Source organism: Collinsella bouchesdurhonensis (assembly GCF_900155365.1).
Classification (GTDB): domain Bacteria; phylum Actinomycetota; class Coriobacteriia; order Coriobacteriales; family Coriobacteriaceae; genus Collinsella; species Collinsella bouchesdurhonensis.
This window is the reverse complement of sequence record NZ_LT699743.1, coordinates 208435-264748: the sequence shown is the minus strand read 5'-3', so window position 1 is coordinate 264748 and position 56314 is coordinate 208435. Positions and strand designations below refer to the sequence as shown.

Genomic DNA, 56314 nt, shown 5'->3' with positions numbered 1-56314 from the left:
GTCTCAAGTGAAAACGGGCCGGCCCTGCCGGGTTCGAATCCCGGCCCACGGGCGGCAAAAAGCCCGCTACCGGGAGGGTAACGGGCTTCTCAATTCAAATGGTGCCCCCAGCGGGATTCGAACCCGCGATATCCACCTTGAAAGGGTGGCGTCCTTGGCCGCTAGACGATGGGGACAGCGCAGTTGAGTATACCAGATATCTCGTATGCGAAAAGCCTATCTTTCATGTAAATTCTTATTGTTAATCAGTTAACTTCTCGGGCAATGTGCCTTCAGCGAATATACTGTCTCCTTGCTTGTTCGAATGACCGCTCAGATCAAGGAGCTCAAATGAAAACTCAGCAGATTGCACGTGCCGGACTGTGTGTGGCGCTCCTGGCCGTTTCCGCGTGGGTGAGTGTTCCCCTCGGCCCCATTCCCTTTACCTTGCAAACCATGGCCCTGGCGCTCATCCCTGCCGTTCTTGATAGACCTACGGCTATTCTCGCAGTTGCGGTGTATCTGCTTTTGGGCGCCATCGGCCTGCCGGTGTTTTCCGGTTTTTCGGGCGGTGTTATGCGCCTTGTAGGCCCGACTGGCGGCTTTTTGTGGGGCTTCCTCGTAGGCATGATCGTCGCTACGACGCTGGTTCGCCTGCTGTCCCAGACCATGCCGCTCTTTGCTCGCGTACTCGCGGGCGATGTTGCCTTGCTCGTCATTTCCTATGTGTGCGGAACGGCCCAGCTCATGGTTGTCGGTTCGATGGGCGTGGCGCCTGCCATGGCGGCGGCGGTCTTGCCGTTTATCCTGCCTGATGCTGCAAAGCTTGCCATCGGTGTTGGCGTGGGTTGCGCTGTAGATAAGGCCCTTTCTTCGACACTTTCCCGCGCATAGTCATAAAGAGATGGAGCGTAAAAATAGCCCCGGCAGGATGTGGCATACGTGCCTTTTCCTGCCGGGGCTATTGTTTGGTCGTGCATGATGGCCGCAGCTGTTCGACCTTAGAATCCTTGACGGCGAGCGAACTCTTCGGAAAGCTCTTCCATGCCTTCGATTGACTGAATCCAGGCGGGAAAATCGGGGGTATCTACGATGATGCTATCTGCTTCCCATACCGCTTGGTGCGTAAGGTTCCAGGGCTCTTGCGGCTCGGGCCTTGTGGGCAGATACGGCGTGAGATAGGTGGGATTGAGCAGGAAGAACGCGCCGCCGTCGCAGCGTTGGGCAAAATCACGCGCCGCGCGACGGGCGTTTTTGCGCCGACCGAGCTTATACAGCAGCAACGTTCGGCCCAGCAGATACCAAGGAGACGACTCCAGATCTTCGCCCCCCTCGTGGACCGTGGCGAAAAAGCCGTCCTCGTCTTCAAGGCGGGCCTGTGCCAGCAAAATGGTGCCGACGGCGCGATTGTCGTATCCGCGCGCACGCATGACACGCCTGGCATATGTGATGGCGGCGCGATAGCGAGCGCTTCCCAAGCAGCCGGTCGAGAGCGCTTCGAGCGTATGGAGCCAACCGATCATCATGGGGCACGAAAGCGTGCGGCGCGCCATCTCGTCTTCGGAGAGCGACTCGTTCCAGTAGTGCGGTGCATCTGCATCAAAATCGGCAACTGTTGTGCTCAGATACTCACGCGCCTGCTTCTCAAGTTGCATGATGTCGCCCAAGCAGTTGTCGAGGGGGACATCGGCCAAAAGGGTGTTCAGTAGCTGTGCGTCGATGCAGCTGCGATCGGTTTCGATAATCTTGAAAAGCGAGAGGCGAATATCGTTAAAAAGCGCTTCGCGTTTCTTGTCGAATTCCTCGTCGGGAAGCTCTTCCAAGTGCTCGATGCCGTAAATGAGCTGCTCGCGAACGCGCGCATACGAAATGAGCGCCTGCGCTTGAGCGGAGGTGGCATAGGAGTCAGGATCTTGCTCTATGCGTTCGTGCAGTAAATCCTCCGCCGCAGGGGTGAGCCCCGGGTGCTCTTGCTCATATTCATACTGCAAAAACGCCGGAATATACTTGCGCGGATCCATTAGTTGTTACCCCGCTTTCGGGCGGCGTTTACCATCGCGGAAAGCTGCGCTACATCCTCATCAAGCGCCGACTGCACCAGTTCGTGATTGGCGAGCCAAACGGCGAAGCCGGCGTTTTCGGGTGCTCCGAGGCCTTCTTGAAGCAAGGGGGTCGCTTCGCTGATGGCGAGAATAAGCTCATCTTGGCTGCCGGGCATCACGTTTACACGTGCGTACAGCCCGTCGGGAAACTCGGCCTGATAGAACAACGCCTGCGATGTGTGCGGATAGGTGCGCAGAAGGAGGCGGAGCACATGACTCGCTCCTTCGAAATCAAAAGCTCGGTACAAAACGTTGATCTGAGCGAGAAGACTCCAGGCGTCCTGGCGCGGCTCGGACCTATCCGGGCGACGCGACTGGATAGGGGAGGCGGCAAACGCACGAGGGTGTTCGGCCTTAAAGGCTTTGAGATCGGCGATATCGCACTCCAGCTTGGCAAGGGCGAGCATCGCGGTGTAGCGAACATCAGCGGGGTCATCGGGAGCGATCTCTAGAAGATCGCGCGCGGCGTCGAGGGAAAGCTTGTACTGGCCCGCTATGAGAGCGCGGGAGGAAAGGGCGGCAAGCCAGCGAAGATAGGGGCGTTTGCCCAGGTCTTGAGCATATTCTTCGTCATAGGGATTGTCGGCAGACTCAACGAGTTTTTCGATATCGTGCTCAACTGCCGCGCGGTTATCCAAGAGATAGGAGACGTACTCGTCGTTTGAATTTGCGCATATGGCCGTAAGCATGCGACGAGCGTCCCAGTTCTTGGGGTCGAGCTCTACCGCTTCGCGCAAAATGGCCTCGGCGCGATCGTCCTCTTTGTTGATCTGGTCTTCGTCGGTGAGGAACGGCACCCGGTAGTCGGCAAGCTCTGCTGCCTTTGCTACCAGGTGGAACGAGCGGTCGCGGTCGGTTTTGACCAGCGCGTCCGGGTCTCGTTGATATTGGGTCATGCCGCGCTCGATAACTGCGGCGTTATCGAGCGGGTAGATATGCTCTCGACGTAAAAGTTCCAGGATGAGGCGCAGGCAGTCCTCCTGAATGGGATCGAATGCCATGGGCCACTCCTCTCCGTGTGTAATGGTCAAAAGTATAGAGCAGCGAAGCCGCTGCGCCAAAGGGCTATGTACCCAAGATGGAGATGTACAACACGCCGAGAAAAACTTACGTTTACGGAAAAGCGAAAGGCATGAACGGACATAAAGCCTATAATTCCACCGGAACGCGATGCGGAGCTGTTTCGAATGTCTTTTCGAAACCCTAACCGTAAGCGGAACCGGCCATGAGATGGGGGTAATATCCTCTTATGGTAAAGCGTTTGAGCACACCGTCGTCCGGTGCACTCGCCGCTGCTTTTGGTCCTTGCGGAGCCAATTAGGTGCTCCGTATTAATACAAGCCGAGAGGGGCTTGTCGATTTGGAGGCAAGGTATGGGACGTTTTACTAACCCGCGCGATCTGTATTTCGGTGAGGGCGCTCGCCACGAGGTGAAGAACCTCAAGGGCAAGAAGGCCATCATCGTTTCTGGCGGCAGCTCTATGCGCCGCGGTGGGTTCTTGCAGGACGTTGAGGCTGACCTCAAAGAGGCTGGCATGGAGGTTCAGCTTTTTGAGGGCGTCGAGTCCGATCCCTCCATCGAGACCGTCATGAAGGGCGCAGCCGCTATGCGCGACTTCGAGCCCGACTGGATCGTTGCTATCGGCGGCGGCTCCCCGATCGATGCCGCTAAGGCCATGTGGGTCTTCTACGAGTATCCCGAGGAGTCCTTCGATAACATCATCCAGCCGTTCAGCTTCCCCGAGCTGCGTCAGAAGGCTCATTTCTGCGCCATCTCCTCTACCTCCGGCACCGCTACCGAGGTCACCGCGTTCTCCGTCATCACCGACTACGCCAAGGGCATCAAGTACCCGCTGGCCGACTTCAACATCACCCCTGATGTCGCCATCGTCGACCCCGAGCTCACCTACACCATGCCTGCTAAGCTGTGCGCTCACACCGGCATGGATGCTCTGACCCACTGCATGGAGGCCTACGTTTCCACCTGCGCCTCCATGTTCACCGACGCCAACGCTCTGCACGGCATCCGCGAGATCGTCGAGTGGCTGCCCAAGTCCTATGCTGGCGACCATGAGGCCCGTCAGCACATGCACGAGGCTCAGTGCATCGCCGGTATCGCCTTCTCCTCGGGCCTGCTCGGCATCGTTCACTCCATGGCTCACAAGACCGGTGCTGCCTTTGAGAACGGCCACATCATCCACGGTGCTGCTAACGCTATGTACCTGGGCAAGGTCATCCAGTGGAACTCCAAGGACCCGCGTGCTGCCGAGCGTTACGCTTACGTGGCCAAGGAGATCCTGCACCTTCCCGGCGAGACCAACGAGGAGCTCATTGCCGCGCTCGTCCAGAAGATTCGCGACCTCAACGACCAGCTCAACATCCCGCAGTCCATCAAGGATTACGCGAACGGTGGCGTGAAGGTCGACGCCGAGAACCCGCAGATGGTTTCCGAGGAGGAGTTCCTCGCCAAGCTGCCCGAGATCGCAGCGAACGCCGAGACCGACGCCTGCACGCCCGAGAACCCGCGTGAGACCAAGGCTGCCGACTTCGAGAAGATTCTCAAGGCCTGCTACTACGACACCGATATCGATTTCTAAGATAAAATCCTAGGTGTTTAGCCATTACGAGACCCCTGCGCTATCGTGGTGCAGGGGTCTTTTTTGTGGAAGCGAGGGGTAGCATGCCAGTGGTATTTGGGGCTCCGGGACGGTATGTGCAAGGGCCGGGGGAGCTTGGACATCTTGGCGCTTGTGTTGCGCGTCTGGGCCGTCGTGCGTTTATCGTGCTTGACCCTGGGACTGATAGGCGCGTTGGACAGACGGTTGATGATGGTTTTTCGGCCTGTGAAGGCATCTCGAAGCCGGTGTTTCGCGTGTACGATGGGCCGTGCTCTGAACGTGCGTGCCGAGGCCTGGCCCGCGCTTGCGCACAGCTCAAGTGCGATTGCGTTGTGGGAATGGGCGGCGGCAAGATGCTCGACATCGCAAAGGCCGTAGCACACTACGCGGGACTTTCCCTTTGCGTGGCGCCCACAGTGGCTTCAAGCGATGCCCCATGCAGTGCTCTTTCGGTGCTCTACGACGATGGCGGCAGTTTTGACAAGTATCTGCATCTCGATCGGGCTCCCGACCTGGTGGTGGTCGATTCGGCCGTTATCGCGCATGCACCGACGCATTTGCTCGTGGCAGGCATGGGCGACGCGCTCGCTACGTATTTTGAGGCCCAGGCATGCAGGGAGTCGGGTGGCGAGAATGAGCTGGCGGGAGCTTCCGGCGTTGCCGCGACGGCACTTGCTCGGTCGTGCTTTGAAGTGCTTATGGCCGATGGTCTGCAGGCTAAGGCCGATGCCGAAGCGGGGGAGCTCACTTCTGCTGTTGAGCATGTGATCGAATGCAATATTCTTTGCTCGGGCATTGGCTTTGAAAGCGGCGGCCTGTCGCTCGCACATGCTGTTGCCAATGGGATTGCTGCACTTAAGGGCGTGCGTGTGCCACATGGTCTTGCCGTGACATATGGCTTGTCAGTGCAGTTTGCAGCGGCTGCAGCGTTGACGGGCAAGCCTTTAGGGGATGACGAGGCCCACGCTCTGGCATTTTGTCACGCTGCCGGTTTGCCAACGTGCCTTGCAGACCTGGGATTGGATGCCTTGCCCAAGGAGGATTTGCATTCGGTCGCCGTGCGCGCGCTTTCGTGCACGAGGAATATCGGTAATGTACTGTATGCGCTGGATGAGGATGCTCTGGAACGTTTTCTTCGCGCGGCGCGTTAGGGATGGCGGGGCGTTCTTGAGGCGATGCCCTTTGTTTGCGGGGAATCCGGTGAGCATCCGGGCGCTTAGGTCCCTGTTTGGATAATCGGGTGCTCGCCCTTTTGGATCCTACGTTCTATCAATTGCGGGCGCCCTCTCGTATTCCGTTTGGGAGACGAGAGGGCGCCCGCTGCATTGGAGCGCTGTCGATTGCGAAATTGGGTTTATGCAAGGTCGTCGAGCTTGACGACGCGCTCGCTGCCATCGATATCGCAAAAGCGCGCAGTGCCTGCCTCGACGCTAAAGAAGGCAAGGCGTCCGTCGTTGGCGCTGCTGTGGTGCTCGCCGATGCCGACCATATGCTTGAATCCTGCTTCGCGCACGGCATCGCTCACCTGGGCATCGTCTGCTAGATTTGCCGTGCCCGAAAGGACGATCCAGCACTCGCCGGGCTTCCAGCCGGAGAGCTCGAACTTGGGATGAGCTTCGAGCTCAAACCAAACATCCTTGTCGCGCGAGGTGCAAAACCAGAGCTTCCCGGCGTCTGCCATAGCAAACGAGAACGGACGCACGCGCGGTTGGGTGGGGTCATTAACGTCGATGGTGGCGAGGTACCATGCGGGTATGCGGCGTAGATACGAGACGATTTCGTCCATGAACGGCTCCTTTTTGGTGGTGAGTGACGGAATGTGACAAATTAAACCTGTCGACTTTTTGTCACATTAGAGGGGGGAGGGGCTTCCATTCGTCGTGGTTGCAGATCCAGGCTTTGGGGTCCTCGAGGCTAAAGAAGACGAGCGTGGGGTCGCATGCGCCATCGTAGTGTTCGCCCAGACTTTCGAGATGTTTCCATCCTGCTTCGCGAATCTCATCGGAGACGCAGCCGTCCATGCCGGCGCGGCCGCGCAGGATAAGCCAGCCGTGTCCTGGCCACCAGGCAGTAGCCTCGAGCAGAGGGTTTTGAAGCAGTTCTTGCCAAACATCTTTGGTGGTTGCGGTGCAAAACCAGAGCTTCCCGTCTTGCTTGGCGGCAAACGAGAAGGGACGCACATGGGGCTGATTGTCTATGCTCGTCGCAAGGTACCAGGCGGGGATAGACGTAAGGTACGTGAGTGCGGTGTCGATGCCGGAGGCGGCGGAGGAATCGTCCATAGGGCTCTCCTTCTGTTAGAGCAGGATAATGATGGCTGCGGCACAAAGGATGAGTGCGAGCATGAAGATGCCTGCTGCGACGTCATATGCGCAAAAACGCAGTGGGTGCAGGCGCGTTCGCCCCGCCTCTCCATGGTAGCAACGCGCATCCATGGCCGAGGCAAGCGTCTCTGCATGACGAAACACGCTTGCAAACAGCGGGATTGAGATGGAGGAAAGAAACTTCAAGCTGCCAATGGGGCCGCTTGCCACCTTTGCCCCTCGGCTCACCTGTGCTTGATAGGTCTGGGAGAGTTCGGTTGCAAACTGGGGCATAAAGCGCAGGGCGATGCCTAAGATCATGCCAATCTCATGTGCCGGGAAACCGACGCGCGCAAGGGGCATGAGCAGCTTCTCGACTGCCTGCGTAAGGTCGAGTGTGGTGGTGGTCATGGTGACAAGGCTCATCCCGCACATCATCAAAAACATGCGGCATGCGATAAAACAGCATGAATAGATGCTGCCCTCGCTAATCTGGATGAAGCCCAGATGAAAAAGGATCCGACCGCTCTGTTCGGTGAAGAGTGTAAGGATGGCAACGAATGCTACAAGCACCATGAGCGGCGCCACGGAGCGCACGGCGTAGTGCACGGGAATGCGCGCCAAGGCATACGAAATGCCAATGCCGATAGCGAGCACGGCGAGCGCCGGGAAGGTGTGCGAGGCCAGAGCGATGAACAAAAAGCCAAAACCGGCAAGCAGCTTGGTGCGAGGGTCAAGGCGATGGATAAACGAGCGCCCGGCGTAGTAGCTGCCAAAGGAGAAGGCTTCCATTACGCAACACCTCCGGCGGCAAGAGCAACGATGCTTTCGACAAGCGTCTTGGTGGAATAGAGGCGGCGACGGGGCAAGGGGATGCCAGCGTCACGCAGAAGGCACGCCATATGCTGTGGGGCGGGCAGTCCCAAGCCGATGGATTTGAGGTCGCGGTCGCTTGCAAAGACCTCGCGCGGCGTGCCAAGCGAGACGATGCTGCCCTTGTTCATAATGAGGACGCGGTCACAGTGGGTGGCGATATCCTCCATGCTGTGCGACACCATGACGATGGTGAGCCCGCGGGCATGAAGGTCATCGATGAGCTGCAGAAACTCTGTACGAGCGGCAGGGTCGAGGCCGGCAACAGGCTCGTCGAGCACGAGTACACGGGGGCGCATGGCGAGCACGCCGGCAAAAGCGCAGCGGCGCTGCTGACCGCCAGAGAGTTCAAAGGGGCTTTTCTGCGCAACTTCATCGGCATCAAGGCCTACGAGTCGGAGGGCCTCGAGCACGCGCTCGGTGACCTCATTGGCGGATAAACCCAGGTTTTGAGGTCCAAAGGCAACGTCTTCAAAAACGGTGTTGGCAAAGAGCTGATGTTCCGGGTATTGGAATACCATGCCGACAGTGGTCTTTGCCGTCTCGTTGACGTGCTTGTCCGCCATGCTGACACCTTGGAGCAGCACGCGCCCCTGCGTGGGATGAACAAGGCCGTTCATGTGCTGGATGATGGTCGATTTGCCCGATCCGGTGTGGCCCGCGATGCCGAGCATTTCGCCTTCGTGCACATCAAAGGAGATGTCGCGCAGGGCCCAAACGGCGTTGGGATCGTTGCCCCATTCGGCGGCTTGTGCTGCCGGTGCGTTCTTCTTGCGGCGTCGCGCTCGCTCGCGGGTGGACTTTTCGTAGCTGTAATACACGTGCTCAAACTGGATGAGCGGGGCAGCGTCACTGCTTTGCGGCGCCTCATCGCTCGCCGCGATTTCCTCGCATAAGGACGTTTCGATATGACGTCCCATGGCGGCGCGAATCTCGGTAACAACCGATTCTTCGTCAACATGGGGCCTGATATCCAGTCCGCGTCTTTTGAGCTCCAGCGCGAGCTGGCAAGCAAAGGGCTCCTCGAGATTGAGGGAATGCAGCTCGTCGGCGCGGGTGAGGATTTCTTCGGGCGTGCCTTCCAAGGCGATACGTCCGCGATCGAGGACCACGACGCGATCGGCAAGGGCCGCTTCCTCCATAAAATGGGTGATCATCACGATGGTCATGCCCGCATGATTGAGCTCCTGGCACACCTTGAGTAGACCATGGCGGCCGCGCGGATCGAGCATCGAGGACGCCTCGTCCAAAATAAGCACTTCGGGGTGCATGGCAAGGGCGCCGGCAATGGCTACGCGTTGCTTTTGTCCGCCCGAGAGAGCGTGGGTCTCGTGCTGGTCAAAGCCCATGAGGCCCACGCTTGCAAGGGCGTCCGCCACGCGCTGCGAAAGTTCGTTTGTGGGGACGCCCAGGTTCTCTGGTCCAAAGGCAATATCGTTTTCCACGAGCGTGGCGACCAGTTGATCGTCGGGGTTTTGAAACACCATGCCTACGCGCGAGCGTACGTCGTAGACCAGCTGCGGGTCGGAGGTGTTCAGGCCGTCGACCTCGACGCTGCCGCTATCGGGCACGAGTAAGGCGTTTAAGTGCTTGGCGAGGGTTGACTTGCCGGAGCCGTTTCCGCCGAGGATGCACAGAAATTCGCCGTCAGCAATGTCGAGCGTGATATTCGAGAGCGTGGGGACCTTGCCGTCGTAGGAAAACGAAATGTCTTTGCACGAGATCATTACTTGCCCTTAACCTGCTGCTTTTCGGGCGTGATAAGGTTCGAGATTGCCTTGTACACGGCAAGCGTCAGCACGGAGTTGAGCGCGGTCTTAATGAGGTTGAAGGGGATGATCGCCGGGCCGATGAGCGGCATGATGAAGTCCATCGAGGGATACCAGAACCACACGCCGATGGTGAGGTTGGAGACGATGGATGCTGCTGTGGCAAAGATGATGCCCAGGATAAGACCGGTCACGGCGCCGCGGAAGCTGTGGAGCTTCTTGTAGGCGAGCGCGGCAGGCAGGATAAAGAAGATCGCCGCCACGATGTTCATGAGGCCACCGACCCAGTCGCCCGTGGTGAGCGCGTGGATGACCACGGCGAGCACGCCAACGGTAAGGCCCGATACGGGACCGTAGGCAAAGCCGCAGACCATGGCCGGCACCAGTGAGGGGTCATAGCTCAAAAATGGAGCCGAGGGAAGAATGGGGATTTGCACATACATGAAGATCGCACCGATGGCGCACATGAGTGCCATGGTGACCAATTGTTTAGTCTCCCACCTGTTGGTGTTTTGAAATTGGATATGCGTAGACTGCTCAGACATGAGATCACCTGCCTCTTCCATCCGGACTCTAACCGTTGGCACCGGATTCTCACCGGATCGGCCTGCAGGCAACCCAATGCCAGCCAGGCTCGCGGGCTTATCGGATGTACACCCGGCAACCGTTGTCGGGGACGCGACGCGGGATTGCGCCGGCCGATTTACCGCCAGTGGGGAATTTCACCCCGCCCTGAAACAGCGACTGCATCGTAGCATCGTGGCCGTGCGCGTGGCAACCCGTTTGCGTTCCGTTTGGGCGGCAGGAGTTTCCAAAAGGTGCATAACATAAGGTGAACGGTCATTTTTTGACTGTTTCGAGCGTGTTTTTCGGGAACGGGGCTCGGAATCGTGTGTGTGCGGAGGGGTCTTGTGGCGGGACCTTGGTCCTTTGGGGATCTTTCCGTTCGCAAAAGGTTAGGTTGATAGCAAAGTTCCTGATTTCAGTAGCAGTCCGGCACTTTTTCAAGTAGAGACATCTATTTGGAAGGAAAACAGCAGGAAATAGTGCTTTCAAAAGGCGCTCTACTTGAGAAATTCGAATACTGGTACTGAAATCAGGAAGTTTGTGTTGTGCATGGCGATATTCTTTGCTGTAGACGTCTTTTCGCTTGAAGCCGCTGTGCCGCGCAGGTATCCACAACCTGGGCAATCGAGGAGAGGGGGCGTCCGCCCGCGTTCTTGCAAGGAAGACGGTCAATGAGGGTGTACAAGCAAAAGAAAACGGACGCGCCCGGGTATGGAGCCGCGGGCGCGTCCGCATGCACCTGGGGCGAGGGGAGAAGAGAAGGGTGAAAAGGGACCCTCGCATGCCAGATGGCTAGATCTTGAATTAACGGGCGCTGCAAGAGGCGACCACGTCCACTCCAGTATCACATACGTTTGCAAGTACGATATCGCCCATTTTGACGGGAGCGGTCACGCGAGCCTTGCGAATGGCATCCATTGCTTGTGCCTGCAGCGATAGGGGGATGGCTTCGCGCGTGCGCACGGGGATGAGGGGCTCGCCGGTATGCGCCCCCTCAAGGCGTACGGTCGAGGCGAGGACGCGCATGGGACACGTTGCCTCCTGGCGCCCAAAACGCTCGCCGCGTGGGCAGCTGTTGCCGGCGACGGAAACTACGGAGCCGGTCTCGTCGAGCGTTACCGTAAGGGGGCATTCGGATGGGCACACCGTGCAATAGAAGTCTTTGACCGTGCAGTTACTCATGGTCATCGTCCTCCTCGATAACGCTGATCTCGATGGATTCTTTTGCCGCGGCAGCAAGTTTTGCCGGTAGCGGGAAGGACTCCATGATGCTGGGGATAAACGAGCGCGGTTTGCCCTCGAGTGCAGTGGCACCATCGACGGTGATGCGCACGTGCGCGCGCGTGACGGGGCGGCGAACGCGGAAGAACAGTTTTGCGGCCTCCCCGCGCGTGAGGCGTGCCGGCACCACATAGCTGGCGATGCCTCCGGCGTTGATGGGGACACTCTCGCTAGTGGCAGCGAGCGTGCCCGCGGCATATGCGGCTGCGGCGGCGCCCGCGCGCTCTGCCTCGCGCGTCACGTTGTCGGCAAGATCATGTACATGTAGTACGTTGCCGCATGAGAAAATGCCCGGAACGGTGGTTTCGAGCGATTCGTCTACAACGGCGCCGCGCGTGCGTGGATTGAGCTTCACGCCAGCCGCAGCTGAGACCTCGTTTTCGGGGATGAGGCCCACAGAAAGCAGCAGCGCGTCGCAGGGAATTGTGTGCTGCGTTCCCTCGATGGGATGCAGCTGCTCGTCGACTTGCGAGACCTCTACCGCTTCAACGCGGTTTTTGCCAATCACACGGGTGACCGTGGTGGAGAGATGCAGGGGGATGCCAAAATCCTCGAGGCAGTTTTTGACATTGCGGTGCAGGCCATTGGCATAGGGCATGAGCTCGTAGACGCCCTCGACCTCAAAGCCCTCGAGCGCCAGGCGGCGCGCCATGATAAGGCCGATGTCGCCAGAACCCAGGATGACAAAGCGGCTTCCGGGCTTGAGATTCTCGATGTTGATGTAGCGCTGTGCGAGGCCCGCGGTAAAGACGCCGGCAGGACGGCTGCCGGGGATTTTGATCTCGGAGCGTGTGCGCTCGCGGCAGCCCATGGCGAGGACCACCGCATGGGCAGTGAGGGTTACCATGCCTGTTTCGCTCATGAAGACGACGTCTGACGTGCCAGACTCGTCGTCATGGTGGATAGAGAGCACCATGGAGCCCAGGTAGACCTTGATGGGGGAGTCTTCTACACGGTCGATGAAACGCTGGGCATACTCGGGACCGGTGAGCTCTTCTTTGAAATAGGTGAGGCCAAAGCCGGGGTGAATGCACTGGCGCAGGATGCCACCGAGTTGAGCATTGCGTTCGACGATTGCGGTAGAAGCGCCGGCGTCGGCCGCCTTGAGGGCTGCAGCCATGCCCGCGGGGCCACCGCCGATAACGACGACGTCATAGGTAATCTCGTTCATTTAATCATCGCCCTTCACGGGACCGAGGACTATTTCGGAGCCGGGGTTCTCTAAAAGAACCCTAGCAGGGGCTATACCCAACTCGCGGGACAAAATGTCCACGACGCGGCTTTGGCAAAAACCGCTCTGGCAACGGCCCATTCCAGCACGGCAACGGCGTTTGACGCCTTCGACGGAGGTGGCGCCAGGCGTGCGGTGGATAGCGGCAACGATTTCTGCTTCAGGGACCGTTTCGCAGCGGCAAACAATGCGCCCCCATGCGGGATCGCCCTGGATGAGCTCGTCTTGATGCTCAATGGAGGCAATGTCGAAATCTTCCGGTGCATGACGAATGGGGTTGAAATTTGGGTTTTGGGGCAGGGGAACTCCTGCGTTGCGAAGGCACTCGACCATATATTCCGCGATGGCCGGGGCGCTGGCGATGCCGGGAGACTGGATGCCCGCTGCTTGGAACAGGCGGTGCTGCAGTTTGGATTGACCAATGAAGAAATCGTTTGTATCGGTGATAACGGCGCGGCCGCCAGCGAATTGTCGAATAGATGAGCGCACGTCAAGAGACGGCACGAGTTTTGTGGCACCCGCCATGAGCTCTTCGATATCTGCAGCGTAGCAGGAGAGGTCGCCCTTTTCGCGCATGATGGCAGTGGATCCGATGAGGATATTGCCATGGACCGTTCCCATTACGACAACACCCTTTGTTGTTGGGGTGGGGACGGGATAGATGGGCATGATCGACTTGGCCGTGACGTTCTTGTCGAGAACCAACAGATTGCCCTGGCGCCAGCCGATTTCAAAATGCTCTCCGCCGGCCATGTCGGAGATGACGTCTGCGTAGCATCCCGCTGCATTTATGAGCCATTTTGCGGAGATATCTCCCTTGGGCGTATGCAGGATAAAGGTGTCATTTTGCTGTTCGATGCTGCGGGCAGGGGCGTTGAGCAAAAACTCGACGCCGTTTGCGGCGGCGTTTTCTGCAGCTGAGATGGCTACATCAAAGGGGTCAACGATGCCTGTATGGGGGCAATAGAGCGCCTGGATGGCGTCAGGTGAAGCCTGGGGTTCGAGCTCATGGATCCGTTCGGGACCGATGATTTCCAGCCCGTCCACGCCATTCGCCCGACCGTTTTCGAGAAGCGTTTGCAGGTGCGCACAGTCGCTTTGGGTAAACGCCAGCACCATAGATCCGGTTCTTTTAAACTCAAAGCCAAGCTCTTTTGACCAAGCGCTGTAGAGCTTGTTGCCACGTGCGTTCACCTTGCTTTTCATGGTTCCAGGCGCGGGGTCGTACCCAGAGTGGATAAGACCCCCGTTTGCTTTGGTGGTTCCGCAGGCAATGTCATTGGCTGCTTCGACAACGAGCGTCTGGGGCGAATAGCGCGATAGTTCTCGCGCTATGGCACAGCCTATGATGCCTCCACCTATGATGGCGATATCGCATGCAATCATATGGCCTCCAAGGTTCCCTTTGGGAGAATGTGGACATATTGTCTCACTGGCAATAATAATCAACATAAATCAAAATATGGCAATGAAAAACCGTTTATCTTCGGTAAATGGAAGGCGATTTCGGGGGGGGGTAATACGATCTATCGAAGATATATGTGCGAGAAACAATAAAAAACAAGGATATTCAACGCCATGTGTAGGTGCGTTGAATATCCTCGAGCTTGAAAAATGTGAAAATGAAGAGAGGGGCCGGTCGTTATCCGAGAAGTTCTGGAGTGCTCGTCTCCCTGTCGTCGTCGATGATGCTGCAGCCTTTGCTGCGCAGCGCCTCGTGCCATTTGGCGTCGAGGGGACGGTCGGTGATGACGGCGGTGATTTCGTCGAAGTCGCAGATGCGCACGAAGGACGTGTTTTTCACAACNGTAGCGGTGTCTGCCGTCGAGGCACGCGTCGCCGTACTTGTCGGTCTTGGCCGTGACTATCTTCGCGACGCGGAAGGGCTTCGCCGGCAGGTCGGCCATGGCCACGCAGTCCTCCATGAACAGCTGGCGCTCGGGCTCCCCTTTGAGGTAATGGTCCTTGCCGGCGCGATCCAGGCACCTGCCGAGGATCCGCTTGTTGTAGGCGGGCAGGCTGTCGATGCGGGGAACGGGGACGAACAGGTTGCGCCGGATGGCCCCGACGGCATTCTCCACGGAGCCCTTCTCGTGGCCGGAGTTGGGGTTGCAGAAGGAGAAGTCGAACCCGTAGTGGGCGGCGAAGCGCGTGAACGTGTCGGCGGTGCTGACAACCTGGCCGACCCTTCTGCCGACGCCCGTGGCGTTGTCAAACACCAACCGGGTGGGCACGCCCCCGCAGAACTCGAACACGGCCTTCAGGCCCTCGCAGACGCATTCCGACGTCTCGCCCCAGAAGCATTGCGCCAGCGACACGTTGGAGAACGGGAAGGTGACCACCAGGTAGTGCACCTCGCGCATGACGCCCAGCACCCTGAAGTCGCACACGCCGAAGTCGACCTGCCCCTCGCCGGGCGCCCATTCGAGGTTGAGGAACTCGTCTTTGGCGCCTTTGAGCTCGGCTTTGCGCTTCTTGACGTAGGCCTGGACGATTGTGTAGCTGCCGTCGTAGCCGCATTCCGCGACGAGCCGGTCGAATACCCGCTGGGCCGTGTGTCGCTGCTTGGGGCGCCGCTTCCTGTCCTCCGCAAGCCAACGATCTATCGTCGCCTTGAACGGGTCAAGCTTCGAACCGCGCCTCTTCCTGGGCTTGACCTGAGGGGAGAAGTCGTCCATGTCGCGGTATTTGCGCACCGTGGGCTCGGAGATTCCCTCCTCCCTGGCTATCTGGGCGACGCTGTCGCCACGGGCAGCGCGCTGCTTGATTGCTAGAATAGTTGACATGCCGATCATTTCCTTTCCGGCCTCCTTGAGTCGATTACCGAAGCAATGACTAAGTTAGGCCATCCGTTGGAGGTGGTCGGCGCCTTTGCTTATGAGGCGAAACAATCGTCGTGAAACCCGAAACTTTTATCTCGTGATTTCCTAAAAATAAAAGCTATCAAAAACAAGGACGTTTGGCCAAATTTAGTGTGGTCGACTACGAGATACTGCTTATCGGAGCGTTCGATCATCAGGTGACGGATGGACGCCCACTGGTCGGTTGACTCGGTGATGCCGTTGTTGATGGAAACGGTTCGGCACGAGATAAATGCCTTGTCAACGTAGTATTCGGCAAGGGCTCGTTGCGCAATCGTTCCAAAAAATGCCTGCTCTTTAATAGAAAACTCACCGCCAACGCTCACCAATCGAATGTTCTCGCTTTGGGCAAAGAGGTTCATGATCATTAGGTTGTTGGTGACTACCGTGATGTTGAGGTCGCTGAGGGCCTTGGCAATGTGATAACAGGTGGTCGAGTTGTCCAAGAAGATGGCATCGCCATTGTTTACAAGGTTGCAGCAGCGCTTGGCGATAAGCTCCTTCTCGTTAATATAGACAGCTTTACGCAGGTCAATGTCAATGAGGTTTTCGACACCGCTTTGAATGAATGCTCCGCCGTGGGTGCGCATGAGCACACCCTCCTTTTCCAGGGCTTTAAGATCGCGTCGAATCGTCTCGCCGGTTACACCGAATTGCTCGGCGAGTGCAGCAACAGAGGCGCTTTTTTTGGCGATGATGATTTCTTTGATTTGCTGTTTACGTTCTGCGGCGAGCATCGGTTTCACCTCGATGTTGATTTAAGTGCTTGCTAATCAATATAGCAAGCACAAAACAAAATGCCACGGTGAACTTCCTTTATATGGCCTTTTACCACTCAACTTGTAATTACTACCGTTTGGAAGAATGGCAAAACGCTCAGACTTGAACATGTTGACAGTGTGGAATTGGAGCATAGAATCAAATTAAATCAACACGAACCAACACTAAGCAATGGAGAGGAGTTGAAGGAATGGGTCTTATGAATGAGGTGCAGGCTCGTCAGGCCATTGTGGACGCCGGTACTGTGCTTTATAAGCAGGGCTATGTTGTGTCCAATGACGGCAATATCAGCGTGCGCATCTCTCCCGATACCATCGTCGTTACGCCTACGGGTGTTTCGAAAGGCGATATGAATCCCGACATGATGGCTGTCATGGACCTTGACGGCAACGTCATCTCGAAAGGCCTTCGTGGCCCGTCGAGCGAGGTAAAGATGCATCTGCGCGTCTATCGGGAAAACCCCGACGTCACCGCGGTCGTTCACGCACATCCCATCTACGCAACGTCATTTGCAATCGCGGGAGTGCCGTTGGACAAGCCGATTCTTTCTGAGGCGATGCTGCAAGTTGGCGTGGTGCCCGTTGCGCACTACGCAAAACCCGGTACGACCGATGTTCCCGATAGCATCGCTCCGTTTGTTAAGGATTACGCAGCGGTCATGCTTTCCAACCACGGCGTGCTTACCTGGGGCTCCGATCTCGAGCAGGCGCTCGCGCGCATGGAAGTGGTCGAGAACTACGCCAAGGTCACCCTCGTGGTGAATCAAATCGGTTCTGAGCGTGGTCTTTCTCAAGATCAGGTAGACGGTCTTGCAGACATTCGTCAGAACATGGGGCTTTCGCCCATCGTGATGCCCAAGGGCAACGCAGAGGTAATCAACGGGACCGACGTGATCCCGCAAGGCAACTAAGGATAAGGAAGAATCGCATGGTTCTGAGGAAAGAGCTCGTTCAGGTTCACCAGAAGTACGCCTCTCAGGAAGAAGCGCTTCGATCGATTGCACAGACGTTTGTTGATTTGGGCGTCGTCAAGGAAAGCTTCCCACAGGCGATTATCGACCGCGAGGCGGTCTATCCAACGGGTCTTCCTGCGTCTGAGTTCGATATCGCTATCTCGCACTGCGACAGCGACCACGTGAACGAGAGCGCCATCGGTGCCGTTGTTCTTGATGAGCCGGTCGAGTTCGAGATGATGGGCGGCATGGGAGATGGCCCGCTGAGCGTTCGCCTGATTTTCATGCTCGCTATCAAGGACCCCAAAGCACAGGTTCCTACGCTGCAGAAGATGATGGCAATCATCCAGAATCAGCAGCTTTTGAAGGATATTCGCGAAGCCGATACCGCAGAAGAGGCGTTTGACCTCATCGCTCCGGCACTCGCTGAATAGAAAGTCATCATGGTCGCGCCTGAAAGTGGGCGATCGAAAGGGAGAAAGGACGAAAGATGGCTGAGATTAGCATCCTCTCTGTTTGCGGTTCGGGGGTTGTAACCTCCCACATGGTCGCAAACAAGCTTGTCGAGATGTTTGAGGACGAGGGCTACGACGTCACCACTGACGAGTGCAACCCCTCCGAGCTCGACGGCTATCTGACCCGTGGCAGCTACGACTTCATCGCTTACTCGAGCCCCATCAGCGACGACACCCATGGCGTGCCCGCGTTTAGCGCTATGGGCCTGATTACCGGCCTCGGTGAGGACGAGTTCAAAGAGGAGGCCCTTGAGGCTCTTCACGCTGCCGGCAAGTAATTGCCCGCACTGACTTGCATTTACGAATGCTACTTACATGAAAGGGGATGGCATGGACGCATTCCTGAACGCCTTGAACATGTTCTTCACGACATTTAAGGCTGCCGTATTTGTACCTGTCTTTATTTTTGTTATTGCTTTGGCAATGGGTGTTAAGCCCAAGAAGGCCTTCTTCTCGGCCCTGTCTGCAGGCGTTGGCCTTGAGGGCTTCTCTTTGGTCATTGGCTCCTATAGCCCGATTCTGTCGCCGATTATCGACAACATGATCAACGCTGTGGGCATCAACCTGCCAATCGTTGACCTTGGCTGGCAGACCACCTCGATCATCGCTTACTCCTATCAGGTTGGTATGATCTACATCGCGGTCGCTATTGCTCTTCAGGTCATCCTGTACCTCGTGCACTACACCACGGTCTTCCAGGCCGGCGACCTTTGGAACAACTATTCCTACTTCGCATGGGGCTCCTGCCTGTTCGTTCTGACCGGCAACTTCTGGCTCGCCATGGCTTGCATGGTTGTCCAGCAGCTCTACACCCTGCTCTGCACCGAGGTTATCGCTAAGCGTTGGTCCAACTACTATGGTTATCCCAACTGCACCATCGCCTCCCTGCACACCGCTACCGTGGGCATCTTCGCCGTGCCGCTGAACCTGCTGCTCGACAAGCTCGGCCTGTACAAGATCAACGCCGACCCCACCGTCCTGCGCAAGAAGCTCGGCTTCATCGGTGAGCCCATGACCCTCGGCCTCTTCCTCGGCCTGTTCATCGGTATCGTCGGTGACTTCAACAAGCTCGGTGAGCTTGCTACCTGGGGCGAGATCACGACCTGCGGCATCGCAACCGCTGCCGTCATGGCTGTCTTCCCCAAGGTCTCCGGCATCTTCGCTGGTTCCTTCTCGCCGATCACCGAGGCCGGCAAGAAGAAGATGAAGGCCGCTGGTCACGCTGACCGCGAGTGGTACCTGGCCGTCAACGACGCTACCGGCTATGGCGAGGCTGCAACCCTCATCACCGGTATCCTCCTGATGCCCACCACGCTCGTTGTGTCCTTTATCCTTCCTGGCAACCTGGTTCTGCCCATGCTCGACCTCGTCGCCATCCCCTACATCATCCAGCCCTTCGTCGCTTGCTCTAACGGCAACATCCTGAAGTCCTTCATTGGCGGCCTGATCTTCATGATCGCCAACCTGTACTTCTGCACCCTCACCGGTCCTGCCTTCACCGATGTCGCTGTCTCCACGGGCATCGACCTGCAGGGCGCCACGATGGTTACCTCGCTCGTCATCCTTGGCCAGCCTGTCGGCGCCATCATCTTCCTCGCCTTCCTGACGCAGAACCCGATCATCATCGGTGCTGTTATCGTGGTCTACGTCATCTGCTACGTCCTGGTTCACAAGAACATGACCGCTATTCACGAGTTCATCGAGAACAGCGCTTTGAACCACACGACCAAGAAGGTCGAGGCTGCTGCCTAATTCAGCCTGCTTGCTGAAGTAGCAATGCTCTTGCGGCGGGCCGGACATAATCGCCGGCCCGCTTTTTTAAACCACTAATGTTAGAGAGAGGACAACATATGGCAACCGCTGCCGATGTTAAAGTCGAGTACAAGACGCTTGTAAAAGAGTCCGGCCTGCGCATGCTCGAGAGCGGCCTTACCGTGGCGACGTGGGGCAACGTGAGCTATTGCGATCGCGAGACGGGCCTTGTCTACATTACGCCGAGCGGCATGGACTACACGACCATCACCGAGGACGATATTTGCGTCTACGATCTGGAGGGCAATCATATCGAAGGCGACCGTCGCCCCTCCATCGAGCTCCATCTGCATATCGGCATGTTTAACGCTCGTCCCGAGGTGTGCGCTTGCATTCACACGCACCCTATCTTCTCGACGGTTTTCTCTTCAATGGGCGAGGATATTCCCATCGATATCCACGACGAGGCTGCTCAGGCTCTTGGCGATACGGTGCGTTGCTGCGAGTACCAGCTGCCGGGCACTCAGGCTCTGGCCGATGAGGCCATGAAGACCATTGGCGACAAGGCGAATGCTTGCATGCTTCGCAGCCACGGTCTTGTGTGCATCGGCGCCGATATGGACGCCGCCTTCAAGGTTTCCACAGTTGTCGAGATGGTTGCAGAGATTTATTGGCGCATTCGCGCAACTGGCGGCATGTACGTGCCGATCGCGGCCGAGAACGTTTCTGCCATGCAGGAGTTCGTGAAGACCAAGTACGGCCAGTACTAAGATTGGCGCGCGGCAGTGTGGGGACGCTATCGCGCGATGTAAAGGCAATAATCGAGGGAGAACATCATGGCAGCATCGCCTACTTATACCTACACGTTTAAGGTCGAACCTCAGATGTTTCGACGTGCCCTGTATTTCAACACGTTTGGCAAGCAGCGCATTCAATCGGTCATCATCGCCGCTATGGCGGTGATGGGAGTGGGAATGCTGCTGGCAAATCTCGTCTTTCATGTTGAGATGACAAGTGTGATGCAGCTGTGCTACATCGTTATCATCGCTGCGGTTCCGTTGCTGCTGTTCTCCTGCGAGCATAGCTATCGCGACTACAAGAAGTCGCCTTTGGCCGATGCCGTGCGCTCGGTGTCAATTAACGAAGACTGGCTTAAGTTCAAGGTTGCCGGTGGTGCCGACTCCGAGAAGATCGAGTGGCGTCAGGTTTCGGCAGTCTTTGAGCTTGCGGAGTTCTTCATTATCTATCGCGATGCCAATCTTATGGTGCTTTTGCCCAAGAGCGCTGTGGCCGCAGATGAGCTGCCTAAGATTCGCGCCGTCATGCGTCACAATCTTGGCCGCGGTTTCCACCTGCGTCGTATTGGGCAGGTTGCTGCGGCATAGCCTGTTGCGTACATAGCGCGTTGCGGCAACGTTATTTATCAACCCTGCCGTTCAAAATCAAACCCGTCGTTATTCTCCCTCTGATAGGAAGATTTTGGACGGCGTCTTGAACCTGGCCTCGTCGGTCCCCGCCGGCGGGGCCTTTTTGCGTAGAAGCGTGGTCGCGCTACAACAGCTTCTTCAGATAGTCGCTTTTTGCATAGAGGATACGGTCGATGTAGATTGCGTCTGACGCACGGTAAAACGCAAGATAATTTCCCGAACGAACGTAGCGATACTCGCTTTTGACTGCGTAAATTGCGGATAGGGGAGTGCCGGATTGGGGAAATCGAGTAAGGAGGCTAATCCGATCCAGAATCTCACCAATGGTTGTTTTTGCCGCCCTTGGGCTTGAGAGTTCGTCGGAGATATAACTGTAGATGCTCTCAAGATCGTCTCGGGCGAGGGGAGAGAATTTAACGTCTAGGGACACGGCCGTTCCTTAAAGCGAAAAAAGCGCCCGTACGGACTCCTCGGATAGCCAACCGGACTGCTCTCCCGATGCCTTGCCGGCTTCGAGTTGCGACATAAGCGTCCCTGCGGCATTGAGGCGATCAAAGTCTTTCATGTCCAAAATCGCATAGCGCCCACGTCCGTTTTTAGTCAAAAAGACAGGGGATCCCTCGTGCACATCGGAAAGGACTTCGTTATAGCTGCGCAGATCAGAAACAGGTTTGATAGCAGGCATTGTTCGCCCCAATCGCAAGATAGCTCGAAATATATTACGTAAAATATTCTGACATATTTCAAATGGCAGACAGCTCTCCATGCCTCTTTTGTTTCCAAACGGTCACGTCGGTATATGCCGAAAACTCTTTCATATTAGAGTGCTATCCTTTCAAGCTATTCGATAAGCGATGGGCGCTGATGCGTAAATATGCATTAAACGCGCTTAAATATGCATTTGGAGATGAAGGAATCGATGGCTATCAAGGTTGGTGTCGTTGGGGCAGCGGGCTACGCAGGGGTCGAGCTGGTGCGCCTGCTTATCTCCCACCCCGATTTCGAGCTCACCGCCATCACATCCAACGCCGACGCTGGACAGTCGCTTGCAAGCGTGTATCCCGCGTTTGCCGGCGTGTGCGACCTTGCCTTTACCACGCACGACGATCCGGTCCTCAAGACATGCGATGCCGTGTTCCTGGCCGTTCCGCACACGGCTGCACTCGCTGCCGTACCTGGCCTTCTTGCTGCGGACGTCTCGGTATTCGACCTTTCGGCCGACTACCGTCTCTCCGACCCCGCTGTCTATGAGAAGTGGTACGCCACGCCGCATACAAGCCCCGAGCTATTGGCCACACGCACGTTCGGTCTGCCGGAGATTTTTGCCGAAGACCTTGCAGGCGCCGCCGCACGCCACGCTGCGGGGGAGGCCACACTCGTCGCCTGCGCCGGGTGCTATCCTACGGCAACCTCACTGGGTGCATACCCTGCTATCGATGCCGGCTGGCTGGCCGATGGCGCCGTGGTCATCGTCGACGCTATTTCGGGCGTGACGGGCGCCGGCAAATCAGCCAACGCCCGCACGCATTACTGCAGTGCCGACGAGTGCGTTGAGGCCTACGGTGTATGCAAGCATCGCCATACGCCCGAAATCGAACAGATTCTTGGCCTGCCGGGCCGTATCGTGTTCACGCCGCACCTGGCACCTCTCAAGCGCGGCCTGCTTTCGACTATCAATATTCCGCTTGCCGAGGTTCCCGCGCAGGAGCTGACGCTCGACATGGTGGTTGAGCGCTATCGCGAGTTCTACGAGGGCCGTCCCTTCGTGCGCGTGCTCGATGCCGGCCAGATGCCCAAGACATCCTCGGTTGCCGGCAGCAACGCCTGCCAGATCGGTCTTGCCCTTAATAAGACCGCGCGCATGCTTGTGGTGACCTCTGCAATCGACAACCTCTGCAAGGGTGCAGCAGGCCAGGCGATTCAATGCGCGAACGCGGTCTTTGGCCTGGACGAGCGACGAGGCCTCCCTCTTATTGCCATGCCTGTGTAGATCGTTGTATGCACAACGCTGGCTGGCTACACTGGTACGCAAAACAAATGCCATCGTTGGGGAGTTTCTCGTGTTTGATATCGATTCATTTGATCTTCGTCTGCGCGCCGTGCCGGACGGCGGCGTGACGAGTGCCCGGGGCTTCAAAGCCGCGGGTATCCATGCGGGTTTTCGCAAGAATCCGGAACGCCTGGATTTCGCCATGGTCGCCGCCGAGGCACCTGTTGCCGCGGCCGGTGTCTTTACTACCAACCGTTTTTGTGCGGCTCCGGTTCAGGTGTGCCGTGAGCATCTGGGCGGTCGCGACTGCGGTTATGGCCAGGTTCAGGGCGTCATTATTAACTCTGGCAATGCCAATGCTGCTACAGGCGAGCCCGGCTTGGCGCTTGCCCGCGAGAGCTGCGAGATCGCTTCGCAAATAATGGGCTGCACCCCCGAGCAAGTGCTCGTGTCTTCAACCGGCGTGATTGGCCAGCAGTTAGGTATCGAGTGCTTCGAGACGGGTATTCCGGCGGTATATGACGAGCTTTCCGAGCAGGGTGGTGCCAATGCCGCTCGGGCCATCATGACCACCGATACGCATCCTAAGGAGTATGCCGTTACCTATGCGAGCGGCGAGCTCGAATATGCCGATTGCCAGTTTACGGTAGGCGGCATGTGCAAGGGCTCGGGCATGATCATGCCTAACATGGCAACGATGATCTGCATCATCACGACGGATGCCCCGGTAGCTCCCGCGACTCTTCACGCGCTTCTTGCCAGTTGCGTCAACAAGACGTTCAACAAGGTAACGGTTGATTCGGATACGTCTACCAACGATACCTGCATCATGCTTGCTTCTGGAGCCGCAGGCGTCGACGTCCCCCTTATCGAGGAGGGGAGCGGCGCCTACGAGGAGCTTCGCTACGCCGTGTATTCGGTATGCGAGGCCCTGGCACGTGGTATTGCCTCGGACGGAGAGGGCGCCTCGAAACTCGTAACCGTTAACGTGACGGGCGCTGCAAGCGAGGAAGATGCCGACACCGCCGCCCGCGCCGTGGCAAACTCTCCGCTGGTCAAGACTGCCATTGCTGGTCACGACTGCAACTGGGGCCGCATCGCCATGGCGCTGGGAAAGTGCGGCGTGGTCTTTGAGCAGGCCGACGTCTCCATCGACATTATGGGTATGCCCGTGTGCCGCAAGGGTCTGACGGTTCCCTTTGATGAGGACGAGGCTCTGCGACGATTCGAGGCACCCGAGATCGTAATCGATGCCGATCTGGGCGCAGGAGAATGCTCCACGACGGTTTGGACCTGCGATCTTACGCATGAGTACATCACCATCAACGGTGATTACCGCACATAATCGCACGTCGAAAAATGCCCCCATCCCGCAGTGCTTACGCATTGCGGCAAACTTCATAAGGATGTAGCTATGAAATACGCACGCGATGCGAAGCCTTCGTTGCTCAATGAACAGACCGCCCAGGTGCTTTTCGAGACCCTGCCGTGGATTAAGAACCTGACGGGAAAGGTTGTCGTCATCAAATACGGCGGCGCGGCCATGGTCGATGCCAAGCTGCGCGATGATGTGATGAGCGACATCGTCCTGCTCAAGATCATGGGTATGCGACCGGTGATTGTTCACGGCGGCGGCAAGGCCATCAACGAGGCGTTCTCGCACTACGATCTGCCGGTCGAGTTTAAGAACGGCCAGCGCGTGACGACGCCTGCGGCTATGGATATCGTGCGCGAGGTCTTGGGCGGCAAGGTTAACCAAGAGCTTGTTGCCGCCATTAACCAGCATGGTAACCTTGCTGTGGGCGTATCGGGCAGCGACGCCGGAACGCTTATCGCATCCACGCTTGACCCCGAGCTCCAACGTGTGGGCAAGATTGAGAGCGTGAACGTCGACTACATCGAGCGCCTCATCGACGGCGAGTACATTCCCGTGATCGCCACCATCGCCAAAGGCGAGGACGGCGGCTTCTACAACATCAATGCCGATATCGCCGCAGGTGCCATTGCAGGCGCTTTGCGTGCGCATAAGGTTATCTTCCTCACCGACGTCGATGGCCTGTACGAGGATTTTTCGGACAAGAGCTCGCTCATCTCCAACCTCACGTTGGATGAGTGCCAGGGGATGCTTGATCGCGGGGAGATCGACACGGGCATGATTCCCAAGCTCAACGCTTGCATCGAGGCGGTTAAGGCCGGCGTGTTCCGCGCGCATATCATCAACGGCACCACGCCGCATTCGCTTCTGCTCGAGCTGCTCACTGATGCTGGCGTGGGCACGGTGCTTCATTCGAGCGAGACGGCCTACGAGTACGACACACATCCGCACCCGCTTTCGACGTTTGCGGCACGCTTGTTCGAGAATCTCGATGAGGTTTCCAAGTTGCAGGCGCTTTCCTAGTGTTTGACGCGGACGCGCCGTCTAATCTGTTGTAGACATTCTTTTCGACCGAGAGGTTAAACCATGTCCCTTACCGTACAAAAGGCCCTTGAATCCAATTACATGATGCATACCTTTGGGCGCTCTGAGGTTGAGTTCACCGGTGGGCACGGCATGACGCTCGTGGGCGACGACGGCCGGGAGTACCTCGATTTCCTTGCGGGTATCGGTGTGTGCTGCCTAGGCCATGGTGCCTCCGCCGTGGTTGATGCCGTGGACGCACAGGTCCATGAACTTACCCATGTGTCCAACTATTTTTATATCGAGCATCGCGGTCAGGTGGCGGCTCTGCTTTCCAAGCTCGCCAACGATGATCTTGCCGGGGCTGCCGCAATCGTCGAGGCTATTGACGCAAAAGACGACGAGGCACTTTTGGCCGCTGCCGCCCCTGCCGAGGGCGAACAGGTTTGGCAGGCATTCTTTTCCAACTCGGGTGCCGAGGCCAACGAGGGCTCGATGAAGCTTGCGCGCCTGTATGCCAAGCGCATGGGCAACGGCGGCAACACGATCGTGGCACTGCGTGGTGGCTTCCATGGCCGTACGCTCGAGACGATTGCCGCGACCATGCAGGATTGGCTGCAGGATAGCTTCAAGCCGCTGCCCAGCGGTTTTGTGGCATGCGATCCTAACGATGTCGAGCAGCTCAAGAGCATTTTCGACACATATGGTTCCGAGATTTGTGCCGTTATGATCGAGCCCATCCAGGGCGAATCCGGTGTGCATCCGCTTACGCAGGAGTTTATCGAGGCCGCGCGCGACTTGGCTCATGCCCACGGTGGCTTGCTCATCGCTGACGAGGTCCAGACTGGCATTTTCCGCTCCGGCAAGCCGTTTGCCATGCAGACCTACGGTGTAGAGGCAGATATCATGAGCCTTGCCAAGGGTGTTGCCGGTGGTGTGCCCATGGGCGCTGTGCTTGCCAAGCAGGAGGTCGCGAGCGCGTTCCGCCCTGGCGACCATGGCTCGACTTTTGGTGGTAGCAACCTCGCGGTGGCAGCCTCGGCTTCCGTTTTGTCCGAACTCGTCCGCGGCGATTATGCAGCCCATGCCGATGAGATTGGCGCATACTTTGCCGAGCAACTGGCTCAGGTACCGCATGTTACCGAGGTGCGCGGCCGTGGCTTGATGCTTGGCTGCGATCTGGACGATACCGTGACCGACGCGCACGATGTCGTCGCCGCGGCGTTGGCCGCTGGCTTTGTGATCAACGCGACCGGCGCTCATACCCTGCGTTTCCTGCCGCCGCTTGTCTGCCAAAAGGCCGATGTCGACGCGCTCATTGCGGGCTTGACGAAGATCTTGGGGTAGGACGCGAGTAATTCGCGCTTGCTTGTATGTCTTGTTCTGGGATAGGGTGGTTGCCTTTTGCGGCCACCCTATCCTTCTTTTTTCAAAACCAGCGCACAAACGTTCACTTTTCCTTATTTTTGGCAAAAAGTTGACGTTTGTGCGCGGGTTTTCTAAGCGAGGGCGCGCCCCACTATGACGCCGATGCTTCTGCGTGAGAATTATCCTGCATTAAGGAAGCCCCTTCTACATTTGCGTCATCAGCTTCTGGAGCTTCCCAGTTTCGAATCACGAACTTTCGCAGCTCGTTTTGCGCCTTTTGAAACCCAGCGGAGGAATTGATACTAAGGCCAAGGGTCTGACATATGGCATTAAGAGAGCGATTTAGACTGAGTTGCGAGGAAAACTGTGCCGCTGTGATTGCCTGCGTTTGATAGCCCATCAAACGCAGGACGCTCAGGCGCTCGGCATCGTGTGCTCGTCGAAGAAATTCGTTGTGATACTGACCATCGTATTCGATGGCGAAGCGTTGCGTTTGGGCCAAGAGGTCGATTTCAAAGTAACCGTTCGCGGAGCACTTCTTGTATTTAAGGGGGATGTCGACGCGCTTGTTAAGGTCGAAAGACTTGAATCCAAGGCCCCCGCGTGCTCGATCTTCTGCAAGCATCATGGCGAGTGCGGTTTCCATGGGCGACCTTGAGTTGTCTTTTGCCATGCGTAGAACCCTACGGGTTTGTTTTATTCCCTTCATGCTCGGACGAGCTTTGGCGGCTTCGCGCAGTTGATTGACGTTGCTGAGGGCCGGGCGCACGGTATAGCCTGACCGATTGGGTTGTGGTCCTGCATAATTCCCGCAGAGCTCGTAGGCAAATTCCAGTTGTTCGTATTCACTCATCCACGAGGAGCTTTGAAGAAAACACAGAGAGGGACAGACGGCCAGAAGCCCGGGTGCGATGGAGATAAGCTCGCTTGCCGGGATAATCGCACCATGAGAATGAGGGCGGAAGGCGGGTGAGTGGGTTCGCTCCGAAGGGAAAGAGATAAGGATATCGAGCTTTTCTAGTTCGTCCTCGTCAACTCCGCATGCTGTGAGCGCCTTCCGAATGGATTTGGCGAAGGACCTGGGGGTTCTTTGCGCGGGTGTGAGTGCGGGAATATCTCGATTTTCGTTGAGAGCGCCCATGCCGGAAGCCTGGTAATACAGCCATGCCGTCTTATGCGAAAGGACGATAGGTGCATCCATGGACCCTCCCTTGTCTTTTGCTGTAATTATCTCTCATTTGGTGGCACAAATGGCCCACGGGGCGGCTGCGGGATGCTATCGACCGATTGGTTTGGCGTTCGCCATTCAAAACCAGCGCGCAAACGTTCACTTTTCCTTATTTTTGGCAAAAAGTTGACGTTTGTGCGCGGGTTTCGAACGGAGGAGGGACTTGGGTTTTATGTNGATTCCAGCAGGATGCTGCGCAGCCGGTTCTTGTTCCTAGTGTTCTCGCAGGTCAGGAAGTTCCTCTGGGCAGCCAGCGCCCTCGCCGCCGCGATCGCCGGGCCCGGGTCCCCGACCGGCAGGAGCGCGTCGGGGATGCCGAGCGCCGTCTTCGCGATGACCATCGCGTCCCGCTCGTCGGTCTTGGCGTCGCCGGCGAAGAGCCTGGCGGCCCCGTGCGCCGCGAGTCCCGGCAGGTACGCCGCCGACATCCCGGCCGCCCTGGCGCGGGCGAGCGCGAGGGCGCCTATGTTGCGCGACTGGTCGACGACCACGAGCGCGTCGGGGAAGCGGACGAACAGCGAGTCCAGGTCGCCCTCCCTGTTCGCGACGGGGGCGCTCAGCAGCACCTCGCCGTCTCGGGTCGCGACACATGCCCAGTGGGACGATTTCCCGACATCGAGCCCGATGACGGCTTCCGGCATTCTAGTTGGTGCCACGGTGGTATCCTCCAATCGGTAGGCCGATCGGAGCCCCTCCCCGCGACACCCACATTACCTGGCCGTGGCGCTTGCGCCCGGCAGTTTCCTATCAGTCGTCCGGAGCGGCGAGCGCCCCCGGTGGCAACACCCCCCGGGCCCTCTACGGGGCAGGGGCAGACGGCCATCCGGAGGCGCCCGATCGGCGGCCCCTCGGGGCTTGCCCGTATCGTAGGCAATGCGCCGAATGCTCGCCATCGAATTTTATCGATGGCCTATTTCAGACTGTAATGGGGAGGGGTCGATGCGTGCGGCTGCGGCGCCTCTCGGCGCCTTGCGCGCTGCGCCGGAAAACGCTGCGCGTTTCCCCGGCTTCGCGCTCTCTCGGGTTCGAATCCCTCACACGCGGCACAAACAAAAACAGCCCCGTTGTCGGAGCTGTTTCAAAATCTATGGTGGGCGATGAGGGATTCGAACCCCCAGCCTTGTGCGTGTAAAGCACCTGCGCTAACCGTTGCGCCAATCGCCCGCGGGAACATAGTATATCGAAACCTTTGGCTAGAAGCTACAATGGGATTCGTTTTTTATCCGACAAGCAAAAAGGAGCACCAATGACCTCCTCCGTGTTGCCCGTCGTGCCCGAAGGCGAACTTAAGGAGCGTCTCGCCGGCGTTCGCTATGTATTTACCGACCTCGACGGCACTATGCTCGCACCCGGTTCGCGCGTGCTGGCCGACGCTGCGGGAAATCCCAGCGTTGCTTGCGTGCAGACGCTTCTTGACCTGCGCGCTGCCGGCGTCGAGGTGATTCCTTGCTCCGGCCGCAACCGCTCCATGCTGCACGAGGACGCGCGCATCCTGGGCTTCAATGCCTATATTGGCGAGATGGGCGGCTTGCTTATGCTCGACCACGGCAAGGACGACTGGTGCTACTTCACAGCCGATATGGACTACGATCCTTCCTGCGGCCTTACGCCCCACCAGGTAATCGAGCGCGCGGGCGTATGCGACAAGCTCGTTAACTCCTGGCCGCATTTGCTCGAGTACCACAACGATATGCAGCAGGGCTACAAATATCGCGAGGTCACCGTTGCCATGCGCGGCGAGATTCCCGACGAGCAGGCGCGTGCCCTGCTCGACGCATCGGGCGTTGAGCTCGATTGGGGAGACAACGGCTTTCTCAATCACATCTCTAAGCCCACGACGCTCGAGCTTCCCGAGGGCGTCTCTGGACGTGCCTTTAACGTGAGCCCCCGTGGCCTTAACAAGGGCCGCGCTGTCGCCAAGTTCTGCGAGCTGCGCGGTATCGACCCCATGCAGGCCCTTGCCATTGGCGACGCCTCGTCCGATTTCTTGATGGCAGATTCGGTGGGGACCTTCGTTTTGGTGGAGAATGGACTGGCGAACCCCGGCGCCGACGAGTTCTTGGCCACGCACGATAATGCGTTTGTGAGCCAGGGCTGTATCGTCGACGGTTGGGTTATGACTATGAAATGCCTGTTGGCAGCCAAGGAATAGGATTTGATGATGGCGCAGAAAAACACCTGCCCTATCGGTGTGTTCGACTCTGGCCTGGGTGGCCTGACCGTGGCTCGATCCATTGCTACCGCGCTGCCCCACGAGTCGGTGTACTACTTTGGCGACACCAAGCGTTGCCCTTATGGCACGCGTGGCGAAAACGAGGTTCGTTCGTTTGCCCTGCAGGCAGGGCGCTGGCTCTCGCGTCATGATGTCAAGATCATCGTTATCGCATGCAACACGGCAACGGCAGCCGCTTTGCGCGTATGCCAGCAGACCCTCGATGTTCCCGTGATTGGCGTGATTGTCCCCGGTGCTCGCGCTGCTATCAATAGCACCCGCACGCGCGAGGTGGGCGTGCTCGCCACGAACCTCACCACGCGCTCTGGAGCCTATACGCGCGCGATTCAAGATTTGGATGCGGGCGTGGACGTGTACGGCTGTCCCGCCTCGAGCTTTGTCGAGATTGTCGAACAGGAGCTTGCGACCGGCGCGCACTTGCAAGAGCGTTGGCTCGAGGACGAGGATATCTTTGACACCCCCGAAGTCCGCGCCGTGGTGCGTCAGGTGGTCGCGCCCCTCAAGGGCCACAATATCGATACCGTCGTGTTGGGGTGCACGCATTTTCCGTTGCTCGTAGGTCCTATCCGTCATGAGCTGGGGCCAAACATCCGTGTGGTCTCGTCTGCCGAGGAAACCACGCGTGAGCTGGTGGACATCCTGCAGCGTCGTGAGCAGCTGGCGCCGGAAGACGTGCTGCCCCAGCATCGTTTTGCCACGACATCTGATAACCTGGCGGAGTTCGCCGCCGCCGGCAGCTTTATCTTTGGCCAGCCGCTCAAGAGCATCGAGCACGTTTCGCTCGAAGAGCTTGTGTAGCGCCGCGCCGCACGAACAGAGAGGAATATCAATGGAACTGAACGAGATCCGCCGCTTTGGTGGCCGCGCTGCCAACCAGATGCGTCCCGTGACGATCAAGCGTGAAGTCATGAAAAACGCCCTGGGCTCGTGCCTGGTGGAGTTTGGCGACACGCGCGTGCTGTGCGCTGCCACGATTGAGGATGGCCTGCCGCCCTGGCGCCGCGCTTCTAAACTGGGCTGGGTCACCGCCGAATACGCCATGCTTCCCGCCGCTACCTCCAAGCGCACCAAGCGCGAGACGAATGCACGCAAGGGCCGAAGCATGGAGATCGAGCGTCTGATCGGTCGCAGCCTGCGCACCGTTTGCAATATGCGTGCGTTGGGCGAGTACACCGTTACGATCGACTGCGACGTTCTACAAGCCGATGGCGGTACGCGCACGGCGAGCGTGACCGGCGCCTGGGTGGCGCTTCACGACGCCTTGATGACGTGGGTCGAGGCGGGCAAGATCCCGCGTCTGCCCCTGACGGGCCAGGTTGCCGCTGTGTCCATGGGCGTGGTGGACGGTAACGAGCTTTTGGACCTCGATTACGCCGAGGACAGCCATGCCGAGATCGATATGAATCTGGTTGCCACTGATACGGGCGAGATTGTCGAGATTCAGGGTACAGGCGAGCAGACGCCTTTTGATCGCAAGCGCTTGAACAACCTGCTTGACTTGGGCGACCTTGGCATCAAACAGTTGATCGACCTGCAAAACGAGGTTACGGCGTTTCGCGACGACGACTAAACGCGCATACACGTCTCTTTGCTAAACGATAAGGAATGGGCGACCATGGCTCTCAATAAAATCGATATCGATACCCTCGATCCCGCGCGCACCATTGTGGTTGCCACGGGTAATGCCCACAAGCTCGTGGAGATCGAGGACATTCTTTCGCGCGTGCTGCCCGACGTGACGTTTGTCGCGCTGGGCCAGTTGGGCGATTTCGATGACCCCGAGGAGACGGGCACCACCTTCTTGGAGAACGCTCTTATCAAGGCCGAGGCCGCCGTGGAGCAAACGGGCATGTCTGCCATCGCAGACGATTCCGGCCTTGTGGTCGATGCCCTCGATGGCGAGCCTGGCGTCTATTCCGCGCGCTACGCGGGCGTGCATGGCGATGACGCTGCAAACAATGCAAAGCTGCTCAAGAATCTGGCCGAGGTACCCGAGGCCAAGCGCACCGCTCGTTTCATGAGCGTGGTGGCGCTTGTGGACGCCTCTGGCATGGTGCTCACGGGCACAGGCGCCTGCGAGGGCACGATCGGGTTCGAGGGCCGTGGCGAGAATGGCTTTGGCTACGATCCGCTGTTCTTGCCTGCCGATACGCCGGGCAAGACCATGGCCGAGCTCACGCCGGCGGAGAAAAACGCTATTAGCCATCGTTTCCATGCGCTGCAAGACCTGTCGTCTCAGATTGCAGGAGACGAGGCGTGAGGGCCGTCGTCCAGCGCGTAGCGAGCGCATCGGTTGTTGTTGAAGAAAAGACCATCGGCAGCATTGGCCAGGGATATCTCATCCTTCTGGGTGTAGGCGAGGGCGATACGCGCGAGACGGCGCAAAAGCTTTGGGCCAAGATTCGCGACTTGCGTATCATGCCGGATGACGCGGGGAAAACCAACCGCTCACTTGCAGACGTGTTGGGCGAGGTGCTCGTGGTGTCGCAGTTCACGCTGTATGCCGATTGCCGCCACGGGCGCAGGCCCTCGTTTACCGCGGCAGGCGCCCCCGGTCTGGCTAACGAGCTTTACGAGTACTTTTGCGAGCTGGTTCGTGCGGATATGGGTGATGTTCAGACGGGCAGCTTTGGCGCCGACATGAGCGTTTCGCTTGTAAACGACGGCCCGTTCACCATCGTGCTCGACACCGACGAGCTGTAGAAGGCACCTCGGTCTCCAGGGCCATACTTGCTGTCAATTTGCATCCATCTTCGCAGCATCTCCACAAGATGTGCAATCTCCATCTGAGCCTGCTACAATTTATACGTTTGTAGATAAATTGGGGCAAGTCTGCCGCATTTGCACTTGCCTTCAGGAGGCCTAATGGAAGAGCTGGAAGTCAATCACGTCGAGGATATCCACGAGAAGCTGACGAGCATGATCGGCCAGCGCGTTAAAGTGCGCGCCAACATGGGCCGCACGCGCGTCGTCGAGCGCATGGGCACTATCAAGACGGTACATCCCGCCGTGTTCATCGTCGAGGTGGACGAGCGCCGCGGCCGTAAGTCGCGTCAGTCGTACCAGTATGTCGATGTTCTCACGGGCACCGTCGAGCTGTTCGATCCCGAGTCGGGCGAGCACTTGTTTACCCCGCTGGGCAATCAGCTCGAGGAGCACTAGTTATGCCTTCTCTTTCGTTCACCGTGTCCGCGCTCGCAAAGGTCAATCTGTACTTGGGCGTGTACGCAACGAAAGATGAGCGCGGTTACCATCGCGTCGATTCGGTCATGGCGGCTGTCGGCCTGGGCGATACGGTGACGATTGCACCTGCAAAGGAGCTCTCGGTCACCATGGATCCCGCGGCGGATTTCCCCGTGGAGCAAAACAGCGCTTGGCGCGCCGCCGTCGAGCTCGGCCGTGCGTATGGCCGAGAGCCCTTGTTCGATATCCATATCGAAAAGCGCATTCCCATCCGCGCCGGCCTGGGCGGTCCCTCTACCGACGCTGCCGCAGCTCTGCGTGGCTTGTGCGCAGAATGGGATATCGACATTCATGATGAGCGCGTGGCTACCGTTGCGCGCAGCATCGGTGCCGATGTGCCGTTTTTCCTCTACGAATCGCCTGCATACCTCAGTGGCGCGGGCGACGTGATGGAGGAGACCTTCGACGCACTCGAGGGCGTGCCTGTGGCGCTTGTCCGCGCTTCTTCAAAGGGCGTTACGGCGCAGGAAGCCTACCGTGTCTTTGACGCAAATCCGCAGCCCGTGACTCCTATCGAGCCCATGCTTGAGGCCCTGCGCGCTGGCGACGAGCAAGGCGTGGTCGATGCACTTGCCAATAACTTGGCCCCTGCCGCGATGTCTATCGCGCCCGAGATTGTGGATGTGCTGGCGTGGATGCGTGAACAGCCAGGCGTGCGCGTGGCGGACGTTTCGGGTTCGGGTTCTTGCTGCTTTGCCCTGTGCGAGAACAAAGAGGCTGCTCAGAGCCTTGCGAACGCGGCTTTACGCGAGCGCGGATGGTGGTCATGTGCAACTCAGATGGAAAAGTCTGGATCGAATCTCATTGATTGCTAGCATTTGTCTCAATCTTTTGTTACTATAGCTTGGCTATCGGGTTGTGGCTCAGTTTGGTAGAGCACTGCGTTCGGGACGCAGGGGTCGCTGGTTCAAATCCAGTCAACCCGACCATTGCATTGAATAAGGGTCGCCTTTGGGCGACCCTTTTTCGTATGCGCGTTCGTGCTTCAATTTCAACCGCTTTGGAATTGAAGCAAGATGCGCGCCACTTTGCTTACGTGGAGTGCTAGCATATGACCGTTTGCAAGCAGAGTGTGAGGAATGCGTATGGCACTGGGCGTAAAAGTCGATATGACGCAGGGGTCCCTTTGGGACAAAATCGTTCTCTTCGCCATACCCGTTGCGCTTATGGCTTTCCTTCAACAACTTTTTAATGCTGCGGACGTTGCCGTGCTGGGACAGTTTGCGGGCACCAATGCCATGGCAGCCGTGGGCAGCTGCGGCGCCATGTGCAGCTTTGTGGTGAGTTTAGGTACGGGCATGAGCCTGGGTGCCAACGTGACCATTGCAACGAACATCGGGTCGGGCAGGATGGATGCCGTGCGTCGCGCTGTACACACCGCGATGCTTGCCGCAGTGGGCGGGGGCATTATCTTGGGCCTTGCGGGCGAGCTTGTGATTGAGCCTATCATGGCCGCGATGGGCATCAAGGATCCCGAGGTCGAGGCGATGGCGCTTCTCTACATGCGCATCTATCTTGCGGGACTTTCTATTCTGTTTCTGTATGACTTTGAAGCTGCCATCATGCGCAGCCAAGGTGACACACGCACACCGCTTATCGCGCTCGCTATTTCCGGTACGGTCAACGTGGGTCTCAACTTGCTTTTCGTGCTGGTTTTGGGCATGGACGTCGACGGCGTTGCATCGGCAACGGTAATCTCCAGCGCCGTGAGTTCGATCATTCTTTTATGGTGCCTGACGCACAGCGACTCCGTCATCCGTGTGAATCTGCGCGAGCTGGCAATCGACTGGCCCTCGCTCAAGCGCATTCTTATCGTCGGCCTGCCCGCAGGTATTCAAGGCGCGCTGTTTTCTGTGTCGAATGTCATCGTCCAGGCGGCCGTGAACAGTCTGGATACCGCTGTCATGGCGGGCAACTCCGCCGCAAACAATATCGACGCCTTCTCGTGGTATAGCCTCAACGCCTTTGGCCAAGCGTGCACCACGTTTGTGGGCCAAAACAATGGCGCCCTCCGTCACGATCGCTGCCTGCGTACCCTCAAGATCTGCTTTATCGAAGGCTATACGGCCTATGCGATCCTCACAACGATTCTGCTGCTCTTTAGCAGGCAACTGCTTTCGATCTTTAGCACCGACCCCGCGGTGATCGATGCCGGACAACTGCGCATTCATTTTATTTTGGCAACACACCTCTTTACGATGGTGGTCGAGATCATGTCTGGCTACTTGCGCGGATACGGCTGCTCGCTGCCGCCAACGATCATTGCCCTCATCTCCATCTGTGTCCTGCGCGTGCTGTGGGTTGCGTTTATCTTCTCTGCCGACCACACGTTGTTCACGCTGTTGATGGTCTACCCCGTGAGCGTTGCTGTGAACGCGTTGCTCACCATGGTGTTCACGTTCTTTATGCGCAATCACCTGGCACGCCCGGTGGCCGCGGCGGCCTAGCACCCATGCCATCCGGTTTCCCGTGCTTAATCCTAAAGCCGGTTGATAGGCCGCGCGTAATGTCGCGTGAAGAATCTGGTAGGGGAAATATGGGGCTGTTGTTCCGCAACGCCAAGCGCGGTATACTTCCATCTGCTTGTTTGCAAAACACTGGGAGGAAACCATATGTTCCCTAAGGGTATGGAATGGATCGTCATTCTCATCGTTGCACTGCTGATCTTTGGGCCTAAGAACCTCCCGAAGCTCGGCAAGTCCCTCGGCTCCACGGTCAAGAACATCCGTGAGGGTATGGAGAGCGACGAGGACTCCAAGGACGACGAGCCCGTTGTCGCCGAGGAAGACGCGGATGATGACGCTGAGATTCGCGAGCTCGAGGCCAAGCTCGCTGCCGCCAAGAAGAAGAAGGAAGACGGCGACGCTGAGTAATTTCCGCCCTGTTATCACGGGGTGATCTTCGACCGGCTTACCCCTAGGGCCAGCCGGTCTTTTCTGTGTATGGGTGGCGGATTTGCCACACGTGAGATGCAAGGAGTTTGTGCGCATGGATGCAAGCGAGATCGTACTGACAGCCGAAGGCCGCCAGAAGCTCATGGAGGAGCTCGCCTGGCGTGAGGGCGATAAGAGCAAGGAGATCATCGAGCACATCAAGGAAGCGCGCGCCTTTGGCGACCTTTCCGAGAACTCCGAGTACGATGCCGCTAAGGAAGAGCAGGCTAAGAATGCCGCCCGCATCGCCGAGATCCAGGCCATTCTTGCTAACGCTCAGGATGCTGGCACCTCTTTGCACGGCCTGACCGTCTCCATTGGCAGCATCGTTGCTTTGGTTGATGCCGACGGCGTTGCCACCGAGGTCACCCTCGTGGGTACTACCGAGACCAACGTGCTGGAGCACAAGATTTCCAACGAGTCTCCTGTGGGTCGTGCGATCATCGGCCATGCCGAGGGCGAGACCGTCGAGGTTGTCACCCCATCCGGCAAGACCCGTACTTACACCATCACCAAGATTTCCCGCTAAACCGCGGGCATCAGTATGTAATGGCTCCCGGGGGATACCGATCCTTTGGGAGCTTTTTCGCGTTATATAGGAGTGCAGCCGATGTCAGAGAATCAGACCGAAACCCCCGTTGCCGACACACTTAACGATGAGCGTGCCCGCCGCCTTGCCGACCGCGAGGCCCTGTATGCCGCTGGCCAGAACCCGTATCCCGAGCATTCTGATGTTGAGGATTACGTGGCCGACATCGAGGCCAAGTATGCCGATCTTGCCGATGGCGAGGACACAGCCGACGTCGTGAAGATCGGTGGCCGTGTTGTTGCCAAGCGCGGTCAGGGCAAGATTATGTTCGTCGTGCTGCGCGACCCGACGGGCGATATCCAGCTTTTCTGTCGTATCAATGATATGAACGAGGATGACTGGAAGCGCCTGCGTAAGCTCGATCTGGGCGATATCGTGGGCGTCGAGGGCGTTGTGGTTCGCACCCAGCGTGGCCAGCTCTCCGTGGCGCCTCGTTGCCTCACGCTTCTTGCCAAGGCCGTTCGTCCGCTGCCCGAGAAGTTCCACGGCCTTTCCGACAAGGAGACCCGTTATCGTCAGCGCTATGTCGACCTGATCGTGAACGAGGACGTGCGCGAGACCTTCCGTAAGCGTTCCGCCATCGTCTCTGCCTTCCGCCGCTACATGGAGGCCGACGGCTTCATGGAGGTTGAGACCCCGATTCTGCAGACCATCCAGGGAGGTGCCACGGCCAAGCCGTTCATCACGCATTTCAATGCGCTGAACCAGGAGAACTACCTGCGCATCGCTACCGAGCTGCACCTTAAGCGCCTGCTTGTGGGCGGCTTTGAGCGCGTGTTTGAGATTGGCCGCATCTTCCGTAATGAGGGCATGGACCTTACGCACAACCCCGAATTCACCACCATGGAGGCATACCGCGCCTTCTCTGACCTTGAGGGCATGAAGGAGCTGTGCGAGGGCGTTATCAAGGCTGCGAATGCCGCGGTGAACGATTCCGAGCAAATCGAGTACCAGGGTCAGACCATCGACCTTTCCGGTACCTGGCCGAGCCGTCCCATGTCCGATATCGTTTCCGACGTGCTGGGCTACAAGGTGACCATCGATACCCCCGCCGAGGAACTCGCTGCTGCTGCCCGCGAGCGCGGCATCGAGGTCAAGCCCGAATGGACGAGCGGCAAGCTCATTGCCGAGATTTATGACGAGCTGGGTGAGGAGACCATCGTCAACCCCACCTTTGTGTGCGATTACCCCATCGAGGTCAGCCCGCTCGCCAAGCGTTTTGAGGACGATCCGCGCTTGACGCATCGCTTTGAGCTGGTCATTGCCGGTCATGAGTACGCCAACGCCTTCTCCGAGCTCAACGATCCAGTCGACCAGGCGGAGCGCTTCCGCAAGCAGGTGGAAGAGAAGTTTGCCGGCGACGAAGAGGCCATGGAGTACGATGAGGACTACGTGCGTGCCCTTGAGTACGGCATGCCTCCTGCAGGCGGCATTGGCATTGGCATGGACCGCGTGATCATGCTGCTCACCAACTCCGCGAGCATCCGTGACGTCCTGCTGTTCCCGCACATGAAGCCCGAGGGCGGCTCCAAGGGCCCTAAGCCCGCCGCTGCTTCTGTCGAGGGCTCGTTTGTCGAGGCCCCGAAGGTCTCCACCATCGATTACTCCAAGGTCGTTGTGGAGCCGCTTTACGAGGACATGGTCGACTTCGATACCTTTATCAAGTCCGATTTCCGCGTGGTGAAGGTCAAGGCCTGCGAAGCGGTGAAGAAGAGCAAGAAGCTGCTGAGCTTTGTACTCGACGACGGCTCCGGCACCGATCGCGTTATCCTCTCCGGCATTCACGCCTACTACGAGCCCGAGGATCTGGTGGGCAAGACGCTCGTTGCCATTACTAACCTTCCTCCGCGCAAGATGATGGGTATCGACTCGTGCGGCATGCTCATCAGCGCTGTGCATGCCGAGGGCGATGAAGAGCGCCTGAATCTTCTGCAGCTCGATCCGAGCATCCCTGCAGGCGCCAAGCTCTGCTAGACGGGCACCAACTCGAAGTGAACGAGGCATTGACCCTGTGCGGTCGGTGCCTCGTTTTTTATGGCGGTGCCGGATGCGATGCAATTTGCTTGATAGGTGCAAAAGTTGAATCTGTCATGTATTTGGTCTAGGATGACGGCGGAAAACGAGAGCAGTCCTTTTGGATTACCCCCGCGGTGAAGGAAAGGATGCCCATGAAATATCAAGGCCAGAGTACAGATGAGCTTGAAGAGCCGGGGGAGTTTCTGGAGACTTTCGACCTTCTGGACGAAAACGACGACGAGCAGCCCGATCGTCGACCCCTAGAGCCTATGGAAGACTTTGATATCGTTTCTGAGGATACCGACGAGCAATGTGATGCGCATCGCACGGCGCAAGAAGCCCATGCTTCCGTATCCGCGCCGGTGCAGCCAACGATGAACGATAACTATCACCATGGCATGCGCGTACGCGCCCTGCACATGAAGACTGTTTGGCATGATGTCGTGACGGGGGAGGACGACCTCGCCGTCAGAGCCTCGCTCATGGACAAGTCGACGATTATCTGTCGCACGGGCATGCTTATGCTTTCAAGCGGTACGGGTGCCTGGCGCGTGAGGGACACCATGAACCGTGTGGCACAGGTGCTTGGCGTGACCATTCATGTCGACCTGAGCCTTCTTTCGTTTGAATGCACCTGCATCGAGGGGCATCACTGCTTTAGCGAGGTTGTGAGCCTTCCCACAACGGGGGTCAATACACATCGCATTTGGATGATGGAGAACTTCCTGCGCGAGATCGAGACCTATGGCCGCCGATTCACCGTGCGTGAGTATCATGAGATGCTCGAGACGGTCGAGCATTCCAAGCCGGACTACTCGGCGGCCCAACAGGGGCTTGCAGCGGGTTGCGCTTGTGGCGCCTTTGTCTTTTTGCTGGGCGGCGGCCCTGTCGAGATGTTTTGCGCCTTTGCAGGCGCCATGCTTGGAAATTATGTCCGCGCTTCCATGCTGAGCCGTAGGTTTGGCCAGTTCAGTGCACTGGGGGCGGGTGTCGCGGTGGCCTGCGTGACCTATCTGCTGGCTCTGCTGGGCTTGGCCCAGGTGATACCCAACGCGCTTGCCCACAAGGAGGGCTATATCGGAGCGATGCTCTTTGTCATTCCGGGGTTTCCGCTTATTACCGCGGGCCTCGACATCACGAAGCTGGACATGAGAAGCGGCATTGAGCGCCTGTCCTACGCTGTATCCATTATCTTGGTAGCAACCCTTGTTGGCTGGATGGTTGCGGAGTGCGTGGGGCTTTCTCCCGATGATTTTCAGCCGCTGGGCCTATCTCCGCTCGTATTGACGCTTTTGCGTATCGCGATGAGCTTTGTGGGTGTATTTGGCTTTTCTATCATGTTTAACAGCCCGGTGCGCATAGCGGCGACGGCGGGGTGTATCGGCGCTGTTTCGAACACACTGCGCTTGACGCTTGTCGATGCGCCGACGATTCTACCGATGCTGGGGCTGGCGTCTGGCATGCCTCCCGAGGCCGCGGCGTTCTTTGGGGCTTTGTGTTCGGGGCTTTTGGCGCACCTGGTTGAGATGAAGCTTACGTATCCGCGCATTTCTCTTACGGTTCCTTCGATTGTCATCATGGTGCCGGGGTTGTACCTGTACCGTGCCATGTATTACATGTGCATCTTCGATACCGGCAACATGCTCAGCTGGTTTGTGCGTGCCGTGCTGATCGTGGCGTTTTTGCCGGTTGGGCTGGGTGTCGCGCGTGCGCTGACCGATAAACGCTGGAGAATGACGAGCTGATGCGAAAGGCGTTCGAGGCGACGAGGGCGCTATATTTCACAAACTCTACGCTTACGAAGAGCCTCCTTTTCGTGCTAGCCTGAATGCAGGACATAAGTAGTCGCAGACGCATATAGGCGGGCGAGATGAAGTTTTAAAAGCTCCATCTCGCCCGCCTTTTTGTTGCGACAGCACAGAGAAAGGAATCGCCCTTACATGCCTACCAATAAACGAGAGAGCCTTCTGTTCACCTTTATCATGTGCTTTTGCATGGTCTTGTGGATGAGTATCTATAACGTCGCCTTGCAGCATGGCGTCATCAATGGAGAGGTCATCGCCGCAGCATGGCTCGGCTTCCCCCTCGCCTACATCTTTGCCATGTGCTGCGACTGGTTTGTTGCCAGCTCGCTTGCGAAGGGCTTCGCTTTTAAGTATTTGGTTACTCCCGGTAAGAGTTCGCCGCGTGCCATGACGCTTGCCGTGAGCTCTTGCATGGTGGTTCCCATGGTGATCATCATGTCGCTTTACGGTGCTTGCGAGGGCCTGTTCCATATGCCCGGCGGCCCGCTTGCTAACCTGAGCGTCCTGCCCATGATGTGGGCGATCAACATCCCGCGTAACTTTGTGATGGCGCTGCCGTGGAATCTGCTTGTTGCCGGTCCGCTTGCGCGCTTTGTCTTCCGTCGCGCATTCCCGCTGGGTACGGTTTTTGGCGAGCCTCACATGGAGCTTGTTTCCTTCCCGGGGGCTCCCGCCGCGCCCGAGGCTGCCGATGAGCCGGTGACGCCGATTGCCGCTGCCGAGGCATAAAAGGTAACGCTGTCTGCATTGCAACAGAGCAATTTGCCCAGAAAGCCACCCGCAAGGGTGGCTTTTTTTACGCTGCGAAAGATGAGCTATCGGATTCCGTTATCATTAATCATGGTATGGGTAAAGAACAACAAGCGCCGAGAACGGTGCTTGTTTATCGTTTATAACTTCTAGCACGTTAGAGGTTTGCATATGTTGGATAGATTCACCGACCGCGCCCGCAAGGTCATGTCGCTTGCAAAGCAAGAGGCGATCGATCTGAAGTCCACCAAGGTGGGCACCGAGCACCTGCTGCTTGCGCTTGCCAAGGAGGAGGACGGTATCGCCGCCGAGGCCCTGCGCGCCCTCGATATTTCCTATGACGACATCCTGGAGCAGCTCAAGGAGATTCGCACCACGGTTCCTGCCGAGGATGAGCCCGCCGAGGCGGCAAAGCTCGCTTTCACGCCGCTTGTGATCTCGGTGATGGAGCGGTCCTTCCGCTTGGCACGCGAGAACAACCAGACATATGTTTCGACCGAGCATCTGTTGCTGGCCATTGTCTCCGAGGGCAACGGCCTTGCGATGGATATCTTCCAGCGCCTGGGCGTGTCCGGTGCTTCTGTGCGCGCTTCGGTGGAAAGGCTTACGGCCAAAGACCAAGGCGGCAAGCGCCCCATGGCAGGTGCGGGCGCAGGACGCCCCGGTGCTGGTCTGCCCTTCTTCTCGGGCGAGGCAGGTATTGCCGGCGCCAAGATTGCCGGCGGTACGCTGGAGCAGTTTGCTATCAATCTTTGCCGCCGCGCTCGCGAGGGCAAGCTCGATCCGGTTATCGGCCGCGAGAAAGAGATCTCGCGCATGATGGAGATCCTTTCCCGTCGTACGAAGAACAACCCGCTTATTCTGGGCGATCCCGGCGTGGGCAAGACCGCCTTGGTGGAGGGTCTGGCGCAAGAGATCGTTGCCGGCAATGTGCCCGAAAACCTTCTCAACATGAATATCTGGGCGCTTGACCTGCCCGGTCTTGTGGCTGGTGCCAAGTATCGCGGCGAGTTCGAGGAACGTTTGAAAAACGTTATCGCCGAGTGCACCGAGTCCGATAACGCGATTCTGTTTATCGACGAGATGCATACCTTGATTGGTGCCGGTTCTGCCGAGGGCTCCATCGACGCGAGCTCTATGCTCAAGCCCGTGCTTGCACGCGGTGCCTTCCAGATCATCGGCGCCACCACCGCCGAGGAGTTTCGCAAGTACCTCACCAAAGACCCCGCGTTCGAGCGTCGTTTCCAGTCCATCGATGTGGAGGAGCCGAGCGTCGAGGATACGGTCACGATTCTAAAGGCTCTGGTGCCGCGCTATGAGGAGCATCATCACGTTCGTTATACGCCGGCTGCCATCGAAGCGGCGGCGAGCCTGTCGAACCGCTATATCCAAGATCGCTATCTGCCGGATAAGGCCATCGATCTTATCGACGAGGCCGGTGCCCGTGCGCGCATCGCGGCGAACCGCGCTCCGCAAGAAGTGCGCGATGCCGAGAAACGCGTAACCGAGCTCTCCGATGCTGTAGAGGCCGCCTCGAACGACGATGACATGAATCGTGCCGCCGAGCTCAAGCAGGACCAGCAGGCCGCCGAGATCGCCCTTGGCGAGGCTCGCGCCGCTTGGAACGCTCAGATGGATGCCGATCCGCTTGTGATCGATACCGCGCAGATTGCCGATATCGTCTCCATTACCTCGGGCGTACCCGTGAGTTCGCTTACCGAGAGCGAGTCGCGCCGCCTGCTGCAGTGCGAGAGCGTACTCAAAACGCGCATTATCGGTCAGGACGAGGCGGTTTCTGCTGTGGCCAAGGCTATTCGTCGCAGCCGTTCACCCCTTAAAGATCCGCGTCGTCCCGGCGGTTCGTTCATCTTCCTGGGCCCGACGGGTACCGGTAAGACCGAGCTTGCAAAGACGCTTGCCGAGTATCTGTTTGGCAGCAAGGACGCGCTCATCAGCTTTGACATGTCGGAGTTCGGCAGCGAGTTCGAGGTTTCCAAGCTCATTGGTAGCCCTCCGGGTTATGTGGGTCACGACGAGGGCGGCCAGCTTACCAAGGCTGTGCGTCGCCATCCGTACTCGGTCGTGCTGTTCGACGAGGTCGAAAAGGCGCACCCCGACATCTTCAACATCTTGCTGCAGGTGCTCGAGGAGGGCCGCCTTACCGACGGCCAGGGCAAGACGGTCGACTTCCGCAACACCGTGGTTATCATGACGTCCAACGTGGGCGCTCGTGAGATCGCGCAGGAGTCCAACGTTGGCTTTGGCACTACAGGCGAGAACGGTCTGAGCTCGGGTGAGATTCGCAGCCGCGCAATGGGCGAGCTCAAGCGTCTGTTCCGTCCCGAGTTCCTCAACCGCATCGACGATATCGTGGTGTTCCAGAAGCTGACAGGCGAGGACCTGAAGAGCATCGCTCAGCTGCTTGTGGACGATCTGCGTCAGCGTCTGATTGCCAACGGCATGAACATCGAGCTTACCGATGCCGCTATCGATAAGATTGTGGCAGAGGGAACCGATCTTACCAACGGCGCGCGTCCGTTGCGTCGCGCCATTCAGCGCCTTATCGAAGATCCGCTTTCGGAGGAGCTGCTGGCAGGCGAGTGGGGCGAAGGCGACACCGTGCTGTGCGACGTGGCGGACGAGAAGTTCGTCTTTAGCCATGGCACGGGAGAGATTCCCGCGCCGCGCGCGTTGGACGCTCTGGGCAGCAGCGCGGTTGCAGCGCCGCACACGTCTGGTGCTGCGCCGAGCACGGGCGTGACCGCTGGTCCCGGAGGCATGATGCAGACGGGCTCCGGTGCCCATTAGCCATCCGCTCCTTATGAGACAGGCCTCGAGGAAGTACTTCCTCGAGGCCTGTTTTTTGCGGTAGGAAATGGTTTGGCGCCTGTCCTCGCTCCGTACCCTGGACCCATGCCGCATGCTTTTGAGAAGAAAAGCATGGTATTTGTGGGTGGCAGTAGGGCAGCGACGGCATTCGTGTAAAAATAGGCTCGTGTGCCGGAATCGCCATCCGGCGCAAGCTCTATAGCACTTCTGCCGGAACATGGAGGCGGACTATTGGATAACGAGACGTTTAAGCCAACGCTGAAAGACGCGATTCGTCTGACGGCACCGGGACAACCGCTGCGCACTGCACTCGACATGATTATCGCAGGCCATCTGGGCGCTCTTATTTGCGTGGGTGACTCTGAAAACGTGCTCAATGCGGGCAACGACGGTTTTCCGCTTAACATCTCGTTTACCTCAAACCGCCTGTTCGAGCTTTCCAAGATGGACGGCGCCATCGTTATCGACGGCGACCTTACGCAGATTCTGCGCGCAAACTTCCATCTCAATCCCGATCCTTCACTTGCAACGAGTGAGACGGGCATGCGCCACCGTACGGCGGCGCGTATGTCTATCCTCACCGACTCGATTGTCATCTCCGTGTCTGAGCGTCGCGCCGTGGTAAACGTCTACGTGCATGGCAAGTCGTATCAGATCGAGCCTATCCCCGACCTTATGGGTTCGGTGAGCCAGCTGGTGGGTACGCTGCAGACCACGCGCAGCTCGCTTGATCGTTCGTTGCTGCGCTTGACGGCGCTGGAGCTGGATGACTACGTGACCCTTGCAGACATCACCGGCATTTTCTCGAGCTTCGAAATCTTGCAGCAGGCAAAGCAGGAGCTGGAGATTTGCATCGAAAAGCTGGGCACGCGCGGCAAGCTCGTGCGCATGCAGCTCGAGCAGCTTGCAGGCGATACCATCGATACCGAGTACGACCTGATGATTCGTGACTATGCGTCCGAGTCTTCCGAGGAAAACGCGCGTGCCATTCGCAAACGTTTTGCCGAGATGTCTGCGTCCGACCTTTCCAACCCCAAGCGCGTTGCCGAGGTTTTGGGTTTTGATGACTTGGACGAGGACTCGGTTATGACTCCGCTGGGTCTGCGTACGCTTTCGCGCGTCTCTGTGGTGCGCGACGGCGTTGCCGAGAAGATCGTGGACGAGTACGGTTCGCTGCAGGAGTTGATGGGCGACATCAAAAAGGACCCGGAGCGCTTGGGCGACTTTGGTGTCAACAACCCGGCGATTCTTGCCGATTCGCTCGCACGTATGCATGGCAAGCGGGAGGGCTAGAAGATGAGTTCGGTATGTGCGGTGGTCGTGGCCGGCGGCTGTGGTGCTCGCTTTGGAAACCCCGGTGGCAAGCAGCTGGTAAACGTTGCCGGAAAGCCGCTGATGACCTGGTCCATTAGGGCGTTTGATCGTTCTGCGTTTGTGAGCCACATTGTGGTGGTGTGCCCGGCCGAGAAGATGGACGAGATGCGCCGCCAGGCGATTGACCCCTACAACTTTGCCACGCCCATCACCTTTGCCGAGGCCGGCAAGACGCGTCAGGATTCTACGCGCTCCGGTGTCGAGGCCGTTCCCGCGGGCTACGAGTACGTGGCTATCCACGATGCGGCGCGCCCGCTTATCACGGCCGAGGTTATCGACCGCGCTATTTGCTCGCTGCGCTGCGAGTCGGGAGTCGACGGCGTGGTGTGCGGTCAGGCGGCAATCGACACGCTCAAGGTCGTTGATGGCAATCGCATTGTGGAGACGCCCCCGCGTAGCCGTTATTGGGCTGCGCAGACGCCGCAGATCTTCGCACTCGAGACCATGCGCCGTGCTCACGCTGCGGCATTGGCCGATGGCTTTGTGGGTACCGATGATTCTTCGCTCGTGGAACGCATAGGTGGTCGCGTGCTGTGCGTCGACAGCCCGCGCGACAACCTTAAGGTGACGGTCCCCGAGGACCTGCGCCCGGTTACGGCCATTCTCCTGGGCCGCATGAGCGATGCCGACGCCATGCAAAACACCGGCATCCTCACCCCACTCCCTTAAAATGTGACAAAAAGACGACAGGTTTATTTTGTCACATTTTCATATCTCTTTCACATTTATAGGTTTGCGCGCCCACAGCGTGATTGATATCGCTTGATATAGCTTGACAACGAGGGTTGCATCGCTATAAGTTAACCATAGCTAATAATAAAGCGAGGACCTATGAATCAAACGCCATCATCAACCTCAAAAATACGCGGCCAATTGCATCGACGCCTGTTTGGGACGCGCCACACCGGACACACCGGAGGGCTCGACATATTGCGAGCGATTGGCCCCGGCCTGCTCGTAACGGTAGGTTTTATTGATCCCGGAAACTGGGCGTCGAATATGGCTGCCGGCTCCCAATTTGGCTATAGCCTCCTGTGGGTTGTGACCCTGTCGACAATCATGCTCATCGTTTTGCAGCACAATGCCGCGCATCTGGGAATCGTGACAGGCGAGTGCCTGGCCGAATCGGTAACGCGCCATATGCCACGCTTTCTTTCTAGGTTTGTGCTGCTCACGGCCCTTGCTGCATCGGTTGCGACAGCCATGGCCGAGATACTTGGCGGAGCCATTGCCCTGCAGATGCTTTTGGGCTTGCCACTGCGAGCGGGCGCGGTCGTTGTGGCCGCCGTATCGCTCGTCATGCTTCTTACCAATTCGTACATGCGTGTCGAGCGCTGGATTATCGGCTTTGTATCGCTGATTGGGTTGTCCTTTTTATTCGAGATTGCTCTTGTGCATGTGGATTGGGCGAGCGCTGCGGCGGGCTGGGTTGCGCCCACGGTCCCGGTGGGTTCGCCGGCCATTATCGTGTCGGTTTTGGGCGCCGTCGTGATGCCGCATAACCTCTTTTTGCATTCCGAGATCATTCAAAGCCAGTGCATCAATGAGCGCGGGGACGACGCGATTGCCAAGCGTTTGAGAAGCGAGTTTGTCGACACACTCTTTTCCATGGTGGTGGGATGGGCCATCAACAGCGCTATGGTGTTGCTGGCGGCTTCGGTATTTTGGAACGCTGGCACGCTGGTGACCGATCTTGCGCAGGCGGCATGCACGCTCGAGCCCATACTGGGCGCTGCTTCTTCAACGGTGTTTGCGCTCGCGTTGCTCTTTGCGGGTGTGTCTTCGTCCATCACTGCCGGTATGGCAGCGGGGACCATCTCTGCAGGTCTTGCAGGTGAGCCCTACGATGTGCGCGACCGGCACAGCTCGATTGGCGTTGTGTGCACGTTTTTGCTGGCGACCGCTTCGATATTCTTCGTCCAAGACGCCTTCCAGGGGCTTGTGTGGAGCCAGGTGCTTTTATCTTTGCAGCTGCCTATCACAGTTTTTGTCCAGATATGGCTTACGAGCTCCCCGCGCGTTATGGGAAAGTACGCAAACAGCGCCGCACTAAAGGCAACGTTGATGGTCATTGCGCTTATCGTCACGGTTCTCAACGCGGTGCTCCTATTGGGGGCGTGAAGGAGGCCGGGCGTGACGGCGGCCGCAGTGCCTGGGGTGGCGGAATCGGGCAAGGCGGCGTTAACTGTTCTGCCGGTGCTGCCGCGCACTGCGGGGCGAACGGTAGAAAAGGGACGCCGAATGGCAAAAGGTGACAAAATAAACCTGTCGACTTTTTGTCACCTTTTGATTTAGGAGAGAACCGCTTCGAGATAGGTGGTGGCGTCTTCGAGGAGCTGGGTGAGCTCAGCGGATTTTTCGATTGTAAGACGATACGACGGCACGGAGATGCCGATGCCGTAATGAATCTGGCCGTCAACGTGCACGGGCGCGGCGATGCACTCGATCGAATCGGTCATTTCGCCTCGGTCGTGAGCGATGCCCTCCTGGCGCACGACCTGCAGATCTTCCCATAGGTCTTCAAAAGTGGCGTGCGTGCGCGGGGTGTAGAGATGAAAATCATCGCCCAGCAACGCATGCAGCTCGTCGTGTTCGTGTTCGCATACGAGCGCTTTTCCAATGGCCGTGCAATGGATGGGGAGCGCTCGACCGATAGCGGAGAACAGACGCACGGGCTGCGGCGAGTCGACCTTTGCGATATAGAGCACTTTGTCGCCCGAAAGGATTCCCGCCTGGCATGTTTCGCCACAGGCATGAACGATGCGTTGGAGCTGCGACGACAAAACGCTTACGGCGTCCTTGCCGCGCACGTAAGCTTTGCCTGCAAGATATGTTTTGAACCCGATGCGATAGTGATTTGAGGTTTCGTCGAAGCAGATGTAGCCTTCCTCCGCCATGGTGTGGATTATGGGAAAGAGACTGCTCTTGGGCGCCTGGAGCGTGCGACAGATTTCTGCCATGGTAAGGCCATCGTCCGAGTGCGAAAGCACATCGAGGATATTGAGCACGCGTTGCGTTGAACGATGTGGGGCATCGGTATTCTTCGTGGGCATAGTCACCATTTCCTTATCGCTATCAGCCATATGACGGACCAGAAGCAAGTTTAGTCATTCGTATTTACGAATTGAGCGCGAAATGCGGAATACATGAGTGAACGGTCTTATTAATCAAGCTCGATATAAGACAAAACGGAGCGTTATAGCAGTCAAAGAAGTGCTGTCTGGGCTATATCAATAACCACTTGACTTCAAAACGTTCGTATATAGGACCGCCGTTCGCGGAGAATAAAGCTCCGTTTACTTGAATTAAGAAAAAAAATGACGATATTCGTACTTGATAAGAGTTCGGAATTAGAACAGTAAGTTCCGATATACGAACACTCATCAATGCCGATGCGCATGGAGTATGTAACGGATGCACTACGATGTTAGACAGCCGTGGTCTAACGAGAGAAAGGCAGCCAATGAGGAATGGCGTTATTATCGACGATCGCGATAACGTGGTCGTAGCTATCTACCCGCTTCATGCCGGCGATGAGGTGACATACGCCCTGCCCGGAGGGGAGAGCGGCCATGTAGTAGCCAACCAAGATGTGCCCCTGTTTCATAAAGTGGCACGTCAGGATATCAAGGCAGGCCAGGCGGTTGTCAAATACGGCGAGTTCATTGGCCAGGCAACGTGCGATATCAAAGCAGGCGACCACGTGCATGTTCACAACTGCGCAAGCAGCGACGCGCTAAAAGACGCGGTCGATGTTGACGCCGATGTGCAGAACGAGGCGGCGCGTCCTTCGGCTCCCGTGGCGTGCACCCGCACCTTTATGGGCTATCGTCGCAGCGACGGTCGCGTGGGCATTCGTAATCACGTCTTGATTCTGCCAACAAGCATCTGCGCATCCGATACGACCGAGCGCATTGCTCGTGCGGTCGAGGGATGCGTTACGTTCCATAACCAAAACGGTTGCTCTCAGGTCGATGCAGATCAGCAGCTGACTGTGGATACCCTGGCAGGACTTGCTTCCAACCCAAATATTCATTCTGTGCTGGCAGTGTCGTTGGGCTGCGAAGGCTGCCAAAACGACCTGGTTGTCGATGCGATTCGTAAACGTACGAACAAGCGAATCGAGACGCTCATCATCCAGCAAGTGGGCGGATCGATCAAAGCTGTCGAGGAGGGCACGAGGCTCGCGCGCGAGCTGGTGCGCGAGGCCTCGTTGGAGGTGCGCACCGAGTGCGGTATCGACGAGCTGATCTTTGGTACCAATTGCGGCGGCTCGGACACCTCGAGCGGCCTTGGCTCCAATCCCTTGATTGGTGAGGTTTCCGATTGGATGGTTTCGCAGGGCGCCACGACGGTCTTGTGCGAGACCCCCGAGCTGTTTGGCGGCGAGCACATTTTGGCGCGTCGCGCCGCCACGAAGGAGATCGGTGACCAGCTGCTGAAGATCGTCTACGACTACGAGGCGTATGTTCAGAAATTCGGCGCCGAGATGCGCGAGGGCAATCCGAGCCCTGGCAACATGGCAGGCGGCCTCACCACGCTTGAGGAGAAGTCTCTCGGCTGCATTCATAAGGCAGGTCACAGTACTATCAACGCGGTGTATCCGTACGCCGCGCAGCTCGATGCGCACAAGGGCCTTGTTGTCATGGATACGCCAGGCAACGATCCTTCGTCCGTGGGCGGCATTATTGCAGGCGGCTGCCAGCTCGTGGTCTTCTCTACTGGCCTGGGTACGCCCACGGGTAACGCAATCGCTCCCGTGCTGCGCCTGACCGCCAACGGTCGCACGGCAAAAACGATGGCCGACAACATCGACTTCGATGCTCAGGCCACCATCTATGGTCCGCAGACCATGGAGGAGCTGCGCGATCAGCTGATCGATCAGATCATTCGCGTTTGCAACGGCGAACCCACGTGCGCCGAGGCACTTGGTTACACGGAGACGGCGCTGCCCCACCTGTGCAACTACATGTAGGACATGTCGCGGCATAGCCGCGTGGTCACATAGTCGGTTTTGGTTCTTACATGCTGATATAGGACGGCATGAGACAGATGCGCTGCAGGGTGCGGCGCAACAAGGAGGTTTTAGAAATGGATTTGCATCTCGAGGGCAAGGTCGTTTTCGTCACTGGCGGTTTCAAGGGTATCGGTAAAGGCATCGCGCTGCAGCTCGCTCGCGAGGGTGCTATCCCCGTGGTCCTGAACCGCAAGGACGGTGTCGAGGACGAGTTCCGCGCCGAGATTTCCGAGATCACCAAGACGTTTGAGATGTACTACATCGACCTCAACGACACCGATGCCATCAAGCCCATCGTCGAGGAGGTCTACAAGAAGTATGGTCACATCGACGGCGTGGTGAACAACGCTGGCCGTAACGACAACCTGGAGCTTGAGACCACGAGCTGGCAGGACTTCGAGAAGTCCCTGCACGGTAACCTCACGCACTACTTCGAGCTCGTCCACGAGACCTGCCCGTACCTCAAGGAGTCCAAGGGCTCCATCGTGAACATCGCCTCCAAGGTCGCCCTCACCGGCCAGGGCAAGACGACGGCCTACGCCGCCGCCAAGGGCGCCATTCTCGGCCTCACCCGTGAGTGGGCCGCAGCCCTCGTCCACGACTCCGTGCGTGTCAACGCCATCGTCGTCGCCGAGGCTTGGACGCCGCTGTACGCCAACTGGATCAAGACCTTCGGTGACGAGGAGGCCCAGCAGAAGCGCCTGTCCCTCATCACTGACCGCATCCCGCTGGAGCATCGCATGACCTCCACCGAGGAGATTGCCGACACCACCTGCTTCCTGCTTTCCGATCGTTCCAGCCACACCACCGGCCAGTGGTGCAACGTCGACGGCGGTTACGTCAACCTCGACCGCGCTCTGGACTAACTACGTATAGTAGCCACTAAAGAAGAAGGCTGGTTTATGACTGCTTCTAGCAAAAAGGGTTCGTCGAAGGGCTCGGCGGCCACGGTTGCCATCGTCCTTGTGACCTCACTTTTCTTTGTATGGGGCCTGACCATGAACTTGGTCAACGCCCTCAACAGCCCGATGGCCAACTACCTCGAGCTTTCTGGTACCGAGGCGAGCCTGCTACAGGTTGCCTACTATGGTGCCTATTTCGTGATGGCAATTCCCGCCTCGATCGTGGCAAAGCAGTTTGGCTACAAGGGCGGCGTCGTCATGGGCCTCGCGCTTTTCGTGCTGGGTTCGCTCATCACGGTGCCCGCCACCAATGCCGCATCCTACGGCATCTTTCTTCTTGCCATGTTCGTGATTGCAGCTGGCGCCTCTACCCTGGAGACCAACTGCAACCCCTACATCACCAAGCTGGGTGACGAGAAGCACGAGTCCATGCGTCTGAACCTGGCCCAGTCCTTTAACGGCGTGGGCAATATCGTGGGTCCGCTTATCCTCTCGCAATTCCTGGGCTCTACCGTCGCTGCTGGCGACCCGGGTTTTGCCGCTGCCAAGCTGGCGTTTCTTTCTAGCATGCGCGGCATGTACATCGTTATCGCCGTCGTGCTTGCCGTTGTTCTTGCCGTGTTTGTTTTCGTCAAGCTCCCAACGCCTCCGGGCGATGAGGAAGAAGCGAACGGCAATGCCGAGAAGGTCTCGATCGGCTCTATGCTCAAGCGTCCCTACTTTGCCCTGGGCGTCTTGGCCGAGTTCATCTTCATCGGCCTGCAGGTTGCCGGCATGTCGCTGTTCTCTAGCTTTGCCATGCAGCAGTGGCCGGGCATGACGGCTGGCACCGCCGCAGCATACCTCTCGATCTTGTCGCTGCTCTTTACCGTGGGACGCTTCGTGTCCACCCCGATCATGGCAAAGGTCGAGCCCGGTAAGCTTCTGGGCATCTACATGACCGCCTCCGCCATCCTGTTCTTCGTAGCGTTTTTGGGACTGGGCCCGGTGTCCGTTGTCGCGATGATCGTCTCGTACCTGTTTGTCTCCATTGGCTATCCCATGGTCTTTTCGCTCACGCTGACTGGCTTTAAGGGTTCCGCTGTCAAGACCGGTTCTTCTGCGCTCGTCATGTCCATTGTGGGCGCAGCCTTGATCCCGCTGCTCATGAGCGCTATCGCCGATGCCGCCGGCATCAACGTTGCTCTGCTTGTGGCGGTTCCGGGATTCCTGTACGTTGCATGGTACGGTCTTTTTGGCTGCAAGATCGGTTTGGAAAGGAAGTAGCCACTATGGCTCTTAAAGTAATCGATTCGCACTTCCATGTGTGGAACCTGGATACCCAAGACCTCCCCTGGCTTGAGGGTACCGACGGCACCATCACGCATACCTATACCCTCAAGGACCTTGAAGCAGAGTATGCGCGCCAGGCAGGCGTCGAGTTTGTGGGCGGCGTGTACGTTGAGGTCGATTGCGCCGACCATGAGGCCGAGGACAAGATCGCGTATGACATCAAGTCTGCCGATCCCAAGATGCTAGCCTGCATGCTTCGCAGCGATGTTTCGCCCTGGATGCGTGTCCCGGCCTTTGCCGCGGGCATTCGCGAGCCGCTTCATATCGACTCGGAGCTTAAGGGTCGCTGCCTCGAGCCCAGCTTTATCGATGGTTTGCATGCAATGGCTGCCAAGGGTTTGCCTTTCGAGTCCTGCAACCGCGTTAATGAGCTCGAAGACGCCTATGAGGCTTTTGCCCAGGCTCCCGAGGAGACCGTCATCCTCAACCACCTTGGCAATGTGGAGGAACTCTCCGATGAGTACAAGGCCGTCATGAAGAAGATGGCGAGCCTGCCCAACCTCTACCTTAAGGTTTCGGGCTTCCCGACGGCAGATAAGAAGTTCGTCTCCGACCTTCTTAAGTTCACGCGTGAGACCTTTGATTCTGATAAGCTGCTTTATGCGTCTAACTGGCCGGTTGTGAAGCTTTACTCGACGTTTGACGAGCACTTCAGCGTTTTGCGCGATGAGTTTGGCGACGACGAGGACTTCTTCATGAACAACGCCGTGCGCGCCTACGGCCTCAAGCTCTAGTTGTTTTTCCTGCGCGTTGCGCAAGGCAGCGCGCAGGTTCTTTTGGATATCGAGAAAAGGGAAACGAGCATGCTTAAAGGTATCTCGCCAATTCTTCCTCCCGAGCTCCTTTCCATCATGTGCGAGATGGGGCATGGAGACACGCTCGTAATCGCCGATGGCAATTTTCCTGCGGCATCGATTGCCCAGGGGAATCGTCTTGTGCGTTGCGACGGACATGGGGTGCCCGAGATTCTCGAGGCTATTTTGAAGCTCTATCCGCTCGATCAGTATGTCGAGAAACCTGTCACGTTGATGGATGTTGTGCCGGGCGATGACTGCGCGACTCCAATTTGGGATACGTATGCCGAGCTTATCTCGAAGGTCGACGAGCGCGGCCGTGACGCTATCGGCACCATTGATCGCTTCCCGTTTTACGACGAGGCCAAGAAGGCCTATGCCGTGATCGCGACTAGCGAGAGAGCTCAGTACGCAAACATCATCCTGCAAAAGGGCGTGGTGTTTGAAAACGAGCAGATCGATTAGAGACCGATCGAATAACCCATATATATGACGAAGCCCGCGAGCCGCTTTCCCGCGAAGGCGGGTTTCGTGTTTACCCGTTAGATTACGTTAGGATTTGTGCGATAGCGCCTGTCCGGGAAAGTGAGATGCAAACATGTTTGAAGGCGTTTTTTGCCCGACGATCACTATTACGGATGATGAGGGAAAAATCGATTTCGACCTGTGGGGCAAGCATCTTGACCATCTTGCCGATGCGGGCATGAATGGCGTGCTGCTGTTTGGAAGCATCGGCGAGTTTTACAGCGTGAGCCTCGACCAGAAGAAGGAGGCTCTGAAGTTCGCTGTGGACCGTGTTGCCGGCCGCATGAAGGTCTTTGCTGGAGTGGGCGATACGACGTATTCCAACGTCCTCGATTTCACGCGCTATGCTGAGGAAGTGGGCGCCGACGCCGTGCTCGCGGTCTCCCCGTATTATTTTGGCCCGACCGACCTTACCGCTGAGGTTTACTTTGGCGGTATCGCCAAGGTGACGAAGCTGCCCGTGATCCTCTACAATTTCCCGGCGCGCACGGGTACCGATCTTAGCCCCGAGCTGGTGGCGCGTCTGGCGTCGCAGTACCCCAACATCTGCGGCATCAAGGACACCGTGGATACCATCAGCCATACGCGCAAAGTTATTCGTGCCGCTCGCGCTGTGAACCCGGAGTTCACCGTATTCTCCGGTTTTGACGAATACTACCTGGTCAATCGCGTGTCGGGTGGCAATGGCGTCCTTAGCGGTCTTACCAATGTCGAGCCCGAGACGTTCGTGCGCATGCATCGTGCTTACCAGGAGGGCGACTATGCTACGGCCGTGGAGGCCGCCGAGCGCATTTCGCACCTCATGGCTGTCTATGACGTGTGCGATCTGTTTATCTCTTCGATTAAGGTTGCCGTTATGGTCAAGGGCCTGCCCGTATCGACCAAGGTGTTCGAGCCTGCCGTGCAGGCAACGCCGGAGCAGGTGGAGCGCATTCGCGAGCTGCTGGCTTAAGGCGCCAATCGGGTACGGGTGCAGACCGGTATTGCGTTGAGCGCATACGGGACTTGGACGAGCGCCAAAGTGTATTCGATATCCTCTTTCTGGGGGCACGCATCGGCAAGATGCGTGCCCTTTTTTATGCTTGTACGTGCGTAACCTGTGGAGACGCGAGTTTGCCCGCGGGTTTTGGCATCAACATGCGTAAACTTGCACAGGCTGCCGGGAACGGCAAAGGCAGCGTGGCAAAAACGGGTCGGAAGGCCGCCACGCCGCAGGTAAGCGACCAGATATGGTTGCATGATTGAAAAGCGCATCTAGAGCGCGGGAGGAGACACATGTCCGAGAACGAGAACATGGAACTGGACGAGACGATGGATATGGTCGAGCAGGCTGAGGTTGAGGCCGAGGTTGCTACGACTGAGGATGCAGATGTTGAGGCCGCCCCGGCCGACGCTGAGGTTGCCGAGGACGACGAGGTTGTCGAGGCTGCCGAGGGCCAGACTGCTCCCGAGGATCTGGATGACAAGCTGTTTGATAAGGTGAACCGTGCTGCTCGCCTGCTGCGTAACCGTCGCGGTGCTCTGGCTCAGGAGGCCGAGGCCGAGGCCGATCGCCGTCGCGATCTGCAGCGTGCCCTTAAGCTCCTGGAGCTCAAGCCCAAGATGGAGCAGAAGGAGATGGCTGAGCTCATGGGCATGGGCCTTCGCGACCTCAACGCCATTCTTGCCGAGGCCGAGAAGCTCGACATCGTTGCTCGTATCGAGCCCGAAGAGCCCGATATGCGCAAGGTCGTTGTTATGGCGAGCGAGGATGCCGAGGAGCTGATCGCTGCTCAGGCCAAGAAGCGCAAGAAGCTCGTTCCGCAGATTTCTGCCGATAGCGTCGAGCAGCTGCTTGCTCTGCTTGATCAGGTTATCGATCCGCTGGTCGAGATGGGCCTGGACGACGACCGTGGTCCGCGAGGCGGCCGTGACGATCGTCGTGGCGGCGACCGCAGCCACGGCAGCCATGGCGCTCCCCGCATGGGCTTCAGCGGTG

The 56314-nt window shown here is 57.9% G+C and carries 55 protein-coding genes, 3 tRNA genes and 1 riboswitch; of the genes, 39 read left to right on the top strand and 19 right to left on the bottom strand.

Annotated elements, in window-relative coordinates:
- Positions 1–99 precede the first annotated feature (99 nt).
- Positions 100–176: transfer RNA gene (locus tag BQ9843_RS07525), tRNA-Glu, on the bottom strand.
- Positions 177–330: 154 nt separating this feature from the next.
- Between BQ9843_RS07525 and BQ9843_RS07520 the strand changes: the two genes are divergently transcribed.
- Entirely contained in the window at positions 331–873 is a 543-nt protein-coding gene (locus BQ9843_RS07520) for a biotin transporter BioY (RefSeq protein ID WP_075844509.1), read from the top strand.
- Positions 874–980: 107 nt separating this feature from the next.
- On the opposite strand, the gene BQ9843_RS07515 is transcribed toward BQ9843_RS07520, so the two are convergent.
- Together BQ9843_RS07515 and BQ9843_RS07510 are read right to left on the bottom strand one after the other, a co-directional pair.
- On the bottom strand, positions 981–2000 hold the full coding sequence (locus tag BQ9843_RS07515) for a hypothetical protein (RefSeq protein ID WP_075844508.1): 1020 nt from the start codon (positions 1998–2000) through the stop codon (positions 981–983).
- Positions 2000–3082 (bottom strand): SirB1 family protein, encoded by a 1083-nt coding sequence (locus BQ9843_RS07510; RefSeq protein WP_075844507.1) that lies wholly within the window; start codon positions 3080–3082, stop codon positions 2000–2002. The genes BQ9843_RS07515 and BQ9843_RS07510 overlap by 1 nt, the downstream gene beginning before the upstream one ends.
- Before the next feature lie 372 nt (positions 3083–3454).
- Between BQ9843_RS07510 and BQ9843_RS07505 the strand changes: the two genes are divergently transcribed.
- Positions 3455–4678: an iron-containing alcohol dehydrogenase gene (locus BQ9843_RS07505; protein ID WP_040221192.1), complete on the top strand. Its 1224-nt coding sequence runs from the start codon at positions 3455–3457 to the stop codon at positions 4676–4678.
- Between the two features lie 83 nt (positions 4679–4761).
- Entirely contained in the window at positions 4762–5850 is a 1089-nt protein-coding gene (locus tag BQ9843_RS07500; protein WP_075844506.1) for a glycerol dehydrogenase, read from the top strand.
- Between the two features lie 203 nt (positions 5851–6053).
- Here BQ9843_RS07500 and BQ9843_RS07495 read toward each other — a convergent pair whose 3' ends face one another.
- From BQ9843_RS07495 to BQ9843_RS07450, 10 genes are all read right to left on the bottom strand, one after another.
- Positions 6054–6485, bottom strand: coding sequence for a pyridoxamine 5'-phosphate oxidase family protein (locus tag BQ9843_RS07495; protein ID WP_075844505.1), 432 nt, complete (start codon positions 6483–6485; stop codon positions 6054–6056).
- A gap of 61 nt (positions 6486–6546) precedes the next feature.
- Positions 6547–6981, bottom strand: coding sequence for a pyridoxamine 5'-phosphate oxidase family protein (locus tag BQ9843_RS07490; protein ID WP_075844504.1), 435 nt, complete (start codon positions 6979–6981; stop codon positions 6547–6549).
- Positions 6982–6996: 15 nt separating this feature from the next.
- Positions 6997–7794 (bottom strand): energy-coupling factor transporter transmembrane component T family protein, encoded by a 798-nt coding sequence (locus BQ9843_RS07485; protein ID WP_075844503.1) that lies wholly within the window; start codon positions 7792–7794, stop codon positions 6997–6999.
- Positions 7794–9602, bottom strand: coding sequence for an energy-coupling factor transporter ATPase (locus BQ9843_RS07480; protein ID WP_075844502.1), 1809 nt, complete (start codon positions 9600–9602; stop codon positions 7794–7796). Before BQ9843_RS07480 ends, BQ9843_RS07485 begins: the two co-directional genes overlap by 1 nt.
- Positions 9602–10189 (bottom strand): ECF transporter S component, encoded by a 588-nt coding sequence (locus tag BQ9843_RS07475; RefSeq protein WP_075844707.1) that lies wholly within the window; start codon positions 10187–10189, stop codon positions 9602–9604. Before BQ9843_RS07475 ends, BQ9843_RS07480 begins: the two co-directional genes overlap by 1 nt.
- 5 nt (positions 10190–10194) lie before the next feature.
- Positions 10195–10388, bottom strand: a riboswitch (FMN riboswitch).
- Between the two features lie 627 nt (positions 10389–11015).
- Complete coding sequence (locus BQ9843_RS07470) at positions 11016–11393, bottom strand: DUF1667 domain-containing protein (RefSeq protein WP_075844706.1); 378 nt, start codon at positions 11391–11393, stop codon at positions 11016–11018.
- A complete protein-coding gene (locus tag BQ9843_RS07465; RefSeq protein ID WP_075844501.1) occupies positions 11386–12663 on the bottom strand; it encodes an NAD(P)/FAD-dependent oxidoreductase in 1278 nt (425 codons plus the stop codon). Before BQ9843_RS07465 ends, BQ9843_RS07470 begins: the two co-directional genes overlap by 8 nt.
- On the bottom strand, positions 12664–14109 hold the full coding sequence (locus tag BQ9843_RS07460) for an NAD(P)/FAD-dependent oxidoreductase (RefSeq protein WP_075844500.1): 1446 nt from the start codon (positions 14107–14109) through the stop codon (positions 12664–12666).
- A gap of 140 nt (positions 14110–14249) precedes the next feature.
- The gene (gene istA / locus BQ9843_RS07455) at positions 14250–15509 is read right to left on the bottom strand and encodes an IS21 family transposase (RefSeq protein WP_195906639.1); all 1260 of its coding nucleotides are present in this window, start codon (positions 15507–15509) and stop codon (positions 14250–14252) included.
- 89 nt (positions 15510–15598) lie between these two features.
- The gene (locus BQ9843_RS07450) at positions 15599–16321 is read right to left on the bottom strand and encodes a DeoR/GlpR family DNA-binding transcription regulator (protein ID WP_075844498.1); all 723 of its coding nucleotides are present in this window, start codon (positions 16319–16321) and stop codon (positions 15599–15601) included.
- Between the two features lie 233 nt (positions 16322–16554).
- Between BQ9843_RS07450 and BQ9843_RS07445 the strand changes: the two genes are divergently transcribed.
- From BQ9843_RS07445 to BQ9843_RS07420, 6 genes are all read left to right on the top strand, one after another.
- The gene (locus BQ9843_RS07445) at positions 16555–17274 is read left to right on the top strand and encodes a class II aldolase/adducin family protein (RefSeq protein WP_075844497.1); all 720 of its coding nucleotides are present in this window, start codon (positions 16555–16557) and stop codon (positions 17272–17274) included.
- 17 nt (positions 17275–17291) lie between these two features.
- Positions 17292–17750: a PTS sugar transporter subunit IIA gene (locus tag BQ9843_RS07440; RefSeq protein ID WP_022386171.1), complete on the top strand. Its 459-nt coding sequence runs from the start codon at positions 17292–17294 to the stop codon at positions 17748–17750.
- A 56-nt stretch (positions 17751–17806) separates the two neighbouring features.
- Entirely contained in the window at positions 17807–18109 is a 303-nt protein-coding gene (locus BQ9843_RS07435) for a PTS sugar transporter subunit IIB (protein WP_075844496.1), read from the top strand.
- 52 nt (positions 18110–18161) lie between these two features.
- Entirely contained in the window at positions 18162–19583 is a 1422-nt protein-coding gene (locus BQ9843_RS07430; protein ID WP_022386169.1) for a PTS transporter subunit IIC, read from the top strand.
- 98 nt (positions 19584–19681) lie between these two features.
- Positions 19682–20353: a class II aldolase/adducin family protein gene (locus BQ9843_RS07425; protein WP_075844495.1), complete on the top strand. Its 672-nt coding sequence runs from the start codon at positions 19682–19684 to the stop codon at positions 20351–20353.
- A 66-nt stretch (positions 20354–20419) separates the two neighbouring features.
- Positions 20420–20968: a YcxB family protein gene (locus BQ9843_RS07420; protein ID WP_075844494.1), complete on the top strand. Its 549-nt coding sequence runs from the start codon at positions 20420–20422 to the stop codon at positions 20966–20968.
- A 166-nt stretch (positions 20969–21134) separates the two neighbouring features.
- Here BQ9843_RS07420 and BQ9843_RS07415 read toward each other — a convergent pair whose 3' ends face one another.
- Both BQ9843_RS07415 and BQ9843_RS07410 read right to left on the bottom strand, forming a co-directional pair.
- A complete protein-coding gene (locus BQ9843_RS07415; RefSeq protein WP_075844493.1) occupies positions 21135–21440 on the bottom strand; it encodes a type II toxin-antitoxin system RelE/ParE family toxin in 306 nt (101 codons plus the stop codon).
- A gap of 9 nt (positions 21441–21449) precedes the next feature.
- Positions 21450–21695 (bottom strand): type II toxin-antitoxin system Phd/YefM family antitoxin, encoded by a 246-nt coding sequence (locus tag BQ9843_RS07410; RefSeq protein ID WP_022386165.1) that lies wholly within the window; start codon positions 21693–21695, stop codon positions 21450–21452.
- A 234-nt stretch (positions 21696–21929) separates the two neighbouring features.
- On the opposite strand from BQ9843_RS07410, the gene argC reads away from it, so the two are divergent.
- The 4 genes from argC (at position 21930) to BQ9843_RS07390 (ending at position 26745) form a co-directional block, all read left to right on the top strand.
- Entirely contained in the window at positions 21930–23000 is a 1071-nt protein-coding gene (argC, locus tag BQ9843_RS07405; protein ID WP_075844492.1) for an N-acetyl-gamma-glutamyl-phosphate reductase, read from the top strand.
- A 70-nt stretch (positions 23001–23070) separates the two neighbouring features.
- Entirely contained in the window at positions 23071–24345 is a 1275-nt protein-coding gene (gene argJ / locus BQ9843_RS07400; protein WP_075844491.1) for a bifunctional glutamate N-acetyltransferase/amino-acid acetyltransferase ArgJ, read from the top strand.
- Positions 24346–24414: 69 nt separating this feature from the next.
- Positions 24415–25398 carry an acetylglutamate kinase gene (gene argB, locus BQ9843_RS07395; protein ID WP_075844490.1) on the top strand — a complete coding sequence of 328 codons (984 nt, stop codon included), beginning with the start codon at positions 24415–24417 and terminating at the stop codon, positions 25396–25398.
- Between the two features lie 63 nt (positions 25399–25461).
- Positions 25462–26745 (top strand): aspartate aminotransferase family protein, encoded by a 1284-nt coding sequence (locus tag BQ9843_RS07390; protein ID WP_075844489.1) that lies wholly within the window; start codon positions 25462–25464, stop codon positions 26743–26745.
- Between the two features lie 172 nt (positions 26746–26917).
- Here the strand turns inward: BQ9843_RS07390 and BQ9843_RS07385 are convergent, their stop codons facing one another.
- From BQ9843_RS07385 to BQ9843_RS07375, 3 genes are all read right to left on the bottom strand, one after another.
- Complete coding sequence (locus BQ9843_RS07385; RefSeq protein ID WP_075844488.1) at positions 26918–27967, bottom strand: DUF559 domain-containing protein; 1050 nt, start codon at positions 27965–27967, stop codon at positions 26918–26920.
- A gap of 197 nt (positions 27968–28164) precedes the next feature.
- The gene (locus BQ9843_RS07380; protein ID WP_230205637.1) at positions 28165–28635 is read right to left on the bottom strand and encodes an IS110 family transposase; all 471 of its coding nucleotides are present in this window, start codon (positions 28633–28635) and stop codon (positions 28165–28167) included.
- Between the two features lie 447 nt (positions 28636–29082).
- Positions 29083–29158 (bottom strand) — tRNA-Val (locus BQ9843_RS07375).
- A gap of 82 nt (positions 29159–29240) precedes the next feature.
- Between BQ9843_RS07375 and BQ9843_RS07370 the strand changes: the two genes are divergently transcribed.
- The 19 genes from BQ9843_RS07370 to BQ9843_RS08725 all read left to right on the top strand — a co-directional run bounded on the left by BQ9843_RS07370 (position 29241) and on the right by BQ9843_RS08725 (position 48061).
- Positions 29241–30146, top strand: a complete 906-nt coding sequence (locus BQ9843_RS07370; RefSeq protein WP_040221161.1) for an HAD family hydrolase — start codon at positions 29241–29243, stop codon at positions 30144–30146.
- Positions 30147–30152: 6 nt separating this feature from the next.
- The gene (gene murI, locus BQ9843_RS07365) at positions 30153–31025 is read left to right on the top strand and encodes a glutamate racemase (RefSeq protein ID WP_075844487.1); all 873 of its coding nucleotides are present in this window, start codon (positions 30153–30155) and stop codon (positions 31023–31025) included.
- Between the two features lie 31 nt (positions 31026–31056).
- On the top strand, positions 31057–31797 hold the full coding sequence (gene rph, locus BQ9843_RS07360; protein WP_022386208.1) for a ribonuclease PH: 741 nt from the start codon (positions 31057–31059) through the stop codon (positions 31795–31797).
- Between the two features lie 45 nt (positions 31798–31842).
- A complete protein-coding gene (gene rdgB / locus BQ9843_RS07355; RefSeq protein WP_075844486.1) occupies positions 31843–32487 on the top strand; it encodes an RdgB/HAM1 family non-canonical purine NTP pyrophosphatase in 645 nt (214 codons plus the stop codon).
- Entirely contained in the window at positions 32484–32930 is a 447-nt protein-coding gene (dtd, locus tag BQ9843_RS07350; protein WP_022386206.1) for a D-aminoacyl-tRNA deacylase, read from the top strand. Before rdgB ends, dtd begins: the two co-directional genes overlap by 4 nt.
- A 162-nt stretch (positions 32931–33092) precedes the next feature.
- The gene (locus BQ9843_RS07345) at positions 33093–33389 is read left to right on the top strand and encodes a Veg family protein (protein ID WP_022386205.1); all 297 of its coding nucleotides are present in this window, start codon (positions 33093–33095) and stop codon (positions 33387–33389) included.
- A gap of 2 nt (positions 33390–33391) precedes the next feature.
- Positions 33392–34285, top strand: coding sequence for a 4-(cytidine 5'-diphospho)-2-C-methyl-D-erythritol kinase (gene ispE, locus BQ9843_RS07340; protein ID WP_075844485.1), 894 nt, complete (start codon positions 33392–33394; stop codon positions 34283–34285).
- A gap of 37 nt (positions 34286–34322) precedes the next feature.
- Positions 34323–34399: transfer RNA gene (locus tag BQ9843_RS07335), tRNA-Pro, on the top strand.
- Between the two features lie 156 nt (positions 34400–34555).
- Positions 34556–35917, top strand: a complete 1362-nt coding sequence (locus BQ9843_RS07330; protein WP_195906638.1) for an MATE family efflux transporter — start codon at positions 34556–34558, stop codon at positions 35915–35917.
- 165 nt (positions 35918–36082) lie between these two features.
- Entirely contained in the window at positions 36083–36343 is a 261-nt protein-coding gene (locus tag BQ9843_RS07325) for a Sec-independent protein translocase subunit TatA/TatB (protein ID WP_075844483.1), read from the top strand.
- Positions 36344–36458: 115 nt separating this feature from the next.
- Positions 36459–36932: a transcription elongation factor GreA gene (greA, locus tag BQ9843_RS07320; RefSeq protein ID WP_022386201.1), complete on the top strand. Its 474-nt coding sequence runs from the start codon at positions 36459–36461 to the stop codon at positions 36930–36932.
- An 81-nt stretch (positions 36933–37013) separates the two neighbouring features.
- On the top strand, positions 37014–38966 hold the full coding sequence (gene lysS, locus BQ9843_RS07315; protein WP_075844482.1) for a lysine--tRNA ligase: 1953 nt from the start codon (positions 37014–37016) through the stop codon (positions 38964–38966).
- Between the two features lie 194 nt (positions 38967–39160).
- Positions 39161–40753, top strand: a complete 1593-nt coding sequence (locus BQ9843_RS07310; protein ID WP_230205636.1) for a threonine/serine exporter family protein — start codon at positions 39161–39163, stop codon at positions 40751–40753.
- Between the two features lie 195 nt (positions 40754–40948).
- Positions 40949–41542 carry a DUF2798 domain-containing protein gene (locus BQ9843_RS07305; protein ID WP_075844481.1) on the top strand — a complete coding sequence of 198 codons (594 nt, stop codon included), beginning with the start codon at positions 40949–40951 and terminating at the stop codon, positions 41540–41542.
- A gap of 192 nt (positions 41543–41734) precedes the next feature.
- Entirely contained in the window at positions 41735–44371 is a 2637-nt protein-coding gene (locus BQ9843_RS07300; RefSeq protein WP_075844480.1) for an ATP-dependent Clp protease ATP-binding subunit, read from the top strand.
- 252 nt (positions 44372–44623) lie between these two features.
- Positions 44624–45685, top strand: coding sequence for a DNA integrity scanning diadenylate cyclase DisA (gene disA / locus BQ9843_RS07295; protein ID WP_040221146.1), 1062 nt, complete (start codon positions 44624–44626; stop codon positions 45683–45685).
- Between the two features lie 3 nt (positions 45686–45688).
- Positions 45689–46435 carry a 2-C-methyl-D-erythritol 4-phosphate cytidylyltransferase gene (gene ispD / locus BQ9843_RS07290; RefSeq protein ID WP_040221144.1) on the top strand — a complete coding sequence of 249 codons (747 nt, stop codon included), beginning with the start codon at positions 45689–45691 and terminating at the stop codon, positions 46433–46435.
- A 162-nt stretch (positions 46436–46597) separates the two neighbouring features.
- Complete coding sequence (locus tag BQ9843_RS07285) at positions 46598–47887, top strand: Nramp family divalent metal transporter (RefSeq protein WP_083647993.1); 1290 nt, start codon at positions 46598–46600, stop codon at positions 47885–47887.
- 12 nt (positions 47888–47899) lie between these two features.
- Complete coding sequence (locus BQ9843_RS08725) at positions 47900–48061, top strand: hypothetical protein (protein ID WP_154665541.1); 162 nt, start codon at positions 47900–47902, stop codon at positions 48059–48061.
- Here BQ9843_RS08725 and BQ9843_RS07280 read toward each other — a convergent pair.
- Complete coding sequence (locus BQ9843_RS07280) at positions 48058–48849, bottom strand: IclR family transcriptional regulator (RefSeq protein ID WP_082218948.1); 792 nt, start codon at positions 48847–48849, stop codon at positions 48058–48060. The two genes, BQ9843_RS08725 and BQ9843_RS07280, sit on opposite strands and share 4 nt — an antisense overlap.
- Before the next feature lie 380 nt (positions 48850–49229).
- On the opposite strand from BQ9843_RS07280, the gene BQ9843_RS07270 reads away from it, so the two are divergent.
- The 7 genes from BQ9843_RS07270 to BQ9843_RS07235 form a co-directional block, all read left to right on the top strand.
- Entirely contained in the window at positions 49230–50741 is a 1512-nt protein-coding gene (locus BQ9843_RS07270; protein WP_022386191.1) for a UxaA family hydrolase, read from the top strand.
- A gap of 116 nt (positions 50742–50857) precedes the next feature.
- Complete coding sequence (locus tag BQ9843_RS07265) at positions 50858–51649, top strand: L-fucose dehydrogenase (RefSeq protein WP_022386190.1); 792 nt, start codon at positions 50858–50860, stop codon at positions 51647–51649.
- Positions 51650–51685: 36 nt separating this feature from the next.
- Positions 51686–52951, top strand: a complete 1266-nt coding sequence (locus BQ9843_RS07260) for an MFS transporter (protein ID WP_075844478.1) — start codon at positions 51686–51688, stop codon at positions 52949–52951.
- Between the two features lie 5 nt (positions 52952–52956).
- Positions 52957–53751 carry an amidohydrolase family protein gene (locus BQ9843_RS07255; protein WP_075844477.1) on the top strand — a complete coding sequence of 265 codons (795 nt, stop codon included), beginning with the start codon at positions 52957–52959 and terminating at the stop codon, positions 53749–53751.
- Between the two features lie 69 nt (positions 53752–53820).
- Positions 53821–54276, top strand: a complete 456-nt coding sequence (locus tag BQ9843_RS07250; protein ID WP_040221141.1) for an RbsD/FucU family protein — start codon at positions 53821–53823, stop codon at positions 54274–54276.
- Between the two features lie 133 nt (positions 54277–54409).
- Positions 54410–55288 carry a dihydrodipicolinate synthase family protein gene (locus tag BQ9843_RS07245; protein ID WP_075844476.1) on the top strand — a complete coding sequence of 293 codons (879 nt, stop codon included), beginning with the start codon at positions 54410–54412 and terminating at the stop codon, positions 55286–55288.
- A gap of 323 nt (positions 55289–55611) precedes the next feature.
- A partial coding sequence (locus BQ9843_RS07235) for a hypothetical protein (protein ID WP_075844474.1) occupies positions 55612–56314 on the top strand: 703 nt, incomplete at its 3' end.

What these genes read in the sequence shown, in the direction of transcription:
- BQ9843_RS07520 (WP_075844509.1), top strand. Translation starts at nt 331, where the DNA reads ATGAAAACTCAGCAGATTGCACGTGCCGGACTGTGTGTGGCGCTCCTG.
- BQ9843_RS07515 (WP_075844508.1), bottom strand. Translation starts at nt 2,000, where the DNA reads ATGGATCCGCGCAAGTATATTCCGGCGTTTTTGCAGTATGAATATGAG.
- BQ9843_RS07510 (WP_075844507.1), bottom strand. Translation starts at nt 3,082, where the DNA reads ATGGCATTCGATCCCATTCAGGAGGACTGCCTGCGCCTCATCCTGGAA.
- BQ9843_RS07505 (WP_040221192.1), top strand. Translation starts at nt 3,455, where the DNA reads ATGGGACGTTTTACTAACCCGCGCGATCTGTATTTCGGTGAGGGCGCT.
- BQ9843_RS07500 (WP_075844506.1), top strand. Translation starts at nt 4,762, where the DNA reads ATGCCAGTGGTATTTGGGGCTCCGGGACGGTATGTGCAAGGGCCGGGG.
- BQ9843_RS07495 (WP_075844505.1), bottom strand. Translation starts at nt 6,485, where the DNA reads ATGGACGAAATCGTCTCGTATCTACGCCGCATACCCGCATGGTACCTC.
- BQ9843_RS07490 (WP_075844504.1), bottom strand. Translation starts at nt 6,981, where the DNA reads ATGGACGATTCCTCCGCCGCCTCCGGCATCGACACCGCACTCACGTAC.
- BQ9843_RS07485 (WP_075844503.1), bottom strand. Translation starts at nt 7,794, where the DNA reads ATGGAAGCCTTCTCCTTTGGCAGCTACTACGCCGGGCGCTCGTTTATC.
- BQ9843_RS07480 (WP_075844502.1), bottom strand. Translation starts at nt 9,602, where the DNA reads ATGATCTCGTGCAAAGACATTTCGTTTTCCTACGACGGCAAGGTCCCC.
- BQ9843_RS07475 (WP_075844707.1), bottom strand. Translation starts at nt 10,189, where the DNA reads ATGTCTGAGCAGTCTACGCATATCCAATTTCAAAACACCAACAGGTGG.
- BQ9843_RS07470 (WP_075844706.1), bottom strand. Translation starts at nt 11,393, where the DNA reads ATGAGTAACTGCACGGTCAAAGACTTCTATTGCACGGTGTGCCCATCC.
- BQ9843_RS07465 (WP_075844501.1), bottom strand. Translation starts at nt 12,663, where the DNA reads ATGAACGAGATTACCTATGACGTCGTCGTTATCGGCGGTGGCCCCGCG.
- BQ9843_RS07460 (WP_075844500.1), bottom strand. Translation starts at nt 14,109, where the DNA reads ATGATTGCATGCGATATCGCCATCATAGGTGGAGGCATCATAGGCTGT.
- BQ9843_RS07450 (WP_075844498.1), bottom strand. Translation starts at nt 16,321, where the DNA reads ATGCTCGCCGCAGAACGTAAACAGCAAATCAAAGAAATCATCATCGCC.
- BQ9843_RS07445 (WP_075844497.1), top strand. Translation starts at nt 16,555, where the DNA reads ATGGGTCTTATGAATGAGGTGCAGGCTCGTCAGGCCATTGTGGACGCC.
- BQ9843_RS07440 (WP_022386171.1), top strand. Translation starts at nt 17,292, where the DNA reads ATGGTTCTGAGGAAAGAGCTCGTTCAGGTTCACCAGAAGTACGCCTCT.
- BQ9843_RS07435 (WP_075844496.1), top strand. Translation starts at nt 17,807, where the DNA reads ATGGCTGAGATTAGCATCCTCTCTGTTTGCGGTTCGGGGGTTGTAACC.
- BQ9843_RS07430 (WP_022386169.1), top strand. Translation starts at nt 18,162, where the DNA reads ATGGACGCATTCCTGAACGCCTTGAACATGTTCTTCACGACATTTAAG.
- BQ9843_RS07425 (WP_075844495.1), top strand. Translation starts at nt 19,682, where the DNA reads ATGGCAACCGCTGCCGATGTTAAAGTCGAGTACAAGACGCTTGTAAAA.
- BQ9843_RS07420 (WP_075844494.1), top strand. Translation starts at nt 20,420, where the DNA reads ATGGCAGCATCGCCTACTTATACCTACACGTTTAAGGTCGAACCTCAG.
- BQ9843_RS07410 (WP_022386165.1), bottom strand. Translation starts at nt 21,695, where the DNA reads ATGCCTGCTATCAAACCTGTTTCTGATCTGCGCAGCTATAACGAAGTC.
- argC (WP_075844492.1), top strand. Translation starts at nt 21,930, where the DNA reads ATGGCTATCAAGGTTGGTGTCGTTGGGGCAGCGGGCTACGCAGGGGTC.
- argB (WP_075844490.1), top strand. Translation starts at nt 24,415, where the DNA reads ATGAAATACGCACGCGATGCGAAGCCTTCGTTGCTCAATGAACAGACC.
- BQ9843_RS07390 (WP_075844489.1), top strand. Translation starts at nt 25,462, where the DNA reads ATGTCCCTTACCGTACAAAAGGCCCTTGAATCCAATTACATGATGCAT.
- BQ9843_RS07385 (WP_075844488.1), bottom strand. Translation starts at nt 27,967, where the DNA reads ATGGATGCACCTATCGTCCTTTCGCATAAGACGGCATGGCTGTATTAC.
- BQ9843_RS07370 (WP_040221161.1), top strand. Translation starts at nt 29,241, where the DNA reads ATGACCTCCTCCGTGTTGCCCGTCGTGCCCGAAGGCGAACTTAAGGAG.
- murI (WP_075844487.1), top strand. Translation starts at nt 30,153, where the DNA reads ATGATGGCGCAGAAAAACACCTGCCCTATCGGTGTGTTCGACTCTGGC.
- rph (WP_022386208.1), top strand. Translation starts at nt 31,057, where the DNA reads ATGGAACTGAACGAGATCCGCCGCTTTGGTGGCCGCGCTGCCAACCAG.
- rdgB (WP_075844486.1), top strand. Translation starts at nt 31,843, where the DNA reads ATGGCTCTCAATAAAATCGATATCGATACCCTCGATCCCGCGCGCACC.
- BQ9843_RS07345 (WP_022386205.1), top strand. Translation starts at nt 33,093, where the DNA reads ATGGAAGAGCTGGAAGTCAATCACGTCGAGGATATCCACGAGAAGCTG.
- ispE (WP_075844485.1), top strand. Translation starts at nt 33,392, where the DNA reads ATGCCTTCTCTTTCGTTCACCGTGTCCGCGCTCGCAAAGGTCAATCTG.
- BQ9843_RS07330 (WP_195906638.1), top strand. Translation starts at nt 34,556, where the DNA reads ATGGCACTGGGCGTAAAAGTCGATATGACGCAGGGGTCCCTTTGGGAC.
- BQ9843_RS07325 (WP_075844483.1), top strand. Translation starts at nt 36,083, where the DNA reads ATGTTCCCTAAGGGTATGGAATGGATCGTCATTCTCATCGTTGCACTG.
- greA (WP_022386201.1), top strand. Translation starts at nt 36,459, where the DNA reads ATGGATGCAAGCGAGATCGTACTGACAGCCGAAGGCCGCCAGAAGCTC.
- lysS (WP_075844482.1), top strand. Translation starts at nt 37,014, where the DNA reads ATGTCAGAGAATCAGACCGAAACCCCCGTTGCCGACACACTTAACGAT.
- BQ9843_RS07310 (WP_230205636.1), top strand. Translation starts at nt 39,161, where the DNA reads ATGAAATATCAAGGCCAGAGTACAGATGAGCTTGAAGAGCCGGGGGAG.
- BQ9843_RS07305 (WP_075844481.1), top strand. Translation starts at nt 40,949, where the DNA reads ATGCCTACCAATAAACGAGAGAGCCTTCTGTTCACCTTTATCATGTGC.
- BQ9843_RS07300 (WP_075844480.1), top strand. Translation starts at nt 41,735, where the DNA reads ATGTTGGATAGATTCACCGACCGCGCCCGCAAGGTCATGTCGCTTGCA.
- ispD (WP_040221144.1), top strand. Translation starts at nt 45,689, where the DNA reads ATGAGTTCGGTATGTGCGGTGGTCGTGGCCGGCGGCTGTGGTGCTCGC.
- BQ9843_RS07285 (WP_083647993.1), top strand. Translation starts at nt 46,598, where the DNA reads ATGAATCAAACGCCATCATCAACCTCAAAAATACGCGGCCAATTGCAT.
- BQ9843_RS07280 (WP_082218948.1), bottom strand. Translation starts at nt 48,849, where the DNA reads ATGGCTGATAGCGATAAGGAAATGGTGACTATGCCCACGAAGAATACC.
- BQ9843_RS07270 (WP_022386191.1), top strand. Translation starts at nt 49,230, where the DNA reads ATGAGGAATGGCGTTATTATCGACGATCGCGATAACGTGGTCGTAGCT.
- BQ9843_RS07265 (WP_022386190.1), top strand. Translation starts at nt 50,858, where the DNA reads ATGGATTTGCATCTCGAGGGCAAGGTCGTTTTCGTCACTGGCGGTTTC.
- BQ9843_RS07260 (WP_075844478.1), top strand. Translation starts at nt 51,686, where the DNA reads ATGACTGCTTCTAGCAAAAAGGGTTCGTCGAAGGGCTCGGCGGCCACG.
- BQ9843_RS07255 (WP_075844477.1), top strand. Translation starts at nt 52,957, where the DNA reads ATGGCTCTTAAAGTAATCGATTCGCACTTCCATGTGTGGAACCTGGAT.
- BQ9843_RS07250 (WP_040221141.1), top strand. Translation starts at nt 53,821, where the DNA reads ATGCTTAAAGGTATCTCGCCAATTCTTCCTCCCGAGCTCCTTTCCATC.
- BQ9843_RS07245 (WP_075844476.1), top strand. Translation starts at nt 54,410, where the DNA reads ATGTTTGAAGGCGTTTTTTGCCCGACGATCACTATTACGGATGATGAG.